Source organism: Komagataeibacter ossonobensis, from assembly GCF_057359305.1.
On sequence record NZ_JBXAYQ010000027.1, the window covers coordinates 1 to 47,797 of the forward strand.

At 60.9% G+C, this 47,797-nt stretch carries 47 protein-coding genes, 3 pseudogenes and 3 riboswitches; of the genes and pseudogenes, 22 read left to right on the forward strand and 28 right to left on the reverse strand.

What is annotated here, in order from left to right; genetic code table 11:
• The 9 genes and pseudogenes from AC1RQ9_RS13360 to crcB all read right to left on the reverse strand — a co-directional run.
• Positions 1 to 224: Rieske (2Fe-2S) protein (locus AC1RQ9_RS13360; RefSeq protein WP_014106889.1), on the reverse strand; the 224-nt coding region annotated here is incomplete at its 3' end.
• A gap of 21 nt (positions 225 to 245) precedes the next feature.
• Entirely contained in the window at positions 246 to 974 is a 729-nt protein-coding gene (locus AC1RQ9_RS13365) for a uroporphyrinogen decarboxylase/cobalamine-independent methonine synthase family protein (protein ID WP_231850456.1), read from the reverse strand.
• Positions 975 to 1,285: 311 nt separating this feature from the next.
• Positions 1,286 to 1,519, reverse strand: a riboswitch (cobalamin riboswitch).
• Between the two features lie 148 nt (positions 1,520 to 1,667).
• Positions 1,668 to 2,222, reverse strand: a pseudogene (locus AC1RQ9_RS13370) (carbohydrate porin); the annotation flags it as partial.
• Between the two features lie 720 nt (positions 2,223 to 2,942).
• Complete coding sequence (locus tag AC1RQ9_RS13375; protein WP_231290067.1) at positions 2,943 to 4,052, reverse strand: TQO small subunit DoxD; 1,110 nt, start codon at positions 4,050 to 4,052, stop codon at positions 2,943 to 2,945.
• A gap of 12 nt (positions 4,053 to 4,064) precedes the next feature.
• Positions 4,065 to 5,099, reverse strand: coding sequence for a substrate-binding domain-containing protein (locus tag AC1RQ9_RS13380; RefSeq protein ID WP_011251528.1), 1,035 nt, complete (start codon positions 5,097 to 5,099; stop codon positions 4,065 to 4,067).
• Between the two features lie 8 nt (positions 5,100 to 5,107).
• A complete protein-coding gene (tetH, locus tag AC1RQ9_RS13385) occupies positions 5,108 to 5,905 on the reverse strand; it encodes a thiosulfate dehydrogenase (RefSeq protein ID WP_010510927.1) in 798 nt (265 codons plus the stop codon).
• Positions 5,906 to 6,017: 112 nt separating this feature from the next.
• Entirely contained in the window at positions 6,018 to 6,863 is an 846-nt protein-coding gene (locus tag AC1RQ9_RS13390) for a hypothetical protein (protein ID WP_010510926.1), read from the reverse strand.
• A complete protein-coding gene (locus tag AC1RQ9_RS13395; RefSeq protein WP_029335745.1) occupies positions 6,838 to 7,275 on the reverse strand; it encodes an EamA family transporter in 438 nt (145 codons plus the stop codon). Before AC1RQ9_RS13395 ends, AC1RQ9_RS13390 begins: the two co-directional genes overlap by 26 nt.
• A gap of 19 nt (positions 7,276 to 7,294) precedes the next feature.
• A complete protein-coding gene (crcB, locus tag AC1RQ9_RS13400; RefSeq protein WP_010510921.1) occupies positions 7,295 to 7,729 on the reverse strand; it encodes a fluoride efflux transporter CrcB in 435 nt (144 codons plus the stop codon).
• Between the two features lie 80 nt (positions 7,730 to 7,809).
• Positions 7,810 to 7,875, reverse strand: a riboswitch (Fluoride riboswitch).
• 177 nt (positions 7,876 to 8,052) lie between these two features.
• A riboswitch (Fluoride riboswitch) is annotated at positions 8,053 to 8,113 on the forward strand.
• A 72-nt stretch (positions 8,114 to 8,185) separates the two neighbouring features.
• On the opposite strand from crcB, the gene AC1RQ9_RS13405 reads away from it, so the two are divergent.
• Entirely contained in the window at positions 8,186 to 8,995 is an 810-nt protein-coding gene (locus tag AC1RQ9_RS13405) for a universal stress protein (RefSeq protein WP_010510919.1), read from the forward strand.
• A gap of 60 nt (positions 8,996 to 9,055) precedes the next feature.
• On the opposite strand, the gene AC1RQ9_RS13410 is transcribed toward AC1RQ9_RS13405, so the two are convergent.
• From AC1RQ9_RS13410 to AC1RQ9_RS13435, 6 genes are all read right to left on the reverse strand, one after another.
• Positions 9,056 to 9,571, reverse strand: a complete 516-nt coding sequence (locus AC1RQ9_RS13410; RefSeq protein WP_010510917.1) for a thioredoxin domain-containing protein — start codon at positions 9,569 to 9,571, stop codon at positions 9,056 to 9,058.
• A gap of 339 nt (positions 9,572 to 9,910) precedes the next feature.
• Positions 9,911 to 11,032 (reverse strand): TDT family transporter, encoded by a 1,122-nt coding sequence (locus tag AC1RQ9_RS13415; RefSeq protein ID WP_010510914.1) that lies wholly within the window; start codon positions 11,030 to 11,032, stop codon positions 9,911 to 9,913.
• Entirely contained in the window at positions 11,029 to 11,925 is an 897-nt protein-coding gene (locus AC1RQ9_RS13420) for a LysR family transcriptional regulator (RefSeq protein WP_010510913.1), read from the reverse strand. Before AC1RQ9_RS13420 ends, AC1RQ9_RS13415 begins: the two co-directional genes overlap by 4 nt.
• On the reverse strand, positions 11,922 to 12,296 hold the full coding sequence (locus tag AC1RQ9_RS13425; protein ID WP_010510909.1) for a YidH family protein: 375 nt from the start codon (positions 12,294 to 12,296) through the stop codon (positions 11,922 to 11,924). The genes AC1RQ9_RS13420 and AC1RQ9_RS13425 overlap by 4 nt, the downstream gene beginning before the upstream one ends.
• Positions 12,293 to 13,618 (reverse strand): FAD/NAD(P)-binding protein, encoded by a 1,326-nt coding sequence (locus AC1RQ9_RS13430; protein ID WP_010510907.1) that lies wholly within the window; start codon positions 13,616 to 13,618, stop codon positions 12,293 to 12,295. Before AC1RQ9_RS13430 ends, AC1RQ9_RS13425 begins: the two co-directional genes overlap by 4 nt.
• A 135-nt stretch (positions 13,619 to 13,753) precedes the next feature.
• Positions 13,754 to 14,347: a recombinase family protein gene (locus AC1RQ9_RS13435; RefSeq protein ID WP_010510905.1), complete on the reverse strand. Its 594-nt coding sequence runs from the start codon at positions 14,345 to 14,347 to the stop codon at positions 13,754 to 13,756.
• 156 nt (positions 14,348 to 14,503) lie between these two features.
• Here AC1RQ9_RS13435 and AC1RQ9_RS13440 point away from each other — a divergent pair, with 156 nt between their 5' ends.
• The 4 genes from AC1RQ9_RS13440 (at position 14,504) to AC1RQ9_RS13455 (ending at position 20,288) form a co-directional block, all read left to right on the forward strand.
• A complete protein-coding gene (locus AC1RQ9_RS13440) occupies positions 14,504 to 17,461 on the forward strand; it encodes a Tn3 family transposase (protein WP_010510903.1) in 2,958 nt (985 codons plus the stop codon).
• 292 nt (positions 17,462 to 17,753) lie between these two features.
• Positions 17,754 to 18,017, forward strand: coding sequence for a type II toxin-antitoxin system RelB/DinJ family antitoxin (locus AC1RQ9_RS13445; protein ID WP_012553568.1), 264 nt, complete (start codon positions 17,754 to 17,756; stop codon positions 18,015 to 18,017).
• Positions 18,010 to 18,354 (forward strand): type II toxin-antitoxin system RelE family toxin, encoded by a 345-nt coding sequence (locus AC1RQ9_RS13450; protein WP_171791625.1) that lies wholly within the window; start codon positions 18,010 to 18,012, stop codon positions 18,352 to 18,354. The genes AC1RQ9_RS13445 and AC1RQ9_RS13450 overlap by 8 nt, the downstream gene beginning before the upstream one ends.
• A gap of 35 nt (positions 18,355 to 18,389) precedes the next feature.
• The gene (locus AC1RQ9_RS13455; protein ID WP_485987374.1) at positions 18,390 to 20,288 is read left to right on the forward strand and encodes a recombinase family protein; all 1,899 of its coding nucleotides are present in this window, start codon (positions 18,390 to 18,392) and stop codon (positions 20,286 to 20,288) included.
• Between the two features lie 76 nt (positions 20,289 to 20,364).
• On the opposite strand, the gene AC1RQ9_RS13460 is transcribed toward AC1RQ9_RS13455, so the two are convergent.
• A complete protein-coding gene (locus AC1RQ9_RS13460) occupies positions 20,365 to 21,141 on the reverse strand; it encodes a segregation/condensation protein A (RefSeq protein ID WP_110560944.1) in 777 nt (258 codons plus the stop codon).
• Entirely contained in the window at positions 21,131 to 22,468 is a 1,338-nt protein-coding gene (locus AC1RQ9_RS13465; RefSeq protein ID WP_171791132.1) for a transposase, read from the reverse strand. The genes AC1RQ9_RS13460 and AC1RQ9_RS13465 overlap by 11 nt, the downstream gene beginning before the upstream one ends.
• A gap of 433 nt (positions 22,469 to 22,901) precedes the next feature.
• Between AC1RQ9_RS13465 and AC1RQ9_RS13470 the strand changes: the two genes are divergently transcribed.
• The gene (locus AC1RQ9_RS13470; protein WP_485987375.1) at positions 22,902 to 24,347 is read left to right on the forward strand and encodes a tyrosine-type recombinase/integrase; all 1,446 of its coding nucleotides are present in this window, start codon (positions 22,902 to 22,904) and stop codon (positions 24,345 to 24,347) included.
• Between the two features lie 85 nt (positions 24,348 to 24,432).
• On the forward strand, positions 24,433 to 25,359 hold the full coding sequence (locus AC1RQ9_RS13475) for a ketopantoate reductase family protein (protein WP_485987376.1): 927 nt from the start codon (positions 24,433 to 24,435) through the stop codon (positions 25,357 to 25,359).
• Between the two features lie 503 nt (positions 25,360 to 25,862).
• On the opposite strand, the gene AC1RQ9_RS13480 is transcribed toward AC1RQ9_RS13475, so the two are convergent.
• Together AC1RQ9_RS13480 and AC1RQ9_RS13485 are read right to left on the reverse strand one after the other, a co-directional pair.
• A complete protein-coding gene (locus AC1RQ9_RS13480) occupies positions 25,863 to 26,444 on the reverse strand; it encodes a PIN domain-containing protein (protein ID WP_485987377.1) in 582 nt (193 codons plus the stop codon).
• Positions 26,441 to 26,908, reverse strand: coding sequence for a helix-turn-helix domain-containing protein (locus AC1RQ9_RS13485; RefSeq protein WP_485987379.1), 468 nt, complete (start codon positions 26,906 to 26,908; stop codon positions 26,441 to 26,443). Before AC1RQ9_RS13485 ends, AC1RQ9_RS13480 begins: the two co-directional genes overlap by 4 nt.
• 152 nt (positions 26,909 to 27,060) lie before the next feature.
• On the opposite strand from AC1RQ9_RS13485, the pseudogene AC1RQ9_RS13490 reads away from it, so the two are divergent.
• From AC1RQ9_RS13490 to AC1RQ9_RS13500, 3 genes and pseudogenes are all read left to right on the forward strand, one after another.
• Positions 27,061 to 27,321 (forward strand): annotated as a pseudogene (locus AC1RQ9_RS13490) (2OG-Fe(II) oxygenase); the annotation flags it as partial.
• Positions 27,322 to 27,376: 55 nt separating this feature from the next.
• Positions 27,377 to 27,493 (forward strand): annotated as a pseudogene (locus AC1RQ9_RS13495) (IS5/IS1182 family transposase); the annotation flags it as partial.
• Positions 27,494 to 27,592: 99 nt separating this feature from the next.
• A complete protein-coding gene (locus AC1RQ9_RS13500; RefSeq protein ID WP_485987380.1) occupies positions 27,593 to 27,898 on the forward strand; it encodes a WGR domain-containing protein in 306 nt (101 codons plus the stop codon).
• A gap of 79 nt (positions 27,899 to 27,977) precedes the next feature.
• Here AC1RQ9_RS13500 and AC1RQ9_RS13505 read toward each other — a convergent pair whose 3' ends face one another.
• Both AC1RQ9_RS13505 and AC1RQ9_RS13510 read right to left on the reverse strand, forming a co-directional pair.
• Positions 27,978 to 28,553 carry a TetR/AcrR family transcriptional regulator gene (locus AC1RQ9_RS13505; RefSeq protein ID WP_485987382.1) on the reverse strand — a complete coding sequence of 192 codons (576 nt, stop codon included), beginning with the start codon at positions 28,551 to 28,553 and terminating at the stop codon, positions 27,978 to 27,980.
• 2 nt (positions 28,554 to 28,555) lie between these two features.
• Complete coding sequence (locus AC1RQ9_RS13510) at positions 28,556 to 29,011, reverse strand: MaoC family dehydratase (RefSeq protein WP_485987383.1); 456 nt, start codon at positions 29,009 to 29,011, stop codon at positions 28,556 to 28,558.
• A gap of 130 nt (positions 29,012 to 29,141) precedes the next feature.
• On the opposite strand from AC1RQ9_RS13510, the gene AC1RQ9_RS13515 reads away from it, so the two are divergent.
• Entirely contained in the window at positions 29,142 to 29,777 is a 636-nt protein-coding gene (locus AC1RQ9_RS13515; RefSeq protein ID WP_485987385.1) for a cysteine hydrolase family protein, read from the forward strand.
• 65 nt (positions 29,778 to 29,842) lie between these two features.
• On the opposite strand, the gene fabF is transcribed toward AC1RQ9_RS13515, so the two are convergent.
• Together fabF and AC1RQ9_RS13525 are read right to left on the reverse strand one after the other, a co-directional pair.
• Positions 29,843 to 31,102 carry a beta-ketoacyl-ACP synthase II gene (gene fabF, locus AC1RQ9_RS13520; protein WP_193733942.1) on the reverse strand — a complete coding sequence of 420 codons (1,260 nt, stop codon included), beginning with the start codon at positions 31,100 to 31,102 and terminating at the stop codon, positions 29,843 to 29,845.
• A 130-nt stretch (positions 31,103 to 31,232) separates the two neighbouring features.
• A complete protein-coding gene (locus tag AC1RQ9_RS13525) occupies positions 31,233 to 31,841 on the reverse strand; it encodes a TetR/AcrR family transcriptional regulator (RefSeq protein WP_485987387.1) in 609 nt (202 codons plus the stop codon).
• Positions 31,842 to 31,997: 156 nt separating this feature from the next.
• Here AC1RQ9_RS13525 and AC1RQ9_RS13530 point away from each other — a divergent pair, with 156 nt between their 5' ends.
• A complete protein-coding gene (locus tag AC1RQ9_RS13530; RefSeq protein WP_485987388.1) occupies positions 31,998 to 33,215 on the forward strand; it encodes a Bcr/CflA family efflux MFS transporter in 1,218 nt (405 codons plus the stop codon).
• Between the two features lie 59 nt (positions 33,216 to 33,274).
• Here AC1RQ9_RS13530 and AC1RQ9_RS13535 read toward each other — a convergent pair whose 3' ends face one another.
• Positions 33,275 to 33,907 (reverse strand): TetR/AcrR family transcriptional regulator, encoded by a 633-nt coding sequence (locus tag AC1RQ9_RS13535; protein ID WP_485987389.1) that lies wholly within the window; start codon positions 33,905 to 33,907, stop codon positions 33,275 to 33,277.
• A gap of 77 nt (positions 33,908 to 33,984) precedes the next feature.
• Between AC1RQ9_RS13535 and AC1RQ9_RS13540 the strand changes: the two genes are divergently transcribed.
• Positions 33,985 to 35,277: an MFS transporter gene (locus AC1RQ9_RS13540; protein WP_485987390.1), complete on the forward strand. Its 1,293-nt coding sequence runs from the start codon at positions 33,985 to 33,987 to the stop codon at positions 35,275 to 35,277.
• 28 nt (positions 35,278 to 35,305) lie between these two features.
• Here the strand turns inward: AC1RQ9_RS13540 and pdxR are convergent, their stop codons facing one another.
• Complete coding sequence (pdxR, locus tag AC1RQ9_RS13545) at positions 35,306 to 36,796, reverse strand: MocR-like pyridoxine biosynthesis transcription factor PdxR (protein WP_485987391.1); 1,491 nt, start codon at positions 36,794 to 36,796, stop codon at positions 35,306 to 35,308.
• A gap of 71 nt (positions 36,797 to 36,867) precedes the next feature.
• Here pdxR and AC1RQ9_RS13550 point away from each other — a divergent pair, with 71 nt between their 5' ends.
• The 8 genes from AC1RQ9_RS13550 (at position 36,868) to AC1RQ9_RS13585 (ending at position 42,849) form a co-directional block, all read left to right on the forward strand.
• Positions 36,868 to 37,500 (forward strand): FMN-binding negative transcriptional regulator, encoded by a 633-nt coding sequence (locus AC1RQ9_RS13550; protein WP_485987392.1) that lies wholly within the window; start codon positions 36,868 to 36,870, stop codon positions 37,498 to 37,500.
• A gap of 53 nt (positions 37,501 to 37,553) precedes the next feature.
• Positions 37,554 to 38,126 carry a TetR/AcrR family transcriptional regulator gene (locus AC1RQ9_RS13555; protein ID WP_193733935.1) on the forward strand — a complete coding sequence of 191 codons (573 nt, stop codon included), beginning with the start codon at positions 37,554 to 37,556 and terminating at the stop codon, positions 38,124 to 38,126.
• A 91-nt stretch (positions 38,127 to 38,217) separates the two neighbouring features.
• Positions 38,218 to 38,958, forward strand: coding sequence for an SDR family NAD(P)-dependent oxidoreductase (locus tag AC1RQ9_RS13560; protein ID WP_193733934.1), 741 nt, complete (start codon positions 38,218 to 38,220; stop codon positions 38,956 to 38,958).
• A 41-nt stretch (positions 38,959 to 38,999) separates the two neighbouring features.
• The gene (locus AC1RQ9_RS13565; protein ID WP_485987394.1) at positions 39,000 to 39,401 is read left to right on the forward strand and encodes a nuclear transport factor 2 family protein; all 402 of its coding nucleotides are present in this window, start codon (positions 39,000 to 39,002) and stop codon (positions 39,399 to 39,401) included.
• A 44-nt stretch (positions 39,402 to 39,445) separates the two neighbouring features.
• Entirely contained in the window at positions 39,446 to 40,411 is a 966-nt protein-coding gene (locus AC1RQ9_RS13570) for a quinone oxidoreductase family protein (protein WP_485987396.1), read from the forward strand.
• 114 nt (positions 40,412 to 40,525) lie between these two features.
• Complete coding sequence (locus AC1RQ9_RS13575) at positions 40,526 to 41,269, forward strand: DeoR/GlpR family DNA-binding transcription regulator (protein WP_485987397.1); 744 nt, start codon at positions 40,526 to 40,528, stop codon at positions 41,267 to 41,269.
• Between the two features lie 15 nt (positions 41,270 to 41,284).
• Positions 41,285 to 42,355: an oxidoreductase gene (locus tag AC1RQ9_RS13580; RefSeq protein WP_485987398.1), complete on the forward strand. Its 1,071-nt coding sequence runs from the start codon at positions 41,285 to 41,287 to the stop codon at positions 42,353 to 42,355.
• Complete coding sequence (locus AC1RQ9_RS13585) at positions 42,346 to 42,849, forward strand: heme-degrading domain-containing protein (protein ID WP_485987399.1); 504 nt, start codon at positions 42,346 to 42,348, stop codon at positions 42,847 to 42,849. Before AC1RQ9_RS13580 ends, AC1RQ9_RS13585 begins: the two co-directional genes overlap by 10 nt.
• 127 nt (positions 42,850 to 42,976) lie before the next feature.
• Here the strand turns inward: AC1RQ9_RS13585 and AC1RQ9_RS13590 are convergent, their stop codons facing one another.
• Positions 42,977 to 44,026: a PQQ-dependent sugar dehydrogenase gene (locus AC1RQ9_RS13590; protein WP_485987401.1), complete on the reverse strand. Its 1,050-nt coding sequence runs from the start codon at positions 44,024 to 44,026 to the stop codon at positions 42,977 to 42,979.
• A gap of 481 nt (positions 44,027 to 44,507) precedes the next feature.
• Complete coding sequence (gene mgrA / locus AC1RQ9_RS13595; RefSeq protein ID WP_193733928.1) at positions 44,508 to 45,530, reverse strand: L-glyceraldehyde 3-phosphate reductase; 1,023 nt, start codon at positions 45,528 to 45,530, stop codon at positions 44,508 to 44,510.
• 162 nt (positions 45,531 to 45,692) lie between these two features.
• On the opposite strand from mgrA, the gene AC1RQ9_RS13600 reads away from it, so the two are divergent.
• Positions 45,693 to 46,598 (forward strand): LysR family transcriptional regulator, encoded by a 906-nt coding sequence (locus tag AC1RQ9_RS13600; protein ID WP_485987402.1) that lies wholly within the window; start codon positions 45,693 to 45,695, stop codon positions 46,596 to 46,598.
• A gap of 95 nt (positions 46,599 to 46,693) precedes the next feature.
• On the opposite strand, the gene AC1RQ9_RS13605 is transcribed toward AC1RQ9_RS13600, so the two are convergent.
• Positions 46,694 to 47,671, reverse strand: a complete 978-nt coding sequence (locus AC1RQ9_RS13605) for an AraC family transcriptional regulator (RefSeq protein ID WP_485987404.1) — start codon at positions 47,669 to 47,671, stop codon at positions 46,694 to 46,696.
• Positions 47,672 to 47,797: the final 126 nt, after the last annotated feature.

Below are 47,797 nucleotides of genomic sequence, written 5' to 3' on the forward strand. Positions count from 1 at the left end.
GTTCCGCTGACCACGCCACGACTGAGTGGTACCTGACGATGCGTACACCGGTCATCAAGTGCGAACACCAGCCCTGCCTCTGGACGGACAATGACAACCGGTCTGCTGCCGCAATAAACCCCGATTGCTTTTTGATGTCTCAGATCTGCACTGCGCAAAGCGGGATACCATTGTGCATTGTGGTCCGGATCAAAAGGTTGCAGTAGAGTATGTGTCATGCCCATGACAATTCCTCCAAAATCTTGTTAATGGACGAAGGTCGCCGCCACGCAAGCACGTTGAACCTTCGCCAAGTCTGAAAGTGTATTGTGAACCTCAGGCGGTAATTGCCTACCGTCCTTATTGGTGAAACGCATTGTCGTAGACGGTGTAATAATCACGCGCCTTCGTAGACATTCTGCACGGATCTTATCTATCCATCGCATCGCGCTATAGACATCCGTTGGAATCCGATTCAGGCCGTCCACAACTCCCAGAAGAAGGTCACAGCGCGGATTAAGATTAGAGAGCACCGATGGAAGTTCTGCGCCGCCGCGCACCATATCGATATGAAGGCCATTCATCGGCAATGACATGACGTGGGGCAGGTTACGCCAGAAGCCCCCTCCTCCCCCGACGAAGACGAGGGATAGTGCATGTCCGGATGCCACCTCTGCCATGCTCCGCCATGCCAGTTCCATCGCCGTCTGGCGTTCTTTCGACATCGGACCAGCCGTTGTGACAGGTTCCGTAATCTGAACCCAGAAACAGCCTGCCGTGGCGAGTTCGTGTAGAATCTCGATGTACACCGGAAGAAGCTTCAATAACAACAGGACAGGGTCCGTGCCGTCAGTCCGGTCACATGCGGCAAGAAAGCTCACTGGCCCTAGAAGCACAGGCACAGTCGCGATCCCGCGTTGCCATGCATCAACAAATGCATCGCGGACAGGATTGCTGCATAAGTGGAAGAACGTCTGATCTGTCAGTTCGGGCATGCGCTTCCTGCCGCACTGAGGAGCCTTCCCCACACCCACCATCTGTGCTGTCTGCCACACGCGATGCCAGTCATCCGGGCAGGAATTGGACGCTACATGCGAGACGCCTGTGCGCCGCTGCAAAGCGGTCAATGCGGGGGTATCAAAACCCGAGAGACCAAGCGTCCCGGTCAGTAGCATGAGGGTTCACCGCAGGTCTGCGCATCATCATGCCAGTTTGTAATTGTGGAAGTGCCGTGTCGTTCAGCGACAGGCAAGCCTATGCAGTGCTGCAAAGCCGTGCTCCTGCCTCCGGTTCATCCCGCCCGGCGGCCGTGAGATCGACAGTGGCAGGTCTCCTGGCTCACGGATTATCGCAGATCGTGTCTACCTTCCCGTTGCTGACACAACAGTGGCCCATTCCCCTCAGAAAATGGACGACACGACCCCATACCGCTTACAGTTGCGGGAGCAGCCACCGACTGGCTTCCGGGACGGACCCTGCCGAAGCGGAACGGTGTTCCCTTTTCATCCGTTTGCACGGAACCACTGACTATATAGAAGGCGAATATGCCACCACCTTCCACTTTTCAGCAATGTTTTCCTTTCAATGCTGATCAGACGGCCAAGTACACTCTACGTCTTATCATATTCATACGTTTTATATGATTTAACAATAATATAAATTAGTACTTTCTGTTCGTGTATTTATACTTAAAAAGTAATGCTGCTGTGCAGGCCGAAAATCGCTTCGTCACCTACGCGGCGCAAACCGGTCCAATCCGGCGCGCCGCCCGAAGGGTGCCATACGTACTGAAAATCAGGCTGCATGACCATCCACGGCGTAACCTGCGCCTGATAGGTCAGTTCAAGATGGTTTTCATTGCCCTGCACAAGCGTCTGACTGTCGCGGTCAAATTGCCGCAGGCCGGAACTGGCGCGACCAATGCCCCAGCCCAGACCGATCGTGTCGTTATCGCGCCCCTTAAACGGCGCCTTAAGATTCAGGCCGGCGTCAATAGCGAAGCTGATCTGGTTACGATCACCGCCATTACCCGTGGCGCGTACGAACACGCCCACCGAGCGGGCCGATGTGAGCGACGGCCGCCAGATCATCTGGTCGATGATACCATACACCATCCAGTTACCCCGGTCCCAGCGCGGGGTCAGGTCACTTTGTGGCGTGGCAGCAGTGGCGTTGGCCACTGCTGCTCCTAACGAACCGCCATTGCGGTTGTAACGATAGTCGGCGAACTTCGCGGTATCATAGGGGTGACTACACGAAAGTGCATTTAACGTACGCTTAGAGAGAACGTTAAACGAACTATCATGTAAGGTTTAGCTGTAGGCTGAGGCGCATCCCTTTCGGCCGTAGTTTTACAAAAGGTCGCGTAAGTCTCTCGTAACCTGCGCTCGGAAAAAGGTGACGAGTGATCTATCCGCAGCAAGCGCTCAGTTTCGAAGGTGCTATCGTCATGAACTCGAGGCAGACAGGGACTCAATTGTTCGACGTGGTAGATTGAAACAGTAGAAAATGAAGAATGTTTTAAGTGGGCACCGATAGGTAGATTGATCGGACAGTCACTCTATCCAAAGGAACACGCCCGATGTTTTACGAAATTGCCACACACGGCGTGATAACCGTCATATTATTCTGTGGCTTTCTCGGCATGCCACTGCTGGGCATCGTTGCAATGATCCTAGATCTGCGCCGAAAAGATGATCCGAGAGAACCTGCGACCGCTGGCCGAGGGCCAGTCTGCATTGCCTATACTATCTGATTGCTGGCTCAGTTTCCGCCGCTTGACTGTAAATGCCATAAAATCTGACGCAGACGAGTTTTAATCTGCCTTGGTTAAAGTCTACGCGCGTCATATGGTGATATCATACCAAACTTGATCGATGATGTACGCGCGCTTGGCGCGTGCTCCTTATGAGAGACGCCGCCGGAAGAACCAACGGCGCCAGTCTCCTGCCTTGTAGCAAGACTTATTTAGAAACACCAAGCGGTGCCGTGAATATACGCCCGTCGACATCCGTGAAGCGAATAACCGATCCGTTTGCCGGCGTATGGGCCTGCGTTACCCACGGGAGGGTAATGGTCGCCTTCGCCCCCATCGGCGCACGGATACCGTAGGGCCCCGGGCCAAATTTGTTATAGGCGTAATCATTATCGAAGTTCTGCTTCGTCAGGGCTGACAGAGCTTTGGCATCCCAGTGTTCTGCGATCACTTTGTCCGGCCCGATAACGGCTGCATCAACGATGTGCACGGGTGCTTCAGGCGTTCCTGCATCCAGATAGGCATGAACGCGAATACCGCCATCAGCGAGAACGACCGCATTGGACAGCGTCACGTGATGCTTCGTCGGGCTCACCGGCCCACTATGGAACGGCGTAACGACGGAACCGCGAAAATAGCTGTAGGTGCTGACGTTGTAGATCAGGACAAAGCCGAACAAAGCCAGCGTCAGGTTCCGGAATGGAATATCCGCCAGCGGAAGCGGAAGCGCGCCGCTCGCCCAACGAAACCAGGCGCTGTCTGCGAGACGCGGACGTCGGGCCAGCAACACATTGTCGAGGCTGAAAGCACTCGATCCGCCGAGCAGCAGGGTCGTTCCCATAGCCAGGTTACACGCGGCCATCGTCCATTCGTCGATACAGGTCGCGCCCTGCCAGCCGAACATGGCCATCAGGATCACGGAAAAACCCATCGAGACGAGCGCGGACGCCCGGGTCATGAACCCTGCCATCAGCGCGGCACCGGCGATCAGCTCGGCGGCGCTGAAGACGATGACACCTGTGTAGAGGAGCCAGAAATGCTTCAACAGGAACGAGATGACGTGTTCAAAGCCGAACAGCGCCCCAGGCATCGCGGTTTGAAATTTGTTGGCCATCCAGTTGTGGCCGCCCCAGGCGTCGAGCTTGGAAGGCGCATAGATGAAACGGCGCGACCCGCCGCCCCAGTAAATGAACCCCTGAATGACCCGCGTTGCCAGCAGTGCGAGGCCGCCGATGCGCCAGTTACGCTCGGCTTCGGTCAGGGGTCGGGCGGTGGCGCCAAAAACGGCGCGCTGCGCTGATGCGTGTGTGATACTCATGTTCGCCTCCATTTACTCGCTGTCGTGATCCGGCATGCTGCCGCCGTGATAGGCCTTGAAGCCGTAGCGTTCGAAAATCGCCAAGGCGGTTGGCGACTTGATGAAATCGAGCCAGAGCTTTGCGGCCTGAGGGTGCGCGGCCCCCTTCACCATCGCGCCCGCGTAGATCGCCGTGCTGTTCTGATCGGCGGGAATGTCCACATGGCTGATGGCGTGCCCGGTCTGTTCCTGGAAGATCGCTTCGGACTGCCATGTCACACCGGCGTCAGCGAGGCCCTGCATCAGGAATAACGGCGTTTGCCGATGATGAATATGCGTCAGGACCGTGCTGCCGTTGGCAATTTTCGTCTTGTAGACGGCGTTGGCCAAAGCTTTGCCGCCCGCCTTGTCCAGTGATGCCTCGATCTGGCGCGCGATGCCCTCGAATTCGGGATTGGGCATCGCAAGCCTGATGCCCGGGCGGCCGAGATCCTTCAGGGATTCGACGTGGCCGGGATTGTCTTTCGGAATCATGATCGTGAGCGTGTTCGTGACATAGGGCACGGCAGGCGCCGCAAGCAGGCCACTCTTGATATACTGATCGATCTTCTTGAGGCCCGCGAAATAGGCGTCGGGCTTGGCCGTCCACGTCATATTGCCGGAGGTGATCGTCCCGCCTGCTTCGATCTGGCGGATCAGCAATCCGGGCGGGATCGTCTCCCAATAGATCTTTCCGGAGAATTCGGGATGCTCATGCTCGAACGCCGAGACGAGCGGCGCCATGGCGAAGAAGTAGTTTCCCCCGACATACAGGACGAGGCTCGGATTCGTGATGTCGCCATGAAAATCGGCCAGAACATCGACTTCCGGGACGGTGAATTCGAAGCCGCGCCGTGTCGCGTCGTTGTTCTGGCCGTGCTGCCACGGCGGAAACACGTCTTCTGCGTAATGCGGGGTCTGCGCCTTGCCGTTCCATTGCACCGGATCGGCCAACGCCGCAGCAGTCGACAGCACGAAAGTCGCCGCAGCTGTGGCCAACAGGGTTTTTCTTATTCTTGACGGTGTCATGGTCGTTCTCACTTCACGTAGCCGAAACCGGCATGTTGCAGTTCAGGGATCGTTGCCACGATGCCGGGGGTCAGGACGACGCCGTCGATCAGGTGATTGGTCAGTTCGGCGGCCATCTGCTCGTGTGACAGACGATCGGGATTGATACCTTTCTCGATCAGCTTGCCCGTCTGCTCCCAGATCGCGTTGTGGCAGGCCATGAAGACGACGCCGCGTTTTTGCAAAATCGGGATCGTGTTGCCTGCCGCTCCGAAAAGGCCTTTCGTATCCTCGTGAGCCGAAGCATCGAGAGCACCGTCTGGCGTTTTGATAAGCGTGTTTGACGCAAAGGCCGGCCCGGCGAGCTTCGCCAGCTGATACTTGTCCCAGATTGTCTGGTCATAGAGGGCAAGGTGAGCGGAGCCATGCGTGGCCGACACCGCGAGAAAGTCCGGGTGTCTGAACGAAAACACCTGTGCGTTAACGGAATTGCGCATCAGGTTGAGCCAGGGGCTATCGATTGCTGTGTTGTCCCAGACCTGCTTCCGCTCGCCGCGATAGGCGATCACCAGATCAAGTGCCTGGGCGTCCCACATGTGCGGGTCGTCGAGCACCATCGGCACGGTCCTGAAATCGCGGCGGCGCGGGGATCTGGCCAGCTGCGAGGTCAGCACGGCAAGATTGCCGGTTCCGTCCGCATGGGACGAGGAAGATCGTGCTGCCAAGGCAGTGGAAGTGGTGGCGATCGTGGCGCCGGCGGTGGCCGCCATCAGGCCCAGCAGGGCATGGCGACGGTCGGCGCGAAGGTTTGAAGTCATGTCGTTCATAGTCGGTCTCCTTTGGAGAGCCTGATCATGCGCTTCTCTTGATCACCTGAACCAACTCATTTGAAAGCACGAAACGTTCGATTTTCTTGATCGCTCGTCGATGTGACTTCGGTCATAGCCCCTGAAAGATCACCCCGGAGGTCCATTTCAGGCCGATGAAAACCCGCACAGCTCCACGATCGCTGGCGACACCGCCCCCGAGACCACCGCTTATTGTTACTGCCGGCTCCAGAATATGGTTAAAGCCGATATCAACGAAGCTCGACAGGCGTCGTTGCCTGGTTTGCTGCTGACGCACCACATCGGCGACCAGCGCAGTTCGAGGCCCTATCAGATGCGAGCTGACCATCCCGACCATCCATCGTTTCGGCCGCTCGTCAGGCCGAACCCTGAAGGATCGCGTCCAGGCGATTTCTATGCCGACCCTGGGCGCTTGCCTGGAACGGCCAAGCGATTTCGTCGCAACGAACTGGACGCTGTCGCGTGGTCCCTGATGGCCGCCCCCATAAGGCTCCTGGCGGATGAGCGATATGAGCATGGCCGGAACGTAGCGCCCCTGCTGGCGGAAGTTCCATTCCACTTCCGCGCCCGCCAGATTGCCATGAACACTTGACGCGTCGCCGAACTGACGCACGGGCGCAAAGCTCAGTTCGATCCGGCCGGGCAGCCCCAGCTTGATGGCCGGACCACCCCGCGCGCTGTAGCGCCCGTCGCCGGCTATACTCACGCGCTCGGCCGTTTGCAGCGCGACATGTCCTGACGGCGTGACAAAGGCGTCCTTGAGCCTGACGGGTAAATTAGCGCTCAGACCCTGGGGATCGCCCTGCGCGTGCACCGGACCCGTCAGGCACCAGGCAAACACGGCGCACAGGCACGCCCCCACAAACTCATTGGCCCTGTTGCGCAACAATGCGGCGTTATGGCCGCGGTGCCTAGCCCACGGCAACGAGAACAGCACCGAGGGCGATCAGGACAACCCCGCCCCAGCCTTTGGCGGACATATGTTCGCCCAAGACCAGGACGCCGAAAATCGCCACGAAAACGACACTCAGCTTGTCGACAGGCGCCACGCGCGCCGCATCGCCCAGCTTCAACGCGCGAAAATAGCATAGCCATGATGCTCCCGTGGCGAGACCCGACAGCACGAGGAAGAGGACCGTCCGCCCACCGATGGGGTCTAGCGCGCGCAGCTTGCCGGTGAGGGCAAGCAACGTTCCCAGCACGACGACGATGACGATCGTGCGCACGAAAGTTGCGATATCAGAATCAACCCCCTGAACGCCGAGCTTGGCGAGGATTGCCGTCATTGCCGCAAAGGCGGCTGATAACAGAGCCCATACCAACCAAGGGGGCACACCTGAGCCATTCATGATCATGATGCCCTATCGGTTAGGCGTCTTCTTCGGTTGCGGTCTGGGCGATGCGGATGGCGCCCGTGTTGAACCCGTCGGCCGTGATATGGCCCAGCGCCACGGCACCGATGCAGAGAATGACCGACGCAGCCACGTTCACGGACGCCCGCCCCCAGGCATCGTTACGGATCAGGTCGAGCGTCTGCAGGCTGAAGGATGAGAACGTCGTATAGCCGCCGCAGAGCCCGATCATCACGAAAAGACGCATGTTTTCCGACACCGGATAGCGCCCGTCCGCAAGGGTCAACGTGCCGAAGAAACCGATCACGAACGAGCCGAGCGCGTTGATGGGGAGGATCGTGCCCCATGGGATGAAGCGGCTGATCGGCATGGCCGCGACGGAAACCAGGTAACGCGCCAACGTGCCGAGAGCGCCTCCGACCATGACGATAAGACAGGTTGTAAACGACATGCCATTCCCTTTCTGCGCGAGTTCGGACGGAACCCGCTGTTTCGGGCGGCGAAATGCAGACGCACTCCCACCGCCATTGTGTCGCGGTAGGAGCCATCAGCCCTTGCGAGGGCGGTTGAAGGGGGAGCTCCATCCCCTTGTCGGGAGAGTTAACATAAAGCGGTCGCAGTGCGCTACTTCAGGGTGCCGCCGTCGGGGCATGGTTAATCCCGAGAAGAGCCGTTTCCTGTATTTGTGACCTGCCAGCCCTCCTTTTTTGTTGCTCGCCCTCACTGCCGGGCGCACATAATCCCGATGACGCGCGAACAGCAGAATTTCGTCGTCCTGGACAAGGGGATGGGGTTCCCCTGAAACCGCCGCAAGGCTGATGACTCCTCTGTGCCGCAATCGGTACGAGGAGACATGTGCGCCTCTCTTCGTCCCGAAGGTCGTTTATCTTTGGAGTGGAGATCTATCATGCACATACTGGCCATTCTCGATCGGCCTGGGCCGGCGCTCCAGACCCTTCGCACCGTCGATAGCCTCATGGTGCGTTTGCAAGATTGCAAGGTGACGATCCTGCATCCGCGGCAGGAGACCAATCCGGACTTCCAGTCTGAGGACGAAGGCATCGAGACGCAGAGCGAACACGCCGAGTTCGAAAAGCGCGAACAGAATTTGAGTGGTACCTTGCGCGACATCGCCGAGCGATGGATGACGACGCTCGCGGACACGGGCTCAGCACAATGGCTCCAGGCGATAGGCGACGTTCGCAGTATCGTCGCCGAACAAAGCCGGAAAGCCGATCTCGTGGTCGTCGGCAGACACATGCCAAGCGACCCCGACCGGACCAGAAAGACTCTCATGGCAGCACTTTTCGATGCCAACGCCGCCGTATTAATCGCTCCTGAGCAGGCGCCCCGGACGATCGGCGTTCGTCCCGTCATTCTGTGGGAGCCGTCCCGGGCGTTGGATGCCGCACTATCGGCGGCATGGAAGTTGCTGCTGACTGCCGAACACGTGACCTTCCTGATCGGAGCGCTCCCTGATGAATGTATGCCTGATCCTGCCCGGCGGTTGATGGATGCCGGCATCAGTGTCGGTATCGACCGTTTTCGGATTGATGACGGTGAAGGGATCGCGCTTCGCGATCATGCACTGCGCGCAAATGCGGATATTCTCGTTATGGGCGCCTATACGCATCCGCGTTTCTTCGAAAGGCTTTTCGGAGGCGTGACCGAGGACATTCTTGCCCACGAGATGCTGCCATTGTTGATCCATCACTGAACATCGATGCCGATGCCGCGCTTGATATCCCAAGCGACTTCACGCGCGGCATTGGACAACTCAGTTCCCCATGTAAGGGTGATTAGCTCCGGGCGTGAGCGCCGTGTAGAGCTGGTCGCGAATATTGTCGAAGCCGATCGTCAGCCACCGGGCAGAGGCGCCGTCTGTGGCAATCTGTCCCGAGGTGCGGGTAATTTCTTTCGATCCGTCACACATGGCTGCGGTGACCTGAGTCAAACCGCCTTTCGGCCCGCCTTGGGCAAATTCCGTTTCGGCGGAGCAGAGTTCGTCCTTGGCAGGCAATCGCACGGCGTTGAGATACATCACGATACGACGGCTGTCTGCCGATGCCACGCCGTCCTGTGTCGGATAAAGGGCAGCCAGCGTCGCGTCTGTCTGACCCGGAACCGTTCCGATGAACTTGACGGGCAGGCTCTTGTAGTCCCACCACAGACGCGCCCGTTCATGCGAGGGATTGTTGCTGCTGGTGATTGCCGTTCCGCATCCGCCAAGCAGAGCCAGTCCCGTCAGGACGGAGGCGAGAGGCAGAACCTTCGATTTGCCAAAAATTTTCATGGAAGCCTGTTCCCGTGATCGCATTTCGGCGCATGATTTTTCGGAGGGGCAGAGACACTCTCCGGAATGCAAATCATTGCCTTTCGAGCTTCGCGGCCAGGACCGATTTCCCGCCTCGCTTCTCGTGAAGACTTTGATACGATCAGGGGACGAGGCTGAAAATTGAAACGTATCGCTTAGAACGTTCGATAAAATAGATTACCGGGTTGCTCTTTCACCCGGAAGGCCTCATTCGAGAAAAGCTCAGCGCCCTGCAACGCGTTTCTCAGGGTAATGCGCCGCAATGCGCTGGTTCATTGGATACACGGTCGACGAAATCAGGCCGTACGCCGATGCGCTCTACTCCGGGGTTGCGATGCAGGGAGAGACGAACAGATTTCCCGCCCACCCGCTGGCGAGCGTCTTGGCCGCGACGACCAGCCACATGATGGCGAGCATCACGCAGAACACCGTGCCCGCGACGCCGAAAAACCCGCAATCGAGCATCGCACCGAGCCGGAACGTTGCGACCGTGTAAACGCCCAACGGGAAAGTATAGCCCCACCAGCCGAGATTGAACGGGATGCCCGAGCGCCAGTAGCGCGCCGTGATCAGGCACGCCATCAACCACCACCACAGCCCGAAGCCCCACAACAGCAGCCCCGCCAAGACCCCCATGCCGTGGGCCGCGATGCCGATCTCCCGCAGGCCATGCAGCGCCATGATTGCAGGTGCGTCCCCACCCAACACCAGCATTCCGAGCGCGCCCGTGCCGATCGGTCCCAACGCCAGCCAGCATGACGCCGCCATGCTCTCATGCGGCAGTTTGTGCAGCGCCATGCGTAGCGTCAGGATCGTCAGGATGCCGAACGCGACCGGCACCGAATACGCCCAGAGGACATAGGACGTGAGCAGCACGGTGAGCTGCGTGCCCGCATCCGCCAGATGCGGCGCGATCTGTCCCCCGGATGCCCCCGCCACTTCGGCCGCCACGACCGGTAGCAGCCAGATCGCCGTCATGCCTTCCAGACGATGCTCGTGCCGTGTGAACATCAGATATGGGATCAGCACCCCGCAGGCGATCGACATCGCCACGTCCAGCCACCACAGCGCATGGGCGATGCCCACGATGCCCTCACCGAACAACGAAATGCCGAACGCGATGCCGCCGTTGATGATTGTCGCCAGTCCCATTGGTATGGTGCCGAAGAACATCGATACCGTGCCATGCCCGAAGATCCGCCGCGCCTCGTGGCCGAACATCATCCACCGCGCGGCATAAAGCCCGGCGAACAGGGCAAACAGGGCGATGTTGAAAAGCCACAACGCTGTGCCGACGCCGTGGAGATACGAACCGGCGACGGGGATCTGCGGTAGCGCGAGGGCCAGGATACCCGTCCCCATGGTGGCAGCGAACCAGTTGGGCGTGAACTGGCGGATCATCTCGCGCGGATGGGCGAGGTTCTGCAGCGGCTTCGTCATGGCTTGTTCACTGTGACAGGGGCGCCCAGCAGGGCGAGAAAGGCAGTTTCCGCCGGCGACAGGCGGCGTTGCGGGTGGCGCAGCGCGCGGAACTGCCGGTCCGGCAGGTTCATGGGCACGGCGCATAGCAGCCCGGCCTCGATCCGGCCCGCCACCACGCTTGCCGAGAGCACAGCAGCAGCGGTCCCCGTCTCCACGGCGCTGGCCATCGCCTCGTTGGACGCGACCTCCAGCATCACGTCGAGATCGGCCGGATCGACGCCGAGGGCGTGGAGTGCGTGTTCGAACTCGATGCGCGTGCCCGACCCGGCCTCGCGCAGAACCCACGGGCTGCGCGCGAGATCGCGGGTCGCGGGCGGGGTCGACGCCCATGGGTGATCGGGGGCCACGACCAGCAGCAGCTGATCCTGAGCGACGACATCGCTGTGCAAGTCCGGCGTCGGCAGATCGCCTTCCACCAGGCCAATCGACGCCTCGCCCGATTGCACCCCTGCCGCAATATCGCGTGTATTGGCGATCGTGACGTGTAGGCGAATGCCGGGATACGCGGCGCGGAACGCATTCAGACGCGCGGGCAGCCAGTAGCTCGCTATGGTATGGCTGGCATGCAGGCGCAGGCTGCCGTCGCGCAGGCCCGCGAGGTCGAACATCCGCTCGCGCGCGATGTTTGCGCGGTTCAGCACGGTGCGCGCTTCCTCAAGGAACAACCGACCGGCCGGTGTCAGTTCGATGCGGCGACCGATCCGGCTGAAGAAAGCAAGCTGGAATTCGCCCTCCAGTTGGGTCACGGCATGACTGACGGCGGATTGCGTCAGATTGAGGAATTCGGCGGCCCGGGTGATGTGCTCGCGCTCGGCGACAGCTGCGAAAATCCGAAGTTGTTCCAGCGTCATGACACTACCGCCCGGGTCAGGGCCACCAGCACGGCACAGCCAAGGGCACCAAGCGCAATCGTTAGCGCGCGCTCCATCCCAGGACCGACCGAGTAATGCGTCGTATCCGCCGCGATTGCCGTACGCGTGGCTTGGAACCGCCGATACGCTGCGGCGAACAGAACAACGCCGAGCGCGACGAACACGACGCCCAGTTCGGCGGTGACCCCATAAGGGCGCGGTGCGGCGGCATCGTGCTGGTCTGCCGCCAGACGCAGGAACAGGTCAAATTTCGCCAGTACGCCGCCGAAGGCCACAATGGCAAGCGCCGTGCGGAGCCAGGCGAGAAAGGTCCGCTCATTGGCTGCGTGATCGGTATAGCGCGGGATCATACGGCCTGCGCCAGCCGGTCGGCGACCTCACGGGCCTGCACGCGGATTTCCGGAATGGCAATGGACTCCAGCAGCACGCCGAGCCGCGCCGGGCCGATTGTAAACAGATCGTCCGCCACGTCGCCCTCCGCGTTGATGAGCGCACCGTCCGGCGTGCAGGACAGGCCCGCGCCCTTGAAACCAGGAACTATCTCACCCCGATTGAACAAATCGTGCAGCAAGGGCGCGTCTGCGCGTTGGTATTTCAGGCTGGGGCCGGTACAGTTGATGACGTGGGCGGCGGTGATCGTCATGTCGTCGCCGGCCCTGACGATCAGGCCATCTTCGCCGGTGCTGATTGCGGTCACGCGCCCGTCAAGCACGCGCAAGGTTCCGGCCTGACGCTCCTGGTCAAGGATATCTGCAATATGCGGAGCCATACGATGCCGCAGGATTTCCCAGCGCCGTAGCAAATGCCGCTGGAAACGGGATTTTTCGACATCCGGCAGCGCCAGCCACAGCGTGTTGATGACCGGACGCATGCTGTCCACCGCCGCCCGCCAGTCGGTGCCGCGTTTCAGTGCCGCATGGAAAGCGCGCAGGTAGGCGAGTGCGGTTGATGCTGTATTTCCGGGTGTAAAGACAGGTGCTGGCAGCTTCGTGTATGCCGCATGCCGTTCGGGAAACAGGCCGCGACGCGACAGGGCCGTCACCTGTCCGCGGTGGCCGTTCTCCCGCAGACGCAGTAGTACGTCGATCGTGGTCAGGCCGGTGCCGATCAGCGTCACCGCGTCATCGGGCGCAACGTTGGCCAATGCCCGTTCATCCCAGGCGTTGTGGTGATAGCGGCCGGTGTCGTCCAGTTCGCGCGGGATACCGGGCAGGCGCGCCGGATCGAAATGCCCGGAAGCCAGCACGACCTGTCTGGCATATAGCACCTCCCCGTCAGCGAGTGTCACGGCAAAGCCGCCGTCGATCCGGTGACAACCGACGGCGCGCTGCCGGACGTGCTCAGGAGCTGCGATAGAATGCAGGTTGCGAAGATAAAGGCCATAGAGCGCGCGCGGCACGAACTCCCCGTCATCGATCGTGCCGGGCACGTTCTCGGCCAGCCAGCGCAAGAAGTGGTCGGGGTCGGCCGGGTCGGCGCTCATGCCCTTGGCCGGGACATTCAGGAGATTTTTCAATGACGGTGTTGAGTAAGCGAGCCCGAAGCCGGGACGGTCGGACGGATCGACCAGCGTCGCAGTCATACCGTAGCGGGTGGCGAGGTTCCACGCCGTCAGCGTGCCGCTTGCGCCCCCACCGATGATGACGATGTCGTGTTGATCGGGCTCGGTCATATCGTAACTCTCCTGGATTGCGTGTCACCAGAATGATCCGAAGCTTCTGAACCATCCATGAGATTGTCTAGATTGGAACGTTCGAAACTATCGAACTGTCTCCCTGACCTTCGCATACAACATAATTGCCGCCAGTCATGCTTCCGTTGCAGGCACAGCAGCTAAACGCACAAGCGTTCGGTAAACCGTCGGCCGTGACACTGAAAAGACGTCGGCGAGATCGCTGATCGAGTAATCGCCGGTGTCGTACATCCGGCGCAGTTCCTTCTGCTGCCGCTCGGAGAGCTTGGGCTTCTTGCCGCGCAGTTTGCCCTTGGCACGGGCAACCGCCATGCCTTCGCGGGTTCGCATCCGGATCAGGTCGGCCTCGAACTCGGCGAATGTTGCGAGGATATTGAAGAAGAGCTTGCCCATCGGATCGGACGGGTCATGCACGCTGGCACCGAGCTGGAGGCGTACGCCCCTGGCGGCGAGGTCGTCTCCGATCGCGCGCGCGTCCGGCACCGATCGGGCCAGCCGATCGAGTTTTGGCACGACGAGGGTGTCACCGCGTCGCACAGCTGCCAGAGCCTGATCCAGGCCAGGGCGGGTCCGGGTCGTTCCGGTGAATCCCTTGTCAGTATAGATCCGTTCAGCGGCGACCCCGAGGTTGAGCAGGGTCTCACGCTGCACGGCGAGGTCCTGCTTGTCGGTCGAGCAGCGGGCGTAGCCAATCAGGACGTGCGTCATGGGAAATATTGTAACGTATAAGGACCCTTCATCGCAAAAAATATCGTACTATCTATATGAGACTCTGTTCTTGGCCGTTTTCCATGGGTCATCTGGTCGGCCAGAGCGGGTCCGTTCAACGATCCTCTTTCGGACACATCAGGGAGATGTACGATCATGGCGCGCCGTCGCCTGCTGACCCGCGAAGCGCTTGCGCGACATCTTGATCCCTCCGTCGATGAACGTGAGATCACGCGAAATTTCACCTTGGGACAGGACGATTTCGATCTGATCGCGACCCGTCGCGGCGATGCATCCCGGTTGGGCTTTGCGATGGTCATGCTCTACATGCGTTGGCCGGGACGCGTTCTGGAGGAACGCGAAACGCCACCCGCCCCCATTCTGGCGTTCGTGGCACGGCAGCTCGATCTGTCACCCGGCATCTGGCAGCACTATGCGCGTCGTGACGAAACCCGCCGGTCGCATCTGGCCACTCTCATGCGGCGTCACGGCTACCGGGCCTTCGACCGGGCGGCGTTTCAGGATCTGACCCTTTTTGCGATGCCGATCGCGCAGAACGTGACCCAGCCATCCCGTCTGGCCGTGATCCTGATCGACGAGATGCGACGCCGCAAGATCCTCCTGCCGTCGGTAACGGTAATCGAGGCGCTGGTCCGCCGCGCCCGTCAGCAGGCAGATCAGCTTGTGCAGGACGTGCTGTCGGGTGACCTGACGCCTGATACCCGCTCTCGCCTGGACAGAATCCTGGAGCGCCGCAGCGAGCGCAGTGCCTCCTGGCTGTCATGGCTGCGCAATCCGCCTCTGTCACCGGCATCGCGCAATGTGCTGCGTCTGCTGGAACGCCTCGATCATGTGAGGGCGTTGAAGCTGGACGCCTCGCGCGCCGCGACCATCCCGCGCATGGCGTTCGACCGCCTGAGTGACGAGGCCGCCCGGATCACCCCCCAGCATCTGGCCGAGCTTCCCGTCGGTCGACGCCATGCCATTCTGGTGGCGGGTGGGATCCGGTTCGAAGAGATACTGACTGATGCCGCGCTGACGATGATGGATAAGCTGCTCGGCAGCATGATGCGTCGCGCCGAAAATCGCACGCGCGACAAGGCGATCGTCACGGTGCGATCACTGCAGGCGCAACTGCGCCTGCTGATGGCCTCGTGCCGTCACCTGATCGAGGCGCGCGCCCGAGGCATTGATTCGCTGTCGGCCATCACGGCGATCGATTGGCCGCGTCTGGACGAAGCAATTGGCAAGGCTGAAACCTTGACGGCGCCGGAAACGGTCGACCGCACGGCTGAACTCATTGATCGGCACCGGTCCATTCGTCCGGCTATCGGGCCATTCCTCAACGCGTTCCAGTTTCGGGGTGGTCGTGCCATGCAGGGGTTGCTGGAGGCGGTGCAGCTCATTGGCGATCTCTACCGCACCGGTAAACGTCGCTTGCCGGAAACGTGCCCGACCCGGTTCATCCCGCCGTCCTGGCGCGCCTTCGTCAGGCAGGATGGGGTGCTCGTGCGCCCAGCCTACGAGCTATGCGCTTTGATCCAGCTACGCGAGCGCCTGCGCGCTGGTGACGTCTGGCTGACGGAAAGCCGTCAGTACCGCGCCTTCGACAGCTATCTCTTGCCGGAGGCTACCTTCGCGGCGATGCGTGCCCGTGGTCCGCTGCCCTTGGCGATCAACGGAACAGCCGAGGCCTTCCTCTCCCAACGGCGCGCCACGCTGGATACCGCGTTAATGCAAGTATCGGACTTGGCTCGACAGGGGAAACTGCCGCAGGTGCGCCTGGACGGAAGTGGCCTCGTGATTTCGCCGTTGAAAGCGATCACGCCCTCAGTCGTCGAGGATCTGCGGCGGGCCGCGTATAATCGGCTGCCACGGGTCAAGATCACCGATCTTCTGCTGGAGGTCGATTCCTGGACCGGCTTCACCGACTGTTTCACCCATCGGCGCTCCAGCCGTATCGCTGATGACAAGAACGCGCTGCTGACGGTGATCCTGGCGGACGGGATCAATCTCGGGCTGACTCGTATGGCCGATACCTGTCAGGGTGCTACCCTGCGCCAGCTGGCCCATCTGCATGACTGGCACATCAGCGAGACCGGCTATACCGAAGCGCTCGGTCGCCTCATCGAGGCGCATCGCACCGTGCCGCTGGCGGCGTTGTGGGGCGACGGCACATCATCGTCGAGCGACGGACAGCAATTTCTTGCCGGTGGCCGGGGTGCTGCGATCAGCGACATCAACGCGCGTAACGGCAGTGAACCGGGCGTGAGTTTCTACACCCATGTCTCCGATCAGTATGATCCGTTTGCGACCCGGGTAATTGCCGCAACGGCCGGGGAAGCGCCGTATGTGCTGGACGGCCTATTGTATCACGCGACCGGCCTGTCGATAGAGGAACACTATACCGACACGGGTGGCGCCTCGGATCATGTCTTCGGGCTGATGCCGTTCTTCGGCTATCGGTTCGCACCGCGGCTGCGGGATCTGAAAGAGCGCAAGCTGCACCTGCTGCCCGGCCAGATCCCGGGTGATCTTCTGGGCGGCATGACCGGTGATCCGATTGCGGCCGATCATGTCGCGGCGCACTGGGACGACGTTCTGCGTCTGACGATGTCCATTCGCAGCGGCACCGTGACGGCCTCGGCCATGCTGCGCAAGCTCGCCTCCTATCCCCGGCAAAACGGTTTGGCGGTCGCCTTGCGCGAAATCGGCCGGATCGAACGCTCAATCTTCATGCTCGACTGGTTGCGGGATCTGGATTTGCGCAGACGCACCCAGGCCGGGCTAAACAAGGGCGAGGCACGCAACGCACTCGCCCGGGCGCTGTTCTTCAACCAGTTAGGTGAATTGCGGGACCGGCGTTTTGAAAATCAGGCCTACCGCGCATCGGGCCTGAACCTGCTGGTCGCGGCAATCATTCTCTGGAACACGCGCTATCTGCAAGCCGCCATCCAGTCACTCGGCATTCCCGATGATCTGGCGCGGCATATCGCGCCGCTCGGCTGGGAGCATATCTCCCTGACGGGCGACTATCGGTGGAACGTCGAGGAACAACCGGAAACCGGAAAGCTGCGGCCGCTCCGGATGCCTGCTTCCTTGCTGGCTGCATGACTTCGAACGGGATGTTCTTCAGGCGTTCACCCTAAGCGTACGTAAAACGCACTTTCGTGTAGTCAGCCCTTGGACGCCAGATCGCCCGCGAGGAATTCCAACGGCGGCTGGGTCAGATTGACACAGCCAACGACAACGATCCGTCAGACCGAAGTGCAGCAAGTCGGAAGGAACCAGATGAGTGACGCCTGTCCCATCCAGGGCACCCCTTCAGGCAGGCCGGGATCACCTGTTTTGCGCTTCCCATATTCGTACAAATGTATTACAATTGTCCTGCAATCAGGAGGAAGCCATGTCCGCCGTGACGTTCCGTGTCGATGACACCCTCAAGGCCGCCGCTGTCGCGAAGCTATCGGCGCAAGGCATGTCCCTGTCCGACGTGCTGCGCGATACCCTGGCCTATATCGCCGAGACCGGCCAGCCGCCGGTCAAGCGCCGCCTTGTGACCGACGAGGATGCAAGGCTGATCGAGATCGTCCGCGAACGCCTCGCCGATCCCGCGCCGCGTCATCGCATGACGCTGGCGGACTTGAAGGCCCGCCATCCGGATGACTGAATACGCGATCGAGTTCGACGATCGCGCTCTCCGCGAGTGGGATGGGTTGGACGGGAGCGTTCGCAAGAAATTCGAGAAGAAACTCGAAAAACTGGTCCTAAATCCGTATTCTCCTGGCAACGAACTACACGGCGATCTCGCGGGATTCTACAAGATCAAACTGCGCCAGGACGGCTACCGCCTCGTCTATCAGGTCGTGGAACAGCGGATCGTCATCTTCGTCATCGCGGTAGGACGCCGTGAGGACAACGAAATCTACACGACGGCAACCGGGCGCATCCCGGAGACGCCAGCCGACCGGATAAAACAGCCCAGCGGCAAAAGTCGCAAAAGGTAAAGCTTACGAAAAACCACCTGTGGGGAAAAGCCGCCATGACCCGTGTCGCACTCTATGCTCGCTATTCCTCGGACAACCAGCGGGCGGCTTCTATCGAGGACCAGTTCCGCCTCTGTGAAGAGCGCGCCGCGCGCGAGGGCTGGCAGGTGGTCGATTACTATCGCGACGCGGCCATCTCCGGGGCCAGCATGATCCTGCGTCCCGGCATCCAGACCCTGCTCCGCGACGCCCAGGCCGGGCAGTTCGACATCGTGCTCGCTGAAGCCCTCGATCGCGTGTCCCGCGACCAGGCCGACGTCGCCACCCTGTTCAAGCGCCTACAATTCGCCGGCGTCACTATTGTCACCCTGGCGGAGGGCGAAATCAGTGAGCTTCACGTCGGCCTCAAGGGCACGATGAACGCCCTGTTCCTCAAAGACTTGGCCCTGAAGACCCATCGCGGCCTGCGCGGCCGGGTCGAGGCGGGTAAATCCGGCGGCGGCCTGTGCTACGGCTATCGCGTCGTGCATCAGATGGACGTGCGAGGCGAACTGATCCGGGGCGACCGCGAGATTGACGACGCACAGGCGGAAATCGTCCGCCGCATCTTCCGTGAGTTCGCGTCCGGACGCAGCGCGCTTGCCATCGCCGGCCGCCTGAACGACGAAGGTATCCTCAGCCCCACGGGCGGCAAATGGAACAATACCACCCTACGGGGCAACGCCCTGCGTGGCACCGGCATTCTGAACAACGAGCTTTATATCGGCCGGCTGGTGTGGAACCGGTTGCGCTACCTGAAAGACCCGCAGACCGGCAAGCGCGTGTCCCGACTCAATCCGCAATCGGAGTGGATCGTCACCGAGGTGCCGGACCTACGGATCATGGATGATGATCTCTGGCAGGCCGTCCGTGCCCGGCAGGCGCTGATCGCTGAGAAGAGCGTGAACATCAGTGCCGGCATCCGGGCGTCGATCAACAAGCTCAATGGCCAGCGCCGTCCAAAATCGCTCCTGTCGGGGTTGGTGTTCTGTGGGGTATGCGGCGGTCCCTGCTCGATCCGGGGCGGCGACCGATTCGCCTGCTCCACCCACATGGACAACCGCTCCTGCACCAACAGGACCACGATCCGTCGCCCGGAACTGGAAGACCGCGTGCTGTCGGGTCTCAAGGACCGGCTGATGACGCCGGAAGCCGCCGCCGAGGCGATGCGCGCTTATGTGGAAGAAACCAATCGCGCCAACCACGAACGCCGCGCCAGCACGGCCGGCTGGCAGACGGAACTGACCAGGCTGCGCAAGGGGCTGAAACAGATGCTCCAGGTGATCGAGGATGGCGGCTATACGCGCGGCATGGTCGAGCGCATGCGCGAAATGGAGGCCCGTGAGGATGAACTGGTCGCTATGCTTGCCGCCCAGCCGCAGGACGTGCCCGATATCCATCCCAACGTCGCCGGGATCTTCAAAAACAAGGTCGAACGGCTGGCGGAAACCCTGAACCATCCCGAGGACCGTCAGGATGCCTCCGAGGCCATCCGCGCGCTGATCGAGAAGATCGTGCTCCATCCCGGCAAGGGCCGGGGCGAGATGCACGCCACGCTCCATGGCGAACTCGGAAACCTGCTGGATTTCGCCGCCTCACGCGGTCAGGGGACCAAAAACACGAACACTCCCGGAGCCAGGGCTCCGGGAGTGTCGGTATCGGGTATTGCGGGGACCCACAACCGAAGAAAACTGCGCTCTGCCAGTAATGAGCAGGCTACATTGGTTGCGGGGGCAGGATTTGAACCTACGGCCTTCGGGTTATGTGCCAGAAAGCCCGTACCGGCGCGAGTATCGTCGCATCTCTCTCGCACGGGACTCATCGGTAATCCCACGCAGGATATTGAGGGATACTTCATTAGACAGACGCGGTTTCTCATGAGCAATACGCAGTGTAGCATAAACTCAGTCGTGTAGTCCCATTCCTTCGCATGCGAAAGCGGATCTAATGGCGAGATCCTGACCATTCCTGAGAGTCTGCAACCGCTATACATCACGCCACGGGAAATTTAATCATATCGATTGACGCATCTCCCGCCCGCACCAATTCCAGCCCAGCCACAAATGTCGCAGCCACAGCCGTTCGACGACCAATCGTTCCCTCAGGCTCGGTAGACGCCATCGCGGGAACACAGCCCCATATGTTCCGGAAAGTTCCGTTTCTCATTTTCGCTCGGATAAAGGCCAATGCATCGCTCACACGCCAGTAGGAGGGCACATCGATCCGATAGATCGGGACGGATGTCTCGACCCGTGCCAATTCGTGCTCCAGCGTACCGAGACAGGCTTCCATTAGACTGAAATACGTCCCCTGCCTTCCCAAAACGCCGCTCTTCACGGCGCCCCTGCCCCGCGCAAAAACCGACACCCCAAGCTGTGGCTTCGCTTCCAGCCAGTCTGCCGCTGCGCGCATCTCCAGCATCCCCTCGATCTGGCCGACCGTCCGGCGCGCCTCTTTTTCGGCAAGCTGTTTTTCCGCCTGCTTGGCAAACAGCAGCCGCGAGCGCAGGAACACCAGCCGGGCGATCCAGATCACCCAGTCCGCGCGCTGCATGAGCGGCGTCGTGCGGGCCAACCGCTCCGCCTCAGCGACAAACTGGGCCGCCAGGTCCGCGATGGACAGGACGCCCAGATCCAGACGCTGCCGTTCTGCCAGATCCAGCAGCAGGTCCAGCGGGCCGTCAAACCCCTCGACATGGAACTCGGGCACCGCCGGGCGCGGCCGCCGGCGCGGCGGATCGCCCCAGTCTTCGTCCTCGTCAGGCGACATTGGCGGTCTTCCTGTCATCAGCGCGTGCGTAATGCGGCCGAATGTCGAACATCAGCTCTGGCCAATCTGTCCGTATCTGCTCCAGCGCCTGCCACGGCGTCCATTCCGCCGACCAGAAGTGGTAGACCAGCCGGGCACTGCGGCGCGCGCGCTGGTCGAGCGGGGCTTCGACCTCCACCCGGCGCAACGGTAGCAGCGTGCCCCACTGCGCCTGCAGCCAGGCTGCCGCCGCACGGGAGTCCGCCCCGGCTTCAAGAATGGGACCGGGAACCGGTACCAGTCGGTGCAGGTCAAAGGCACAGGCAGGGGTGCCTGCCGCCTGATGCTGCAGGGCAACCCGATGCAGGCGCTCGGACGCCTGCCGCAGCAGCCGGGCCAGCGTCACCGCCTGCGCCCCCTTTCCCGCCATCGGCGCCAGCAGGCGGGCCTGTTCGTAATCAAAATCCACCTGCCAGGGAATGATCCCCGGGCCCTGGGCCGCCGCCCGGAACCGGGCCACGGCACCCACCGGACCGCTCACCGTCAACGTCGTCCAGATCCAATCCGGGGCGGGCCGCGTCGTGCGTCGGCGCGCCGCTGTCCCAACTGAGGACTCTGGCGGGGACCCGGATTTTGTCCGGGGTACCCGGTGGGCCGGGCGGTCCGGACGTCCCAGTGTCCGGTCCAGCACGAACCGGATCCCCGGCACCGACAATGGATCCCCGATCGTGCCATGCGCATCGATCCCCCGGAACGCTGCCCCCCAGCGCAACTGCGCCGCGGCGCGCCAGGCGGCCCAGGACCGCACCGGACAGACGGCCGGATCCCGGCGCCGCCGCAACCGGCGCAGCTGGTGGTGCCCGGACCGGGGCCGCAGCAGGGCGACGGTCATGCCGTCTGTCGTGTCGCTGATGTCTTCCACCGTCAGCCGGGCCAGCGCTTCAGCGCCGATGTCCAGCGTGGCCGCCAGCAGCAGCAAAGCCCGGTCGCGCAGGCCGGACAGGTCGGGGCCGCAGCGTCGCGCGGCGGCCAGCAGCGAAGCCACATCGACCCCGGCCCCGGTCCGGCGCACCCGCGTAGCGGGCAGGGCGACATCAAGCCCCTCGCCATTGGCGGCACACCACGCCGTCAGCGCCGCGCGATCCACCACCAGGCTCTGCCGCGGCCGTCCCGCCTTCGCCCGGGCCTCCAGCCACGCTGCCACCGCCACAGGGCCGACCGGAAAGCCGCTATCGGCTGGTTGGGTCCTGACAAAGGCGCGCCAGGAGGCCGCATAGGCCCGTGCCGTGGCCGGCGACAGGCCGGTCGGGGGCCGCGCCGCCTGCAGCGGTCGACCGATCTCAGCCATTCTGGTCGGATCCCCGGTTTTCCGCCCTAAACTCGCTGCAGGCCGACGTCGGACGGACGGCGAAAGCGGACAGCCTGCCCACCCTCAGCGGAAAACCGCGCTGCCTGACCCTGACCATATTAAGGCGTTTGTGCTTCATATAATACGTCGTATCATGTTAACGGGTTTTGGAGAACGGAAAAGCGCCCGATTGATCCTGAAAGGCGGGGTTTCCCGGACTTTCTGCTCCCTCCTCTCCCTGCCAGTCAAAATCCGACCGATCAAAAATCTACTTCCGATAAGTTATCTTGTCGGAAGTAGATGAAAATTTCCAAAATGCCTGCTAAAATCCCGAAATGCGCCTGTTTCCGAGCCTTTTCGCCAAGCCTGTCCGTGTGCCCCTTCCCCTCTGTCCAGGTGATGGCCAGGGATCCTACGCGCGGGCAAGCCTGCCATGCTGAGCGACGTCCGGATCCTCGGCGCCAGCAGGCGCGCGCAGGCCGCGCTGCACGCCCGTGTTGACCCTCTGACGCGGCAGCGTCTGGCCGAGACACAGGATCCGGCGCGCTGGCGCGAAATCCTCTCGACCGCCTGTTTCACACCGCCCCTGCCCCTGCTTCTGGCGGGCATCGAATTGCCGGACGGTAGCTATTCCCCGGATACCCCCCTCGCCCAAGGCGTGCCGTATGCGTCGGCCGCCCAACAGATGGCTCAGGACCATGTCGCCGATATCCCATCAGGGTTTGAACTGGCCGTCGGTCTGGAAATCGATGATGGCGTGCCCAGCTTCCTGGCCTGGTTCCGGCCGCTCCAGTCCGTAGGAACCTGTCCCGGGACGGCAGACGCGGCGCCGCCTGCGCCCGTCGGGCAACCGGCTGCTGCCGTCGCGCAATGGTTTTCCGTCGTCTCGGCACAGCCCGTACCCGAACATGACGGCCGCCTGGCCACGGCCCGTCAGGCGGCCGATGCCTATATGCACCGCAGCAAGGCCGAGAACACGCTGCGCACCTATCGCGCTGCCGTGCGGTCCTGGTGTCGCTGGACTGCCGGTCATGCCCTGCCCGCCCTGCCGGCCCGCAGCGAGGATGTTGCCGCCTATCTGGCCGACATGGCGCTGCAGGGCCGCAGGACCAGCACCATCGACCTGCATCGTGCCGCCCTGCGCTACCTGCACCATCTGGCGCAGATTGCCGTACCCACCGCCCACCCGATGGTGACCGCAACCCTTGCTGGCATCCGTCGGGAAGCAAAAGAAACCCTGCCCCGCCAGAAAACTGCGCTCACCTGGGACAGGCTGGTCCGGGTCGTCGAAGCCATCAGTTCCCATGATCTGGTCGGTGCGCGGGACCGGGCCATTCTTTTGCTCGGTTTTGCCGGTGCGTTCCGGCGCTCCGAGCTTGCCGCACTGAAGGTGGACGACATCACGGTGGACGAGGATGGCATGCAGATCCGGCTGGGCCGGTCCAAGGGGGATCCCCAGCGCAAGGGTACTCTGATCGGCATCCCGCGGGGCCTGACCCGGAACTGCCCGGTTCTGGCATACGAGACCTGGCTCCGGCAGGCCGGGATCACGGAAGGTCCGGTCTTCCGGCGCATCTGGTCCGCGCGGGACCGCAGGGCGGGCGCCACTCCCGTCGGAGCCCCGCCCAGGATCGGGCCGCACGCCCTGTCGGACCGGGCGGTCACGGACATCATCCGCAGGCGATGCGGCGACACCCACCTCGAAGGGGATTTTGGCGGACACAGCCTGCGCCGCGGCGCCATCACCACGGGGGCAAAAGACGGGTATGATCTCCTGGAGCTGAAGCGCTTCTCGCGGCACAAAAGTCTCCAGGTCGTCGAGACCTATATCGACGCGGCCTGCATCAAGGCCCGGCACCCCGGAAGATCGAGATTCTGAACCTGTCTTGACCCCTGCCTCCAGAGCGCTTCAACTCGCCTTCAACCGCAACACGTCAGGCGGACCAAAGAGAGGAAACAGCGTCATGGGCTCGAGAATTCTTGTTGTCGGCGCGGGTGCCGTGGGTGGATATTTTGGCGCGCGCATGGCCGGCGCCGGGCATGACGTGACCTTTCTGGTGCGCGAAAGGCGCCTGCAGCAGCTCCGTGCCGAGGGCCTGTGCCTGATCAGTTCTGTTGGCAACGTCACCATCGCCCCCCGGATGGTGATGGCCGGTGGGATTGAGGGTCCCTACGACATCATCCTGCTCAGCGTAAAAGCCTATTCCCTGATGGCGGCAATGAACGATTTTGCGCCTGCGGTGGGACCGCAGACATGGATTGTCCCGCTTCTCAACGGCATGCAGCATCTTGATAGTCTGGCAGACCGCTTTGGCCCTGCCGCGGTCATGGGGGGGACGTGCTTTATCGTCAGCAAGCTTGATGCGCAGGGGCGCATTGTCCAGGCGGGTTCTCTCCCCCGGCTTTCCGTGGGGGAGCGGGACGGTCGTGAGACGCCAGCGACGTGCAGTATTGCGGAAACCCTGTCGGGGCCCGGATTTGAAACCGTGTGTTCCACCCACATCCTGCAGGACATGTGGGACAAATGGGTTCTGCTCGCCGCCCTGGGCAGCATCTGCTGCCTGATGCGCGGAACCGTGGGGGATGTCGCCAGCCAGCCAGCAGGTCAGGATTTTGCACAGGCGGTGATCCATGAATGTGCGTCAACGGCCGCCGCTGCCGGTTATCCCCTGCGGGATGCCACCCTGAAGAGCACTATCAGTCTCCTGACGAAAACGGACTCCACCCTGACGTCCTCCATGTTCCGGGATCTGCTGCAGGGCGCTCCTGTGGAGGCGCAGCAGATTATTGGTGACCTGGTCAGGCGGGCACGCGTCCAACAGGTCCCTACGCCTCTCCTGGATCTCACAGATCTGAATCTGCGCGTGTATGAACAGCAAAGGCACGCGTGAAGACGCACGGGGCAGGCACGAGGCGCCGAAAGACATATCTGCTTCGTGGATCATGCCCGCCTTGTTCGACGATAATTCTCCCTGCATGAACAGCTGGAATGAAACGTCTGACTTTTGGGGGGGAACGGTCCGTCCGCTTTGGAGCGCTCAGGAGGTGTTTCCAGCCGTTCATTCGACGACGTGTGACAGAAACTATGTGCGCCTAATAGGACATTCAGTTCCACGACCCGGGCGGCCAGGATCGGTCCGTCTGCTCCTGAACGTCATAGCGTGACGGCGGACACCTCCGTCAATCTCAGGGGGGTCAATTCGACTCTGACTGGATGAACGCCCGATGAGGCGTATCATGATGCACCGATGCCAATTGGATTCAGATTTAATTCCGGATCCAATGGCCAGCAACAACGACGTCAAACTGGTAGTATAATAATAACCGGTTGCAAGAAAAATTGTCTGAAGGGATGTGTCTGCCTCAAGGTATTTTGCCAAGTGCGGCTGCGCGCCTAGATGTTCGCGATGTAATCCCTCAGAAACTGGGCCGACTGTATCATACCTTGGCCCTCCATCTTCTCAAGCAAGCCTTCTGCGGTATATGCAGGATGGTTCATACGTTCGCGCATGTTTTTGACGGCCTTCAGGCTTCTCCCAGACGCTAAGTCCAAAGTGTCCACAATGAAGACATCTGTCGAAAGGACCTGGATGTTGAATTTCTGTAGAACCTCTTCAGGGAAATGCTTCAAATTCTCAGTCACAATGACATCCGCTCGAGCGCTCACTGCAGCTGCGATTACATGCAGATCATTCGGATCTGGGAGCCCATCGATGTTGAGGTAATTTTCTACATCAGCGGCAAACAAAACAGTGGCCTCAGGAAAAGCACGATTCATCGCCGCTCGTTGCTTCTCTGTGTCCGCTTTACCACCTGTAATCTTTGCGATGGCACCTACAGTCTCTTCCATGATCTTGTCGCTCCACCGCACTCTAAAAAGCTCCGCCTCAGCCAGACTGAGTATGAGGTTTCGACGCAAAGCTCCCGCTAAGGTGCTAGCGTCAATAAGCGCGGTGAAACGATTTCCGTGATTCATTGAAAGAGTCCTGCCTCTCTATCCAAATCAGCCAGTTCTTTCAGTGCGTTACTGCGCTCGCTGTTCCGTTTGTCTCGATATGAAAAGAGATCCTCTGCAAGTACGCGACGATGCCGTCCAGTCATGTGAAAAGGAATACTTCCGTCCTCCAAGAGTTTCACGAGATAGGGGCGGGAAACGTTCAGGTAGTCAGCTGCTTGCGTTGTGGTGAGCTCAGCTTTGACCGGCAGCAACGTGAAGCTACGGCCGCTAGCAACGAGCCGCAGCACGTCCAGCAGTGAATCAGAGATCGTAGGCGTTAAGATGATCGGCCGGGTCTTACCTGCCGGATCTGCAAGTTCAAATTGCACACCACCATCCTCTTGGCGCTGCGACGAGATGAGCTGTATCAACTGCTCAGCGTTCTGGATCTCCACCTTGTCAGGCAGACGGTCCACAAATCCCTCCTTACGTGCGGCGTTCATGTTTCCTCTCCTGTCATATACTAATCCTCCATATAGCGCGACTCTCCGGTGAAATCAACGAAATAAACGAAATAAACGAAATGTGAATTAACCCAGCCAAATTTCGCTGACCCTGGTGCAAACGCTACGCGTTTGGTCGTGGAGAATATCGATATTTTTCCTATCCCTTGCTATCGCCGGTTCAGGCCCTCCGATCAGCGCTGTATCCGCATCTGACAACGATCGCAAACCGCTGGAATGATATGCTGGGTCTCAGGCATGTCTGCTTCCGGATAATGACATACTCCAGTTTCACGTCTGCAATGAAGGCGACTACGGCCTGTCTGCTCTGGTTCCCTCGAGCAGGCAGGCGGATTAGGGGAAATGTGGAATGTCGACTCTTGGAGAAAATGGGTAGGCTCAGGACCTATTAATTTATTGAATTGAGCGATGTTCCATGCTTCACAGATCATCGTGGAGGATGAGCCTGTGAGTGACATGTTTTTGCTGTCTGAAAGCCAGATGGAGAGGATTACACCGTATTTTCCTCTGGCTCACGGCGTGCCGCGCGTGGATGACCGGCGGGTTCTGAGCGGAATCGTTTACCGCGCCGTGGGACAGGCTTGAGATCTGGACCTAGACCCTCCCATTCTTCTGTACTCGCGGCTGGTCCGGTGCTAGAATCTGCTTATGGGCAGGACCATCATGAACTCCAGACAGTCGAAAAAATCCGCCGCCTTGCATAAGGCGGCCCAGCTCGCGTTATTCCCGCTTACGGCACGTCTTCGGCGCATTCGACCGGAGCTGAATGAATGGCGCTTTTACGCGATGTCCGTTCAACCCGACCTGTTCGGCAGCGCGGCGCTCGTACGGCAGTGGGGCCGGATCGGCACGACGGGATCGCAGTGCCTCGATCTCTATCCGGACGAAGGCACGGCCATCAATGCGCTGTCGAAAATGGTCCGTTATCGGCAGAAACGCGGTTACACGCTTACCGCCGAGCGAAACTAGCGCCGACTTCGGGCCTTGATCGCGCGCCCGGTTTCCTTGCTCTCATACGCGGCTTGGCGCTCGCCGCGGGTGTGTGGGATTAACGAAGGCGGCTGACAGCCCCCTGCACGGCCCCTTCGACTGATTTTGCCCATTCTGAATCACCCGTGGCGTCGGCCAGGAGCCTCGCGCCGATCATTGCCGCAAACAGGATCTCGGCATCCTGACCGGCTTGCGGATCAGTCGTGCCGTCCGCAGCCGGCTTCATATGATCGAGAAACTGCGCGAACAGCGTTTCCGCGCCTCTGGTGTAGGCTTGCACGCATTGCCCGGCTGCATTCTCTGTCTCGACATGCGGGGCGAACGCCAGAATGGGACAGTTCTGCTCGACTGGTCTTTTGCGGAAATAATGATGCACGATCGCTCCGGCACCATTCTGCTGCGAGACTTTCCGCCATGAAGCGGCCGACTGCCTGAAGGCCAGTGCGAATGCCTCGGCGACCAGGGCATCCTTGGACGTGAAGTGCTTGTAAAAGCCGCCCGTCGTCATGCCGAGCGAGCCCATGATGTCGGCGACCGACACATGATCGACGCCGTGCTGGCGAAAGAGGCGGCTGGCCGCCTCGACTATTTTCGCCCGGTTCTGAATAGCCTGTTCCTGCGAGGAACGCCCCATTTCTAACTCTCTCTGCTGAAAACCAGTATCTTTGCCGTGACGTCCTGCCGCAATTCGTTGTGCTGATTGAGCGTGCGGGAACGAATGACCACAATGCCCCGATCCGGCTTCGTGCGGGATGGCCGGATGTCGATGATTTCCGTCCAGACGTGCAGGACATCATCCGGCCGTGTCGGGGCGGGCCAGGACAGCTCCGCGCCGGCCCCGATCAGCCCGCTACCGAATGGCACGCTTTCGACCAGCAACCGCATGGTCACGCTCATTGTGTGCCATCCGCTGGCGGCCAGTCCGTTGAACGGGCTGTTTTCCGCTGCCGCATCGTCCAGATGGAAAGGCTGGGGATCAAATTCCGACGCGAACGCCACGATCTTTTCCCGGTCGAGTGCGTATTCCGAACTGCGGAACTCCATACCCACAGTCAGATCTTCGAGGTAGAGCTTCGTCCCTGTTTCAGTCATTGCGATCTCCACTGTTCTGCGTGCCCTGACCGCCACGGCGGAGAAAGCTCGCCAAAATAGATTATGCCTATTATCTATTATGACAAGGGCGCCCGCGAGATGAGTCCCCTGACAAAAAAGGACGGAAGTTATGGCACCAAACTACCATCCCCGGATCACGGCGCTGCTGTGCATCGACTTCTACAACGACTTCCTGAGCGAAGGAGGAAAACTCTGGCCGTGGGTCAAGGACATGGCGCAGGAGCTGAACCTGCTCGACAACCTGCGCACGATCGTCGCCACGGCCCGCGAGGCGGGCATCAAGGTGTACCATGTTCCCCATCACCGATGGGAACCGGGCGATTACGAAAACTGGAAGTATCCTTCGCCCTACCAGCTCGGCGCCGGCAAGCGCCAGGCGTTCGCCAAGGGTACATGGGGCGGCACCTTCCATGATGATTTTCAGGTGCAACCCGGCGATGTCGTTGCAACCGAACATTGGGCATCGAGCGGCTTCCCGAACACCGATCTGGAACATCAGCTCAAGCGGTACGGAAAGGAGAAGATCATCTGCGTGGGCCTGCTGGCAAACACCTGTCTTGAGGCCACGGCCCGGATCGGAATGGAACTCGGCTTCCATGTCACACTGGTCCGAGACGCCACAGCGGCGCGGACGTCCGAAGCCTATAACGCGGCCCTCAATATCGACGGCCCGACATACGCCCACGAGATCCTGACAACGGCCGAGCTGGTGGAAGCCATCAAGGCATCGGCCGCAACGGCCTGAACGGCCTGAACGGCAGACCTGAAGCCGGCGGGCCTGCGGAACGCAAGCGCGCCGGCGAAGGCTGCTCAGGGATGCCAGCGCCGCAGAATGACGGATGCGTTGACGCCGCCAAAGCCGAACCCGTTCGAGATGGCGTAGTCGAAGCTCGCTGGCCGGGCCTCGGGGCCAACCAGGTTCAGCCCGGCCGAGAGTGGGTCCGGATCATGCAGGTTCAGGGTCGGCGGCGCGATCTGGTCGCGCAGCGCGAGCGCGGTAAAGATCGCCTCGATCCCGCCCGCAGCCCCCAGGAGATGGCCTGTCGCGGATTTGGTGGCACTGATGATCGGGCCATTATGCTCCCCGAACACGGAACGGATGGCCGCCAGTTCGCCACGATCGCCAACCGGCGTTGATGTAGCGTGCGCGTTGACATGGCCGACCGCCTCTGGCGCGATGCCCGCCTGATGCAACGCCGCGCGCATGGCGCGCGCCGCGCCCGATCCGTCTTCCGGACCTGCGGTCAGGTGGTAGGCATCCGCACTGGTGCCGTAGCCGACCAGCTCGGCAATCGGGACGGCACCACGAGCAAGGGCATGATCGAGGCTTTCGACCACGAGGATGCCCGCCCCTTCTCCCATGACAAAGCCATCCCGGCCCTGATCGAAGGGACGCGATGCCCGCTCGGGCGTGTCGTTGTAGCCCGTGGAAAGCGCGCGGGCAGCAGCAAAGCTGCCGAGACTGACCTTATCAATCGCGGCTTCGGTGCCGCCCGCAATGGCAATATCCGCCTCGCCCGCACGAATGAGGCGCGCGGCATCACCAAGTGCCTGAACGCCGGCGGCGCAGGCAGTTGCCGGTGCGCCGATCGGCCCCTTGAAACCGTGCTGGATCGAAACCCAGCCAGCCGCCAGATTCACGAGGAAGGACGGCACCGTGAAGGGCGAGAGACGCCCGGCCCCACGGGTTTCGACGGTGCGAACCGCATTGGCGATAGCGCCGAAACCGCCGATGCCGGATGCGATGACCGTGGCAGTGCGGCTTTGCTCGTTCTCGGTCTGCGGATTCCATCCGGCTTGCCCGACCGCTTCGGCAGCAGCGCCGAGCGCGAACTGGATGAAGCGGTCCATCTTCTTGCGTTCCTTGACCGCCACGACCGCTTCGAGATCGAATCCCGCCTCTTCAGGGGCCTCGGGCACAAAACCCGCGATCTGACAGGGCACGTCAGGCGCGAAGCCTTCGGGGATATGGCGGATGCCGGACTGCCGCCCCAGCAGACGCTGCCAGACGGCATCGACGCCACAGCCGAGGGGAGAGACGATGCCCATTCCGGTTATAACAATTCGCATGTGATTTTTTCTCTGGATGAAGTCCGGCCCCGCCTCGGTACAGCAGGGCGGCCATGATGCACGCTATCAACCTAACGTGTGAACTGATGACTAATTTGTCAATTAGTCACACATGGCGGGCGCGTAGAATTCAGGGGGCAAGACTTCTCAGCACGAGATTAGCCAGGGTCGCGGCATCCGAATCAAGCGTTTCCAGATGCGTTTCAAGCAAAAGGGGATGATTGATCGTCTGAAGGACAAGCATGATGGCATGACAGGTTTCGTCCACAGGCGTCTTGCGCTCGAACTCGCCGCTTTCCCGGCCTTCATGAATCAGCCGTTCGACCATCCCATGCAGCGCCAGGCGGAACGCCTCGGCGGACGTCCATTGCTCCTGAACGGCTGAATAAACGATGTCGTGCAGTTTCCGGTCCTCGAAGAAGAGGGAGGCCACGTCACGCGCAAGGGTGACGAAGATCCGTCGCATCCGCTCGGACGCGGATTTTCCGTCATCCATGATCGCCTGAAGATCGACACGCATCCGCTCATGCTGAAGGGAGCAGATCGCCTCGCCAATCGCCTGTTTCGAGGCAAAGAACTTGTAGATGTAGGCTTTCGACAGCCCGATGGCGTCCGCCAGATCGGCCATTGTGGTTTTCTTGTAGCCATAATGGCGAAAGTGCTCGTTCGCCGCCGCGATGATCTGGTCCCGGCGTTCATGATCGACCGGCCCGCGTTGTCCGCTTTGGGGCGTGAGCATCCTGTGTCCTCGGTTAGTGCGTCCTTCCCTTTAGTTAGGGCATCGACGGCAAATTGACAACGAGTGACCAGTATCGTTATCGTTCACAAGAAGCAGGCAGGCTGACAGGGTGCTGCCCGGCTTTTCTCTCCCTCCTACCGCTCGGCGGAATCTCTCATGACAGCCATATCATCCGGTTCGCCTCCTGCCGCGCAGGACAGACAACTGACAGGAACAACCCTGTTCCTTCTCGCGGGCCTTGCGGCCCTCGGCACGCTGTCCACGAATATCATTCTCCCGGCGTTTCCTGCCATCAGCGCATCGTTCGGAACTTCGGCACAGAGTCTCAGCGCCACCCTCAGCGCCTTCTTCATCGCCTTTGCGATCGGCCAGCTCGTCGTCGGCCCGCTTTCGGACCGGATAGGCCGGCACTGGCTGGTCGTCGGTGGTCTGGTCCTGTTCTGCGCGGGCAGTCTGGTGTGCGCGGCCGCGCCCTCGCTGCATGTCCTCGTGCTCGGCCGAACCGTGCAGGCACTGGGCGCGTGCGCAACATCGGTGCTGTCCCGCGCGATTGCCCGCGACCTGTTTGATGGTCCCGCCCTCGCCAAAGCCCTCGCCATGACCATGATCGCAATGGCGGCGGCTCCCGGCTTCTCGCCCCTGCTTGGCGGCCTGCTCAACAGCATCGCGGGATGGCGCTGGACGTTCGTCCTCGTCGGCCTGTGCGGCCTGTTTCTCGCCGCCTTCTTTAGTCTGAACCAGGGCGAAACCCATCCGGCCGACCGGCGCAGCGCCCACACGCTCGGCCAGGTCGCGTCGGGCTACATGCAACTCGCATCCGATCGGCAATTTGTCCTGCCGGGCCTGCCGGTCAGCCTGCTGATCGGCAGTCTCTACACCTACTTCGCGGCGGCTCCGGCGATCCTCATGCGGGGCGCGGGCCTAGATGCCTTCCAGCTTGGCATCTTCTTCGCGGCAACGGTCTTCATGGTATTCGCAGCCGGCTTCCTTGCGCCACGGCTGGCGCAGCGATGCGGTCAGACGACGACGGTGTTGCTGGGTTTTGCGGTGGCGCTGCTCGGCAGCCTGATCCTGTTCGTGGCTCCCTATGCCAGCCCGCTGCCGGTCATCACGGTATCATGGCTGACGTTCCTGCTGGGGCTGGGCGTTGCGAACCCGGTGGCGACAGCCGTCACCCTTCATCCCTTCAGCGCCCGCGCGGGGCTGGCGTCCGCCCTGCTGGGCTTCCTTCAGATGGCGCTCGCGGCGGTCGGGACGGCCGCGACAAGCGCGCTGCCCTATACCAGCACGACATCGCTCGGCCTCGTGCTTTCAGCGGCCATTGCTTTCGGTCTGATTGTCTTCCTGCCGGTCGCGCTGCATCGGCGCGCCTGACGGCGAACGGCGCGGGGGCATGACCACATCGGCCAGCATCCCGCGCCCACGCTGTTCCTTCAAACCGGATGGGCGGACGGGACCGACGTGCCGGCTTCTGGACAGCTTTTTACGCAGCATGTCTCAAGCAGGTGGTGAGCCAGTCTCCCGACCTGCGCCGCTGGACCGGGCGATTTGAAAGCCTGACCGCACACGTACGCGCCTTCCATCAGCACTATCAGGGAGTCAGTCAGAAACGCGGGGTCCGCCGCATTCAGACCCGCGACTTTCTCCCGCAGCCATGTTCGCGTCTCTTCCTTCAGGCGCTGTGCCTCCCGCCGGACGGGATGATCCGCGTCCGGAAACTCGATAGCCGCATTGGTGATGCCGCAGCCCCGGAAACCCGGCTGGGAAGCGCGCCGGGACAGGTCATCGAAATAAGCCTGAAGCTGTGCGCGGGGATCTCCCGGATACTGATGACAGATATTGTCGAGCTTCTGCTGGAAGCTCTGATGGAAGTCGCACAGGTAAGCGGTCGTGAGTCCGTCCTTTGATCCGAAAGCCCGATAGAGCGATGGTTTGGTCACACCGGCCCGCTCGACAATTTCCTCAATCCCGACCGCGCGAATGCCCTCATTGTAAAACAGCTCGCGCGCTGATTCGCGAACCTTGTCGCCTGCACAGGGACGGGAAACGGGCTTGTAAGAGGTCATATTGCAGGACTCGCGCCTTGACGATGTTACTGATCGGTACCTAAGCTCGAAAGAACTGTAACTTACCGGTCAGTAATATGAAGACGCCCCCGCTTCCAGACAAGAGAACACAGCGTCCGCATGTCTTCGTGCTGGTCGTGGCGCTTACATTCCTCTCGCTGCTCGTCTCGGCCGGTGTCAGGGCCACTCCGGGCGTGCTGATGATGCCATTGCAGCATGAGCTTGGCTGGACCCGCACCAGCATCTCCTTCTCCGCAGCCGTCGGGATCTTCCTGTATGGCCTGATGGGACCTTTTTCCGCCGCGCTGATGCAGAGATTTGGCGTGCGACGCATACTGATAGGGGCCATGCTGATAACCAGTTTCTCGGCCCTGCTATCGCTCGGCATGACCCGACCCTGGCAATTCTTTCTGACATGGGGACTTCTGACGGGTGTCAGCACGGGCTCTGTCGCTATGGTCCTGGGGGCCACTGTCGTAAATCGCTGGTTCGTGGCCCGACGCGGCACGATCATCGGTCTTCTGGCGGCCAGTACGGCAACCGGTTCGCTGCTTTTCCTGCCCGCTCTTGCGTCTCTTGCGCACCATTTCGGATGGCGCGCGCCTGTCATCGCCGTTGCCACTCTCGGTCTGGCTCTTCTGCCGCTCGTGATATTCTTTTTCCCCGAGCATCCTTCGGATCTGGGACTGGTGCCGCATGGCGCGGGCGAGGATTACGAACCGCCCCGGCATTCGGGTCGGAACCCGCTGCATACGGCGATCATGGCCCTTGTAAATGCGACACGGAAACGGGATTTCTGGATTCTGTTCCTGACCTTCTTCGTCTGCGGCTTCACAACGAACGGACTGATCGGCACCCATTTCATCGCCATCTGTGCCGATCATGGCATCGGTGAAGTGCCGGCAGCGGGCTATCTTGCCGTCATGGGCCTGTTCGATCTCGTAGGCACGACACTTTCAGGATGGCTGACCGACCGGCTGGACTCGCGCTGGCTGCTCTTTTCCTATTACGGGCTGCGCGGCCTGTCCCTGATCGCACTGCCGTTTATCGACTTCTCTCCCGAGAGCCTGATGATCTTCGGCGTTTTCTACGGCCTCGACTGGATCGCAACGGTGCCCCCCACGCTGCGTCTCGCCAATACGGCTTTTGGAGAACAGAATGCTCCGATCGTCTTTGGCTGGATTGTATTCGGTCATCAGATTGGCGCAGCCAGCGCGGCTTCCATCGCGGGCGTGCTGCGGCAGGTACAGGGAAGCTATCAGGACATGCTTGTCCTGGCAGGGAGCGCAGGACTCGTTGCCGGTGTCATGGCCCTCAATGTCGGCAGGACCAGGCTCAGAAAGCTGACCCCGGTTTCCGATATTCGGTAAGCCTGCTGAGTGCAGATTGCTGACGGCTCTACGCCGTCATGTCCCGGACGATCTCGGCCAGCATCTCGACGCCCTGCCTGATCTGGCGGGCATCCAGCGCCGCGTATCCCATGACTAGCCCCGCGCAGGTCGGGGCCTCTTCCGGATGGCCGGGATCATAGAGCGGCGATACCGGATAGAGGCCGATTCCTCTCTGGCGGGCACGTGCCACCAGTCCGGCTTCTGCTGTCGCGGGCAGGTCGCACAGCCAGACCACGACATGCAGCCCGGCATCCGCGCCCTCGATCGCGATCCGTGCGCCAAAAGCCTGATCCAGAGCATCGAGCAGGGAGCGGCGACGCTCGCCGTTGCGCCGGCGAACGCGCCGGATATGCCGTTCATACAGCCCGCCTTCCAGAAGCGAGGCGAGGGCTTCCTGTTCAACGGTCGGCGTGTGCCGGTCCGCGAGCTGCTTGGCCGTGGTAAAAACCGCCTTCAGCCCTTCCGGCACGATCAGGTAGCCGATGCGCAGGCATGGCGAGAGGATCTTCGAAACCGTCCCGACATAGATGACCCGGCTCGTTTCTCCCCTCAGCCCATACAGGGGCGGCACGGGCTTGATGTCGTAGCGATACTCGCCGTCATAATCATCCTCCACCACGTAGGCCCCGGTCGCGCTGGCCCAGGCGAGCAACTGCTGGCGTCGGGCGATCGGCATCACGCCGCCAAGGGGAAATTGGTGTGAAGGCGTCACATAGGCGAGACGGGCGTTCGTCCGGGCCAGTCGAGCCGTATCAAGGCCGTCCTCGCGCGCGGAAACGGAAACCGGCACCGCCCCGGTTGCCGCGAACACCTGCCGCGCCATCTGGTAGCAGGGATTTTCCACGACAAACCTGTCCGCAGGATCAAGCAGGATGCGCGCGCACAGGTCGAGGCCCTGTTGAGAGCCGCTGACGATGATGATCTGGTCCGCATCGCAGCGGATGCCGCGCGCGCGCCACAGGTAGGCTTGCAGCGCCGTGCGCAGGCGCAGGGAGCCTTCCGGGCGGCCATAAGTCAGCCGGTCGGGCCGACGTGACGCGGCGGCCGAGAGTGCGCGTTTCCACAACAGGGTCGGAAAGTCTGCGGTAGAGAGGTCGCCATACCGGAAGTCGATGACGGGCTCCCGGGCGACAGGCACGGGAGCCGCCCTGTCCGCCAGCGTTTTCATCCGCTCGCCGTAGGCGGACAGCCGGTGCCGGGACCGGGGACGTACCATTCCCGCGTCTTCGGCCGGAACCGGCAGAAGCGGTGCAACGCGCGTGGGGGCACCCTGACGGCTCTCAAGAAAGCCCTCGGCCAGAAGCTGCTCATAGGCCGATGTCACGGTCGTACGCGCCACCCCCAGCTCGGACGCAAGCGCGCGGGTGGAGGGCATGGCCGCACCGGGCGGATACAGCCCCTCGCTGATCTGCGCCTTCAGCGCCGCGTAGATCCGCCGCCCGCCCAGCCGCCTCGTGCGAGATGGCTTCGGGTCGGCATCGTCATACTGGACTGTCATTATTTATCGGAACTGGACGTTAATAATGGTCCAGTATCGCGCTACTCTCTGGAAAAGCCAAGAGGTATTCCATGCACGTTCCTTCAGCATTTCGAGAAGACGATCCTGATACGCTGCGCGCGATCATCCGCAACGCCCGCCTGGCGCAGTTCGTCACTGCAACAGCCAATGGTCCGATCGCGACGCCGCTACCGATGTTTCTGGACCCGGACGAAGGGGCCTTCGGGGTGCTTTACGGACATCTCGCCAAGCCCAACCCGCAATGGCAGGAGCCCGTGCTGGGCGAAGCACTGGCGATCTTCATGGGTGCTGACGCCTATGTCAGCGCCGGCTGGTATCCGTCAAAACAGGTGAACCACAAGGTCGTCCCGACCTGGGATTATGAAGCCGTTCAGGCATTCGGGCCGGCGGAGTTCTTCAGTGACGCGAGCCGCCTGCTCGATGTCATCACACGCCTGACCGACCGGCACGAAGCGCACCAGAAGACGCCGTGGCATGTGACGGATGCGCCGGACTCCTTCATTCAGGGGCAGCTCAAGGGTATCGTCGGACTGCGCCTGCCGATCACCCGTCTGGTAGGCAAGCGCAAGATGAGTCAGAACCGCTCGGCCGAGGACCGCGCCGGCGTCGCCCGTGGGCTGGCGGAAAGCAGCGACCCGCTGGATCGCGTGGTCGCGGACATGATCCCGCTGGATGACAAATAAGATTATCTGCCCTGTTCTTGACATATCGTTCCATAACGAAGATATGTCAGGGCATGGCAAGACCCAAGGCATTTGACCGGGACGCGGCCCTGGCCGCAGCAACGAAGACCTTCGCGACCTATGGGTTCGAAGGGACTTCGACCGAATTCCTCGTCAAAAGCATGGGGATCGGCCGTCAGAGCATGTACGACACCTTCGGGGACAAGCACGCTCTGTATGTCGAAGCACTGCAACATTACTGCTTCGAGAGTGTGGGGCAGATCGCTGCCACACTTCAGGGCGCAAGCTCACCTGTGGCCGCACTCGAAGCCGCCTTGCTGGGGTTCGCCGCCCGCATTCAGGACGACAGCATGTGTCTTGGCGTGGGATCAATATGTGAATTTGGCCGACGCGACCGGGAAGTGGCCGCAATCGGCAAATCATCTGCCGCCAGTTTACAGAACATTTTTGCCGCGACGATCCAGCGCGGCAAGGATCTCGGCGAAATTCCGCCGGAGATCGACCCGAAGGACGCCGCACGGTTCATCAACGCGACGTTCATCGGGCTGAAAGTCATGGCACGCGGGGGAGCGACACGCGACGAACTGCGTGCAACGGCACAGATGGCCCTGCGCTGTCTGAGCTAGGGGAAACCCCGCTTTTTTTTGCCCTTAATTTGACTGTTCGTTCCAGAAAATTAGGGCGGACGGCCAGCAGATCGACCAGGAGTGTCCAACAATGAGCCTTTCACTGACCGGAAAAGTTGCCTTCGTAACTGGCGGATCGCGCGGCATCGGCGCCGCCATTGTCCGTCGCCTCGCGGCAGACGGCGCGGCGGTGGCCTTCACCTATGCTGCCTCGGCTGACGAAGCCGACAAGGTTGCATCCGAAGTTGTAGCAAGCGGGGGCAAGGCCCTCGCCATCAAGGCGGACAACACCAATGCCGACGAAATCAAGGCTGCCGTCTCCCGCACGGTCGCGGAACTGGGCGGCCTCGATATTCTGGTGAACAACGCCGGCATCGTGCTCGGCGGCCCGGTGGACGAATTCGCACTCGACACCTTCGACAAGATGTTCGCCGTCAATGTGCGCGGCACGTTTGTCGCGATCCAGGCCGCCGTCCCGCACATGAAGGAAGGCGGCCGGATCATCAACAACAGCAGCGTGGTCGCGCATTACACCGCGTTCCCCGGCTCCTTCGCCTATGCGATGACCAAGGGGGCCGTCAGTTCCATGACACGCGCCATTGCCCGCGATCTCGGCCCGCGCGGAATTACCATCAACGCGATCGAGCCCGGCCCGACCGAAACCGACAACATCAGGAATGACGCGATGCGCGACATGCTGCGGCCCCGCATGGCGCTCGGTCGCCTGGGGTCGGATACGGAAGTCGCGAGCTTCGTGGCCTACCTCGCCAGCCCTGAATCCAGCTTCATCACGGGCTCCCTGCTGACGATCGACGGCGGTTACTCCGCCTGATCCCGGCCGACCGGCACCATCCCCAGCAAAGGACAGTCCAGATGTCAGATGCAGGAGAAACAGTCCGGCAGTTCGTCGCATCCTTCGAAAAGAGGGATGCGGACCTGCTCGGGACGTTCCTTGACGACGCCATTGTATTTTCCAACCACGGCGATCCCGAAGTGCGCGGGAAAGAAAACGTCGTGAAGGTCTGGAAGCGGGTCTTCACGACGTTCGCGCAGGTCCGCTTCGAGACGATCCATCAGGCCGTCAACGGCGCGATCGTGCTGGCCGAACAGATCCATCACCTGGCCCTGCCCGGTCGTGAAGCCGCCGCCATCCCGAACATGGCGACCTATGAGGTTCGCAATGGCCGGATCGTGCTCTGGCACGATTACAGCGACGGCCAGTCCGCCCGCGAGGCCCTGAACGCCACGAAGCCGCTTGCGGCTCCGCAGTCGTGACCTGACGCATACCTCTTTGACCAACCATTCCAAGGAAGACTGACATGCACGCTATCGTAATGCGCAAGCCCGGTGGTCCCGAGGTTCTTGAACTGGTCGAAAGGCCCGACCCGGTGCCGGGTCCCGGCGAGGTTCTGGTCGATGTGGCCGCAGCCGGCGTCAACTTCATGGATACCGGCGTCCGGCGCGGGATGTTCTGGACGGAAGTCGATCCGAAGATCCTCGGTGTCGAAGGCGCGGGCCGCGTCCTGTCCGTCGGCGAAGATGTCCAGTACTTCCAGCCGGGCGAGCGCGTGGCCTGGGTTTACGCCCCCGGCAGCTATGCTAGTCGCGCCGTCATTCCGGCGGCGGCACTCGTGCCCGTTCCTGATGCGATTGACGACCGGACAGCCGCGTCCGTCATGATGCAGGGCCTGACGGCCAGCCATTTCGCGACGGATTTCTACCCCGTCCAGCCGGGCGAGTTTGCCCTCGTCCACGCGGCGGCTGGCGGACTTGGCCTGCTGCTGACGCAGATCATCAAGATCCGGGGCGGCAAGGTCATCGGCCGGGTGTCCTCGCAAGAGAAGGTCGAGATCGCGCGTCAGGCCGGTGCCGATCATGTCATCGTAGATGCTGGCAGCAATTTTGCCGAAGAAGTCGTGCGCCTGGCTGACGGCGAAGGCGTGCATGTCGCCTATGATGGCACGGGTCCCGTGTCGTGGAAGGCATCGCTCGATGCGCTGCGTCGTTGCGGCACGCTGTGCTGGTTCGGCCCGGTACTGGGCGGCCCCGGCCCGGTTGAGATCACCAGCATCCCGAAGAGCATCAAGATCGGATACGCGGTCTTCATGGACCACGTTCATACGCCGGACCTGCTGCGCGCCCATTCGGCGCAGCTTTTCAAATGGATCATCGAAGGCAGGCTGAAGGTCCACATCGGGGGCACCTACCCGCTGGCCGACGCCGCCCGTGCCCATGCCGACATGGAAAGCCGCAGGACGACCGGCAAGCTCCTGCTGATTCCCTGAAAAAAGCCGGGAATCCGGGATTATCCGGGGCACGCAGCCATACAGCCCATAACCAACATTTGCGGTTTTATGCATTATCTTGCGTGTCTATGCGGTATTTGTTAGAGACCGCATATGAGCAAACTTTCACGCCAACATCGCCTGCTCGCGATGCTGACCGACACGGGCGAACTGCTCGTGTCTGAGGCGGCGGCGGCTCTGGGCGTGTCGGATGACACCATCCGGCGCGACCTGTGCGCGTTGGAAAAGCAGGGCTGCCTTCACAAGACACACGGTGGGGCCGTGTCGATTGATCTTGGCGGCATGCCGCGCACAACACGCTCCAACCTGCTGCCCATGCAGAAAAAACGGATTGGCGAAGCAGCGGCGGCGACCGTTCCGGCCGGGGCCACGCTGTTCCTTGATGCTGGCAGCACAACGCTTGCGATGGCCGAAGCGCTGGCAGTACCGGCAACGGTCATCACCAATTCGCTCGATATCGCCAGCCGGATAGAGGGACGGCCAGCACTCCGGCTGATCCTGGCGGGTGGGGAATGGGATTCCCGGCAGCGGCTATTCTCTGGTGCAGCGGCCCAGTCCGTTCTGGGTCTGTATCGCGCCGATATTGCCGTCCTTGGGGCCTGCGCGGTCAGCGCCCGCGGAGCGGTGACAGCAGGCGAAGAACGCGACGCCGACATGAAACGGAGCATGATCGATGCTGCCAGCGAAGCCTGGCTGCTCGCCGATCATCTCAAATTTGGCCGTGTCGAACCGCATCACGTCGCAGACCTTGCGCAATTCTGCCGTGTCTATTCGGACCGCTCTCTGGTTAGCGCCAACATGGAACAGGCGGGGCCGGAATTCATTATCGCATCCTGAAGGGGGCATCGGATCATGAGCCAGTTTCCTCCCATTATCCGCGTCGGCCTGATTGGCTATGGATTTGCGGGAAAGACATTCCACAAGCCCCTGCTGATGGCCGAACCGCGCATGCGGATTACCCGTGTCGCATCCAGCAACAGCGAGAAAGTGCATGCCGATCTGCCTGACGTTGCGGTGGACGCAGATCCTGCAACCCTCATAGCAAGTGAGGACGTCGATCTTGTCGTCATCGCCACGCCGAACGAATACCATGCCCCGCTGGCACGGCAGGCGCTGCTTGCTGGCAGGAACGTCGTCGTGGACAAACCCTTCACGCTAACCCTGGCGCAGGCGCGCGAACTGGTGGTGCTGGCGGCCCGGCAGGACCAATTGCTGTCCGTCTTCCATAACCGGCGCTGGGACAGTGACTTTTTGAGCGTAAAGAATGCGATTGCAGGCGGACTGATCGGCCGGGTGACGCATTTTGAATCCCATTTCGACCGCTTCCGACCCGTGGTTCGCAAACGCTGGCGCGAAGGCAACGAGCCGGGGGCCGGCCTGTGGTTCGACCTTGGCCCGCATCTGGTCGATCAGGCGCTGTGCCTGTTTGGCCTGCCCCGCGCCGTGCATGGCGACCTGATGATGCAGCGTGAAGGCGCCCTGTCGGACGACTGGGCGCATGTCGTGCTGGAATATGACCGGCATCGCGTGATTTTGCACGGCAGCATGCTGGTGGCAGGCGGGGTACCGCGTTTCATCATGCACGGCGAGAAAGGCAGCATCCTCAAACGCAGGCCGGACGGTCAGGAAGCCCAGCTTCTTGCAGGCATGACCCCTGGCGATGCTGGCTGGGGGCATGATCCCGACCCGCTTCTTGCCTATGACGGAAATGGATTGGAGCAAGAGATTCCGGCACTCATGGGCGATCAGCGACGTTACTACGCCGGCATCGTGGACGCACTGACAGGTATTGGTCCGAACCCTGTCCCGCCGATTCAGGCACCGGCCGTGATGGCCGTGATCGAAGCTGCAAACCGGTCCGCCCGCGAGAAAGCATCTGTAGGGCTGGATCTCACCAATGAGGAAATCGCCGCATGGCCATAGCAGATGACCTGCGCATGATCGCGCAGCAGGAGCGCGAACTTGCCTTTGCAAAATTCGACGAGGCCGATGCATGGCAACTGGGCCAGTTCCTGCGGGAATGGGGACAGACGAACCGGGCGCCGATCGCCATAGATGTCCGGACCTTCAACCGTCCCCTGTTCTTTGCCGCCCTACCCGGATCGACGCCGGACAATACCGACTGGATCCGCCGCAAATCCAACGTGGTCGATCGGTATCGGCGGAGCAGTTACGCAATCGGGCTTGAAATGAAGGCGAAGGGCGCGACGCTTGAGGAACGCTATGGTCTGCCGCTCCTTGATTATGCCCCATACGGCGGCGCCTGCCCGATCGTGCTGGACAAAACCGGCGTGATTGGCTCCGTAACCGTCTCGGGACTGGATCAGCGCGAGGACCATATGCTGGTTGTCACGGCGCTCTGCTCGGTTCTTGGGTTGGACGCGAGGAAATACAGCCTCGAAGCAGCCATGACCTGAGATACTGATCACTCCAGATACGGACCTACATGACGCTGGTTCCTCTTTTTCAGGTAACCTTTCTCCTGATGGTGTCAGTTCTGAATGGATCCAAAAATGAGCCGGGTGCGGCCAGTCTGCACCCCATTCATTCGGCGGCGTTACCGGAAACACGCCATACAACACCGCCCACATCGTCTGCGACCAGTAACGCCCCCGAATTATCAATCGTGAGCCCCACCGGTCGACCATGCACATGTGCTTTGTCCGGTGTCAGGAAACCCGTTAGCACATCAACCGGTGTGCCGGACGGCTTTCCATCGGCGAACGGCACATAGATGACCTTGTAGCCACTCTTGGGCCGCCGGTTCCACGATCCATGCTGTGCCACGAACATCCCGTGGCGCCAGGCGTCCGGAAGCTGGGTGGCATCGCGGGAGAAGACCATGCCGAGGGAAGCCGCATGCGGGCCAAGCGCGTAATCTGGCGCAATCGCCTGCGCGACGAGGTCTGGTCGCTGCGGCGAGACCCGTGTGTCAACGTGCTGGCCATAATAGCTGTAAGGCCAGCCATAGAATGCGCCTTCCTTGACCGACGTGATGTAGTCGGGAACGAGGTCGCTGCCGATTTCATCACGCTCGTTGACTACCACCCACAGGGCACCGCTCTCCGGCTCAAAGGCCAGGCCATTCGGGTTGCGCAGCCCGGTTGCATAGGGCGCCAGCTTTCCCGTGTTCAGATCAAGCCTGTCGATCCGCGCTCGACCTTCCTCAACTTCCATTCCGTTATCGGCGACATTGCTGTTGGACCCGACGGTCACATACAGGAAACGCCCGTCCGGGCTGGCGAGCAGGTTTTTTGTCCAGTGATGGTTGTAGCCTGTTGGCAGATCCACAACCCTGGTTCCCGGCGCATCAATCCGCGTGTCGCCGTCATGATAGGGAAAACGAAGGATTTCGTTGGCATTGGCGACATACAGGTCATGACCCACCAGCGCCATGGCGAAGGGTGAATAAAGATGGTCGAGAAAAACCGTGCGGGTATCCGCTGACCCTTTTCCCGTGGTGTCACGCAGCAGGATGACACGGCTCGGACGCGGCCCTAACGAGATCCGAGCTATGGAACCCCGCGTGTGACGAGCGGCGTTAATTGATTGCCGATTGACGCCGCACTGGTACCCAATTTTCGGCTTTACCATTACAAAGGAAGGTCCTCGCATCTCAGACAGGTAGCTATGGGGAAGAGCGGAATGTCCAGTAGCGGATCGCAATTTGAAATACCGGACATTCATGCAAACCATCAGTCGGCACTGATCGGGGCAGCCAGGCAATGCTCTCTACACCATGCGGGCATCATCACCGTCTTAGATGCCATTCCACGCTATGGGGGCCGATATCGAAAGCGGTCGGCTGGTCGAACTCCACGTCGACGGGATCGCTCACAGGCGCGCAGATAGCACGTAGCAGTAGTTTATCTAACAACTGAACCGCCGGTTCGGGTAGCCGCTAGCTGATCGACCGGCTGCAGCTTTGCCCACGCGGAGCAGACGAACAGTAACCCGGACTTCGAGAAGGTCACTTTTGCGCCTGTGCCGCCGCTTAGCCTATTCCCCCTGTTGTCTTTCCTATCGGGCCAAGCATCACAAATCGTGCGATCCGCAGCGAGAGCCTATAAAGACATCAGTCAGACAGACCACGCCAAAGATCAATGTTTCCCTCACGAGCATAACGATCAATCGTGTGCAGCTCTTCCGCATCAAAGGTAAGATTCTTCAGTGCATCAAGTGAGTCATCAAGCTGTTTGGTATTTCGCGCGCCGACCAGCGCGGACGTAACGCGGGCATCGCGTAGGACCCATGCAATCGCCATCTGCGCCAATGACTGGCCACGGCTCCGGGCAATATCGTTGAGGGCACGGATATGGTTGAGGTTTTCTTCGCTCAGCATATCGCGGCTAAACGAGCCACCCGCCGCCGCACGGGACGCTTCCGGAACACCGTTGAGGTATTTTCCGGTCAACAACCCTTGCGCCAACGGTGAAAAAGCGATGCAACCCGTGCCCAGTTCATCCAGCGTATCCAGAAGCTCCGTTTCGATCCACCGGTTCAGCATTGAATAGGATGGCTGATGGATCAGCAAAGGGACACCGGCCTCCTGAAGTATCCGGGCAGCTTCGCGGGTTCTTTTCGGTCCATAAGACGAGATACCGATATATAATGCCTTGCCCTGACGGTGCATGTGAATCAAAGCGCCCATCGTCTCTTCCAGTGGCACATCCGGAGTAGGGCGATGTGAATAGAAGATATCAACGTAATCCAGCTTCATACGCATGAGGCTCTGGTCCAGTGAGGCCAGAAGATATTTGCGTGATCCGCCATTGCCGTATGGTCCCGGCCACATATCCCACCCGGCCTTCGATGAGATGATCATTTCGTCACGGTGACTCTGAAAATCCAGTTCCACGATGCGACCAAAATTTTCCTCAGCAGAACCAGGAGGGGGGCCGTAATTGTTAGCCAGATCAAAATGGGTCACACCACGATCAAATGCCCGCCTGATCGTCGCCCGACCAGTCTCGAAGACATCCTCCCCCCCGAAATTGTGCCACAGCCCGAGCGAAATCGGTGGCAGATCCAAGCCTGAGCGACCACACCGCCGGAAGGTTGCCTGTTCATAACGCTGCGATGACGGTGTCCATGTCATGATTGAAAATTCCTTCTGTCTTACAGTCGATTATTGTCAGCTATCTACACAGCCGTTCGCCAACACCCGACTGGTGCACACAAAAGTTAGGTACTTTCCCTGCTAGTCGAAAGGGCCTTACGATGATCTCAATTCAACGTAACATTGAAACAGGATCATCTTTTGCGTCACGTCGATCGCTCCGACCTCGCTGACCTGAATGTATTTCTGGCTATTGCGCGTTGCGGCAGTTTCCGCCTGGCTGCCGTTGACCTGAACCTGACGACTTCCGCGGTAAGCCATGCGATGCGTCGCCTGGAGAGCCGGCTTGGTGTGAGGCTCCTGCATCGGACCAGTCGCTCGGTGGCGCTGACGGCAGCAGGTGATGATCTGTCGAAAGCCTTGCACATTGGGTTCGAGGCCATCGCCAGCGGATTATCAGCGCTCGAAGGACAACGTACAGAGCCAACAGGGCGCCTTCGTCTTAATGTTTCGAAAGATGCGGGGCAGTTACTGCTAGCATCTGTGTGGGAGGATTTTTTTGCTCGTTTCCCGCTCATCCATCTCGACATCACGGTCGATGATCGTCTCACTGATATCGTGGAAAGCGGATATGACGCCGGCATCAGATTCCTGGACCGTGTGCCGCAGGATATGATCGCCATACCTCTCACCAAACCGCTGCGCTGGGTCGTCGCTGGCGCTCCCGAGTATCTGAACCGTCACGGACGCCCTCTGAAACCCTCGGATATATATCAGCATCGGTGTATTCAGATGCGGATTGGCGATAATTCCACCTACCCTTGGGAATTCGGTAACGGTGACGAGATGATCCGGATCGAGGGCCCTGGTCCGTTACGTCTCAACGATACACAGATGGCTTTGGAAGCTGCCCGACGCGGGCTAGGGCTGGTCTATTGCCTGGAGAGGCGTATCGAAGCGGAGATCGCAGCAGGCACACTGGAAATTGTCCTCCCTGACTGGGCGTCAATGGGCGCACCATTCGCGATCTATTATTCAAATCGGCGACATCCTCCATCTGGACTGAGAGAACTGACGCACACAATTCGCATTGCCGAAAAACTTTGAGGAAAAAAATCGTCATCTGGTTCACTGAGCGTCTGAGGACGGCAGTGTGGTGGAGCAGGCATGATGCGAGGCGACCTGATTGCCGTTTCCGACCGTTATGCCAGCAAGGGAACGTAGTCCCTGCCGACTGGCTCTCCCTTGCGGGTCTCTGTCAGTTCTTGCCTCTGATGGGTGCGAAATTGCGTTGGAGAGGCACCCATTACCCGCTTGAAGGCGTTGCTGAAGGCCGCCTCCGATGCGTAGCCGACCGATTGTGCAATCATTGCAATCGTCTTTTCTCCGTCACGGAGCGCACGCTCCGCAAGGTGCATACGCCACTGTGTCACGTAGGCCAGGGGTGTGACCCCCGCTATTTCTCGAAATCGGGTTGCAAAGGCCGTGCGGGACATTCCGGCCGCTTTCGCAAGATCCGGCAGATGCCATTCCCGGGCAGGATCGTCATGAATAAGTGCCAGCGCCCGTGCGATACGCAAATCGCTTATTGCACGGAGCCATCCGGCACCGCTGTTTTCCGACCGCGAAAGATAGCCACGCAGGATCTGTAAAAACATAAGTTGGGCAAGGCCAGAACACGCAAAGCCCGATCCGGCCTCATGACCCCGGAATTCCTCTACGAGCTGGCCGATCAGCCATTGCAGTTTTTCTGCTTCCCGGCCGCCTGCCTGAAGACGGATCAATGAAGGCAGACTGTCCAAAAGAATGCGTCCACTGACGGCGTCAAGATCGACGTGCCCCCCCATGAGAAAGAAGTCGTCGCCTTCTCCGATCTGAACCACGGTCGGGGCACCGATGGGGAAAACTTCCAGCGCATCCAATGGTTGTCGTGTCAGGTCTGTACCGAGCACAAATGATTTCGGCGCTGACAGGAGAACAACGTCCCCGGCCTGAAGCGAAACGACCTTTTCACTTCCTTCAACGCGCAGGAACGCTTTCCCTCTCACAATCGTAAAAAACTTGATCTTCGAAGGCGGGGGGAACTCGAGCGCCCAGACTCCGCCTGTGACGAATCCGCCCGCTGTTGAAGCGCGTGTTTCGGCAAGCGCAAGGATCGAAGAAACAGGATCATGTGACATAACTGAACTATCACGCATGTATCATGCACGATCAAGCATTCTGCGTTCGGGAATGACGCTCTACAGTCAAGGGCTGTCAGCAGGAGACAGGTTTATGACTACGCCACAGACCCCGATCCATTCCGG

Excerpts from the sequence above, each read along its gene's own strand:
- AC1RQ9_RS13425 (WP_010510909.1), bottom strand. The coding sequence starts at position 12,296 with ATGATCCCGCGCTATACCGATCACGCAGCCAATGAGCGGACCTTTCTC.
- AC1RQ9_RS13515 (WP_485987385.1), top strand. The coding sequence starts at position 29,142 with ATGGCACCAAACTACCATCCCCGGATCACGGCGCTGCTGTGCATCGAC.
- AC1RQ9_RS13395 (WP_029335745.1), bottom strand. The coding sequence starts at position 7,275 with ATGAATGGCTCAGGTGTGCCCCCTTGGTTGGTATGGGCTCTGTTATCA.
- AC1RQ9_RS13440 (WP_010510903.1), top strand. The coding sequence starts at position 14,504 with ATGGCGCGCCGTCGCCTGCTGACCCGCGAAGCGCTTGCGCGACATCTT.
- AC1RQ9_RS13380 (WP_011251528.1), bottom strand. The coding sequence starts at position 5,099 with ATGACACCGTCAAGAATAAGAAAAACCCTGTTGGCCACAGCTGCGGCG.
- AC1RQ9_RS13575 (WP_485987397.1), top strand. The coding sequence starts at position 40,526 with ATGAGCAAACTTTCACGCCAACATCGCCTGCTCGCGATGCTGACCGAC.
- AC1RQ9_RS13465 (WP_171791132.1), bottom strand. The coding sequence starts at position 22,468 with ATGGCTGAGATCGGTCGACCGCTGCAGGCGGCGCGGCCCCCGACCGGC.
- AC1RQ9_RS13605 (WP_485987404.1), bottom strand. The coding sequence starts at position 47,671 with ATGTCACATGATCCTGTTTCTTCGATCCTTGCGCTTGCCGAAACACGC.
- AC1RQ9_RS13445 (WP_012553568.1), top strand. The coding sequence starts at position 17,754 with ATGTCCGCCGTGACGTTCCGTGTCGATGACACCCTCAAGGCCGCCGCT.
- AC1RQ9_RS13455 (WP_485987374.1), top strand. The coding sequence starts at position 18,390 with ATGACCCGTGTCGCACTCTATGCTCGCTATTCCTCGGACAACCAGCGG.
- AC1RQ9_RS13430 (WP_010510907.1), bottom strand. The coding sequence starts at position 13,618 with ATGACCGAGCCCGATCAACACGACATCGTCATCATCGGTGGGGGCGCA.
- AC1RQ9_RS13375 (WP_231290067.1), bottom strand. The coding sequence starts at position 4,052 with ATGAGTATCACACACGCATCAGCGCAGCGCGCCGTTTTTGGCGCCACC.
- AC1RQ9_RS13505 (WP_485987382.1), bottom strand. The coding sequence starts at position 28,553 with ATGGGGCGTTCCTCGCAGGAACAGGCTATTCAGAACCGGGCGAAAATA.
- AC1RQ9_RS13565 (WP_485987394.1), top strand. The coding sequence starts at position 39,000 with ATGTCAGATGCAGGAGAAACAGTCCGGCAGTTCGTCGCATCCTTCGAA.
- tetH (WP_010510927.1), bottom strand. The coding sequence starts at position 5,905 with ATGAACGACATGACTTCAAACCTTCGCGCCGACCGTCGCCATGCCCTG.
- AC1RQ9_RS13560 (WP_193733934.1), top strand. The coding sequence starts at position 38,218 with ATGAGCCTTTCACTGACCGGAAAAGTTGCCTTCGTAACTGGCGGATCG.
- AC1RQ9_RS13555 (WP_193733935.1), top strand. The coding sequence starts at position 37,554 with ATGGCAAGACCCAAGGCATTTGACCGGGACGCGGCCCTGGCCGCAGCA.
- AC1RQ9_RS13415 (WP_010510914.1), bottom strand. The coding sequence starts at position 11,032 with ATGACGAAGCCGCTGCAGAACCTCGCCCATCCGCGCGAGATGATCCGC.
- AC1RQ9_RS13420 (WP_010510913.1), bottom strand. The coding sequence starts at position 11,925 with ATGACGCTGGAACAACTTCGGATTTTCGCAGCTGTCGCCGAGCGCGAG.
- AC1RQ9_RS13470 (WP_485987375.1), top strand. The coding sequence starts at position 22,902 with ATGCTGAGCGACGTCCGGATCCTCGGCGCCAGCAGGCGCGCGCAGGCC.
- AC1RQ9_RS13365 (WP_231850456.1), bottom strand. The coding sequence starts at position 974 with ATGCCCGAACTGACAGATCAGACGTTCTTCCACTTATGCAGCAATCCT.
- AC1RQ9_RS13530 (WP_485987388.1), top strand. The coding sequence starts at position 31,998 with ATGACAGCCATATCATCCGGTTCGCCTCCTGCCGCGCAGGACAGACAA.
- AC1RQ9_RS13535 (WP_485987389.1), bottom strand. The coding sequence starts at position 33,907 with ATGACCTCTTACAAGCCCGTTTCCCGTCCCTGTGCAGGCGACAAGGTT.
- AC1RQ9_RS13510 (WP_485987383.1), bottom strand. The coding sequence starts at position 29,011 with ATGACTGAAACAGGGACGAAGCTCTACCTCGAAGATCTGACTGTGGGT.
- AC1RQ9_RS13540 (WP_485987390.1), top strand. The coding sequence starts at position 33,985 with ATGAAGACGCCCCCGCTTCCAGACAAGAGAACACAGCGTCCGCATGTC.
- AC1RQ9_RS13580 (WP_485987398.1), top strand. The coding sequence starts at position 41,285 with ATGAGCCAGTTTCCTCCCATTATCCGCGTCGGCCTGATTGGCTATGGA.
- AC1RQ9_RS13450 (WP_171791625.1), top strand. The coding sequence starts at position 18,010 with ATGACTGAATACGCGATCGAGTTCGACGATCGCGCTCTCCGCGAGTGG.
- mgrA (WP_193733928.1), bottom strand. The coding sequence starts at position 45,530 with ATGACATGGACACCGTCATCGCAGCGTTATGAACAGGCAACCTTCCGG.
- AC1RQ9_RS13435 (WP_010510905.1), bottom strand. The coding sequence starts at position 14,347 with ATGACGCACGTCCTGATTGGCTACGCCCGCTGCTCGACCGACAAGCAG.
- AC1RQ9_RS13475 (WP_485987376.1), top strand. The coding sequence starts at position 24,433 with ATGGGCTCGAGAATTCTTGTTGTCGGCGCGGGTGCCGTGGGTGGATAT.
- AC1RQ9_RS13585 (WP_485987399.1), top strand. The coding sequence starts at position 42,346 with ATGGCCATAGCAGATGACCTGCGCATGATCGCGCAGCAGGAGCGCGAA.
- pdxR (WP_485987391.1), bottom strand. The coding sequence starts at position 36,796 with ATGACAGTCCAGTATGACGATGCCGACCCGAAGCCATCTCGCACGAGG.
- AC1RQ9_RS13410 (WP_010510917.1), bottom strand. The coding sequence starts at position 9,571 with ATGAAAATTTTTGGCAAATCGAAGGTTCTGCCTCTCGCCTCCGTCCTG.
- crcB (WP_010510921.1), bottom strand. The coding sequence starts at position 7,729 with ATGTCGTTTACAACCTGTCTTATCGTCATGGTCGGAGGCGCTCTCGGC.
- AC1RQ9_RS13485 (WP_485987379.1), bottom strand. The coding sequence starts at position 26,908 with ATGAACGCCGCACGTAAGGAGGGATTTGTGGACCGTCTGCCTGACAAG.
- AC1RQ9_RS13525 (WP_485987387.1), bottom strand. The coding sequence starts at position 31,841 with ATGCTCACGCCCCAAAGCGGACAACGCGGGCCGGTCGATCATGAACGC.
- AC1RQ9_RS13405 (WP_010510919.1), top strand. The coding sequence starts at position 8,186 with ATGCACATACTGGCCATTCTCGATCGGCCTGGGCCGGCGCTCCAGACC.
- AC1RQ9_RS13570 (WP_485987396.1), top strand. The coding sequence starts at position 39,446 with ATGCACGCTATCGTAATGCGCAAGCCCGGTGGTCCCGAGGTTCTTGAA.
- AC1RQ9_RS13500 (WP_485987380.1), top strand. The coding sequence starts at position 27,593 with ATGAACTCCAGACAGTCGAAAAAATCCGCCGCCTTGCATAAGGCGGCC.
- AC1RQ9_RS13480 (WP_485987377.1), bottom strand. The coding sequence starts at position 26,444 with ATGAATCACGGAAATCGTTTCACCGCGCTTATTGACGCTAGCACCTTA.
- fabF (WP_193733942.1), bottom strand. The coding sequence starts at position 31,102 with ATGCGAATTGTTATAACCGGAATGGGCATCGTCTCTCCCCTCGGCTGT.
- AC1RQ9_RS13550 (WP_485987392.1), top strand. The coding sequence starts at position 36,868 with ATGCACGTTCCTTCAGCATTTCGAGAAGACGATCCTGATACGCTGCGC.
- AC1RQ9_RS13460 (WP_110560944.1), bottom strand. The coding sequence starts at position 21,141 with ATGTCGCCTGACGAGGACGAAGACTGGGGCGATCCGCCGCGCCGGCGG.
- AC1RQ9_RS13590 (WP_485987401.1), bottom strand. The coding sequence starts at position 44,026 with ATGGTAAAGCCGAAAATTGGGTACCAGTGCGGCGTCAATCGGCAATCA.